Source organism: Chryseobacterium luquanense (genome assembly GCF_026460945.1).
GTDB lineage: Bacteria > Bacteroidota > Bacteroidia > Flavobacteriales > Weeksellaceae > Chryseobacterium > Chryseobacterium luquanense.
The window spans coordinates 57672-115342 of record NZ_JAOVZV010000020.1 but is presented as its reverse complement, the minus strand read 5'-3'; the positions used below and the strand labels follow the sequence as shown (position 1 = coordinate 115342).

At 35.6% G+C, this 57671-nt stretch carries 39 protein-coding genes (2 of these 39 cut by a window edge); 10 read left to right on the top strand and 29 right to left on the bottom strand.

Annotation, left to right across the window (positions count from 1 at the left end):
• From OEA66_RS17145 to ccoG, 7 genes are all read right to left on the bottom strand, one after another.
• Positions 1 to 374 carry the 5' portion of a response regulator transcription factor gene (locus tag OEA66_RS17145; protein ID WP_267282533.1) on the bottom strand. It extends 301 nt beyond the left edge of the window, so 374 of the gene's 675 nt are visible here — the first part of the coding sequence; it begins with the start codon at positions 372 to 374; its stop codon lies off the left edge, out of view.
• A 68-nt stretch (positions 375 to 442) separates the two neighbouring features.
• Positions 443 to 2431 carry a heavy metal translocating P-type ATPase gene (locus OEA66_RS17140; RefSeq protein ID WP_267282532.1) on the bottom strand — a complete coding sequence of 663 codons (1989 nt, stop codon included), beginning with the start codon at positions 2429 to 2431 and terminating at the stop codon, positions 443 to 445.
• A 44-nt stretch (positions 2432 to 2475) separates the two neighbouring features.
• Complete coding sequence (locus OEA66_RS17135) at positions 2476 to 2901, bottom strand: Fur family transcriptional regulator (protein ID WP_267282531.1); 426 nt, start codon at positions 2899 to 2901, stop codon at positions 2476 to 2478.
• A gap of 12 nt (positions 2902 to 2913) precedes the next feature.
• Entirely contained in the window at positions 2914 to 4155 is a 1242-nt protein-coding gene (locus OEA66_RS17130; protein ID WP_267282530.1) for an efflux RND transporter periplasmic adaptor subunit, read from the bottom strand.
• A gap of 2 nt (positions 4156 to 4157) precedes the next feature.
• Complete coding sequence (locus OEA66_RS17125; RefSeq protein WP_267282529.1) at positions 4158 to 8519, bottom strand: CusA/CzcA family heavy metal efflux RND transporter; 4362 nt, start codon at positions 8517 to 8519, stop codon at positions 4158 to 4160.
• 146 nt (positions 8520 to 8665) lie between these two features.
• Positions 8666 to 8998, bottom strand: coding sequence for a DUF6660 family protein (locus OEA66_RS17120; protein WP_267282528.1), 333 nt, complete (start codon positions 8996 to 8998; stop codon positions 8666 to 8668).
• 128 nt (positions 8999 to 9126) lie between these two features.
• On the bottom strand, positions 9127 to 10584 hold the full coding sequence (gene ccoG, locus OEA66_RS17115) for a cytochrome c oxidase accessory protein CcoG (protein ID WP_267282527.1): 1458 nt from the start codon (positions 10582 to 10584) through the stop codon (positions 9127 to 9129).
• Between the two features lie 412 nt (positions 10585 to 10996).
• Between ccoG and OEA66_RS17110 the strand changes: the two genes are divergently transcribed.
• The gene (locus tag OEA66_RS17110) at positions 10997 to 11881 is read left to right on the top strand and encodes an AraC family transcriptional regulator (protein WP_267282526.1); all 885 of its coding nucleotides are present in this window, start codon (positions 10997 to 10999) and stop codon (positions 11879 to 11881) included.
• A gap of 24 nt (positions 11882 to 11905) precedes the next feature.
• Here OEA66_RS17110 and OEA66_RS17105 read toward each other — a convergent pair whose 3' ends face one another.
• Positions 11906 to 13027, bottom strand: a complete 1122-nt coding sequence (locus OEA66_RS17105) for a 1-acyl-sn-glycerol-3-phosphate acyltransferase (protein WP_267282525.1) — start codon at positions 13025 to 13027, stop codon at positions 11906 to 11908.
• A gap of 236 nt (positions 13028 to 13263) precedes the next feature.
• On the opposite strand from OEA66_RS17105, the gene OEA66_RS17100 reads away from it, so the two are divergent.
• Together OEA66_RS17100 and OEA66_RS17095 are read left to right on the top strand one after the other, a co-directional pair.
• Positions 13264 to 13860: a Crp/Fnr family transcriptional regulator gene (locus tag OEA66_RS17100; RefSeq protein WP_267282524.1), complete on the top strand. Its 597-nt coding sequence runs from the start codon at positions 13264 to 13266 to the stop codon at positions 13858 to 13860.
• A 140-nt stretch (positions 13861 to 14000) separates the two neighbouring features.
• Positions 14001 to 15065 (top strand): 3-oxoacyl-ACP synthase III family protein, encoded by a 1065-nt coding sequence (locus OEA66_RS17095; RefSeq protein WP_267282523.1) that lies wholly within the window; start codon positions 14001 to 14003, stop codon positions 15063 to 15065.
• A gap of 1069 nt (positions 15066 to 16134) precedes the next feature.
• Here the strand turns inward: OEA66_RS17095 and OEA66_RS17090 are convergent.
• From OEA66_RS17090 to OEA66_RS17080, 3 genes are all read right to left on the bottom strand, one after another.
• Positions 16135 to 16401, bottom strand: coding sequence for a hypothetical protein (locus tag OEA66_RS17090; protein WP_267282522.1), 267 nt, complete (start codon positions 16399 to 16401; stop codon positions 16135 to 16137).
• A gap of 198 nt (positions 16402 to 16599) precedes the next feature.
• Positions 16600 to 16986 (bottom strand): hypothetical protein, encoded by a 387-nt coding sequence (locus OEA66_RS17085; RefSeq protein WP_267282521.1) that lies wholly within the window; start codon positions 16984 to 16986, stop codon positions 16600 to 16602.
• A gap of 85 nt (positions 16987 to 17071) precedes the next feature.
• Positions 17072 to 17668 carry a Crp/Fnr family transcriptional regulator gene (locus tag OEA66_RS17080; protein ID WP_267282520.1) on the bottom strand — a complete coding sequence of 199 codons (597 nt, stop codon included), beginning with the start codon at positions 17666 to 17668 and terminating at the stop codon, positions 17072 to 17074.
• Positions 17669 to 17922: 254 nt separating this feature from the next.
• Here OEA66_RS17080 and OEA66_RS17075 point away from each other — a divergent pair, with 254 nt between their 5' ends.
• On the top strand, positions 17923 to 18093 hold the full coding sequence (locus OEA66_RS17075) for a lmo0937 family membrane protein (RefSeq protein WP_267264576.1): 171 nt from the start codon (positions 17923 to 17925) through the stop codon (positions 18091 to 18093).
• 129 nt (positions 18094 to 18222) lie between these two features.
• Here the strand turns inward: OEA66_RS17075 and OEA66_RS17070 are convergent, their stop codons facing one another.
• Positions 18223 to 18441, bottom strand: a complete 219-nt coding sequence (locus tag OEA66_RS17070; protein ID WP_267264575.1) for a hypothetical protein — start codon at positions 18439 to 18441, stop codon at positions 18223 to 18225.
• A gap of 333 nt (positions 18442 to 18774) precedes the next feature.
• Here OEA66_RS17070 and OEA66_RS17065 point away from each other — a divergent pair, with 333 nt between their 5' ends.
• The 6 genes from OEA66_RS17065 to OEA66_RS17040 all read left to right on the top strand — a co-directional run bounded on the left by OEA66_RS17065 (position 18775) and on the right by OEA66_RS17040 (position 28872).
• Positions 18775 to 20175, top strand: a complete 1401-nt coding sequence (locus OEA66_RS17065; protein ID WP_267282519.1) for a glycoside hydrolase family 28 protein — start codon at positions 18775 to 18777, stop codon at positions 20173 to 20175.
• A gap of 1 nt (position 20176) precedes the next feature.
• Positions 20177 to 23785, top strand: a complete 3609-nt coding sequence (locus OEA66_RS17060) for a DUF4450 domain-containing protein (RefSeq protein WP_267282518.1) — start codon at positions 20177 to 20179, stop codon at positions 23783 to 23785.
• A 130-nt stretch (positions 23786 to 23915) separates the two neighbouring features.
• A complete protein-coding gene (locus OEA66_RS17055) occupies positions 23916 to 26051 on the top strand; it encodes a hypothetical protein (protein WP_267282517.1) in 2136 nt (711 codons plus the stop codon).
• Between the two features lie 352 nt (positions 26052 to 26403).
• On the top strand, positions 26404 to 27450 hold the full coding sequence (locus OEA66_RS17050; protein WP_056076505.1) for a GntR family transcriptional regulator: 1047 nt from the start codon (positions 26404 to 26406) through the stop codon (positions 27448 to 27450).
• Between the two features lie 257 nt (positions 27451 to 27707).
• Positions 27708 to 28151, top strand: a complete 444-nt coding sequence (locus OEA66_RS17045; RefSeq protein ID WP_267282516.1) for a nuclear transport factor 2 family protein — start codon at positions 27708 to 27710, stop codon at positions 28149 to 28151.
• Between the two features lie 109 nt (positions 28152 to 28260).
• Positions 28261 to 28872 (top strand): DUF1877 family protein, encoded by a 612-nt coding sequence (locus tag OEA66_RS17040; protein WP_267282515.1) that lies wholly within the window; start codon positions 28261 to 28263, stop codon positions 28870 to 28872.
• A 193-nt stretch (positions 28873 to 29065) separates the two neighbouring features.
• Here OEA66_RS17040 and OEA66_RS17035 read toward each other — a convergent pair whose 3' ends face one another.
• The 17 genes from OEA66_RS17035 to OEA66_RS16955 all read right to left on the bottom strand — a co-directional run.
• Positions 29066 to 29212, bottom strand: coding sequence for an alpha-hydroxy-acid oxidizing protein (locus OEA66_RS17035; protein WP_267282514.1), 147 nt, complete (start codon positions 29210 to 29212; stop codon positions 29066 to 29068).
• 41 nt (positions 29213 to 29253) lie between these two features.
• Positions 29254 to 30657 carry a glycoside hydrolase family 140 protein gene (locus tag OEA66_RS17030; protein WP_267282513.1) on the bottom strand — a complete coding sequence of 468 codons (1404 nt, stop codon included), beginning with the start codon at positions 30655 to 30657 and terminating at the stop codon, positions 29254 to 29256.
• Positions 30658 to 31226: 569 nt separating this feature from the next.
• Positions 31227 to 32378 carry an alpha-hydroxy acid oxidase gene (locus OEA66_RS17025; RefSeq protein WP_267282512.1) on the bottom strand — a complete coding sequence of 384 codons (1152 nt, stop codon included), beginning with the start codon at positions 32376 to 32378 and terminating at the stop codon, positions 31227 to 31229.
• Positions 32379 to 32381: 3 nt separating this feature from the next.
• Positions 32382 to 33767, bottom strand: coding sequence for an FGGY-family carbohydrate kinase (locus OEA66_RS17020; RefSeq protein ID WP_267282511.1), 1386 nt, complete (start codon positions 33765 to 33767; stop codon positions 32382 to 32384).
• A gap of 430 nt (positions 33768 to 34197) precedes the next feature.
• On the bottom strand, positions 34198 to 35475 hold the full coding sequence (locus OEA66_RS17015; protein WP_267282510.1) for a sugar isomerase: 1278 nt from the start codon (positions 35473 to 35475) through the stop codon (positions 34198 to 34200).
• Positions 35476 to 35677: 202 nt separating this feature from the next.
• Positions 35678 to 37780 (bottom strand): bifunctional aldolase/short-chain dehydrogenase, encoded by a 2103-nt coding sequence (locus OEA66_RS17010; protein WP_267282509.1) that lies wholly within the window; start codon positions 37778 to 37780, stop codon positions 35678 to 35680.
• A gap of 287 nt (positions 37781 to 38067) precedes the next feature.
• Positions 38068 to 40152 carry a RagB/SusD family nutrient uptake outer membrane protein gene (locus tag OEA66_RS17005; protein WP_267282508.1) on the bottom strand — a complete coding sequence of 695 codons (2085 nt, stop codon included), beginning with the start codon at positions 40150 to 40152 and terminating at the stop codon, positions 38068 to 38070.
• A gap of 20 nt (positions 40153 to 40172) precedes the next feature.
• Positions 40173 to 43211, bottom strand: coding sequence for a SusC/RagA family TonB-linked outer membrane protein (locus OEA66_RS17000; protein ID WP_267282507.1), 3039 nt, complete (start codon positions 43209 to 43211; stop codon positions 40173 to 40175).
• Between the two features lie 345 nt (positions 43212 to 43556).
• The gene (gene rhaM, locus OEA66_RS16995; RefSeq protein WP_311136923.1) at positions 43557 to 43874 is read right to left on the bottom strand and encodes an L-rhamnose mutarotase; all 318 of its coding nucleotides are present in this window, start codon (positions 43872 to 43874) and stop codon (positions 43557 to 43559) included.
• A gap of 3 nt (positions 43875 to 43877) precedes the next feature.
• The gene (rhaT, locus tag OEA66_RS16990) at positions 43878 to 44966 is read right to left on the bottom strand and encodes an L-rhamnose/proton symporter RhaT (RefSeq protein WP_267282506.1); all 1089 of its coding nucleotides are present in this window, start codon (positions 44964 to 44966) and stop codon (positions 43878 to 43880) included.
• Positions 44967 to 45281: 315 nt separating this feature from the next.
• Positions 45282 to 46442: a glycoside hydrolase family 88/105 protein gene (locus OEA66_RS16985; protein WP_267282505.1), complete on the bottom strand. Its 1161-nt coding sequence runs from the start codon at positions 46440 to 46442 to the stop codon at positions 45282 to 45284.
• Between the two features lie 16 nt (positions 46443 to 46458).
• Positions 46459 to 47241 (bottom strand): rhamnogalacturonan acetylesterase, encoded by a 783-nt coding sequence (locus OEA66_RS16980; protein ID WP_267282504.1) that lies wholly within the window; start codon positions 47239 to 47241, stop codon positions 46459 to 46461.
• A gap of 266 nt (positions 47242 to 47507) precedes the next feature.
• The gene (locus OEA66_RS16975; RefSeq protein WP_267282503.1) at positions 47508 to 49382 is read right to left on the bottom strand and encodes a rhamnogalacturonan lyase; all 1875 of its coding nucleotides are present in this window, start codon (positions 49380 to 49382) and stop codon (positions 47508 to 47510) included.
• Between the two features lie 420 nt (positions 49383 to 49802).
• Positions 49803 to 50606, bottom strand: a complete 804-nt coding sequence (locus tag OEA66_RS16970) for a hypothetical protein (protein ID WP_267282502.1) — start codon at positions 50604 to 50606, stop codon at positions 49803 to 49805.
• Between the two features lie 9 nt (positions 50607 to 50615).
• Positions 50616 to 53393, bottom strand: coding sequence for a glycosyl hydrolase (locus OEA66_RS16965; protein WP_267282501.1), 2778 nt, complete (start codon positions 53391 to 53393; stop codon positions 50616 to 50618).
• A 344-nt stretch (positions 53394 to 53737) separates the two neighbouring features.
• A complete protein-coding gene (locus tag OEA66_RS16960; protein ID WP_267282500.1) occupies positions 53738 to 55060 on the bottom strand; it encodes a rhamnogalacturonan acetylesterase in 1323 nt (440 codons plus the stop codon).
• Position 55061: 1 nt separating this feature from the next.
• A protein-coding gene (locus tag OEA66_RS16955) for a glycoside hydrolase family 2 protein (RefSeq protein ID WP_267282499.1) crosses the window boundary here: on the bottom strand, positions 55062 to 57671 show its 3' portion. 246 nt of this gene lie beyond the right edge of the window; 2610 of the gene's 2856 nt are visible here — the last part of the coding sequence; the start codon falls outside the window, past its right edge; its stop codon occupies positions 55062 to 55064.

The window sequence follows — 57671 nt, the reverse complement described above, 5'->3', positions numbered from 1 at the left end:
TTTGAATTATCAAACTGCTTTCTACGAATAATCGAAAAAACCCTTGCCATCAATTCAGAAAGATGGAAAGGTTTTGTAAGATAATCATCTGCGCCCATCTGAAGACCTTTTACGCGGTCATCCAGACCATTTTTCGCAGAAACAATGATAACACCGTCTTGTTTATTTTGTTTTTTTAATTCTTCTAAAATATCTAATCCGTTTCCGTCGGGAAGCATGATGTCTAAAACAATACAGTCATATTCGTAGGTATTAATTTTATCCATCGCTTGACAGAATGTAGATGCAAATTCGCAGAGATAATTTTCTTCCGACAGATATTCAGAAATGCTTTTGGCTAAATCTCTTTCGTCTTCTATGATTAAAACTTTCATGCTGCGAATTTATATTTTGAATTTAGAATAAATTTAGAATTTTTATCTGAACCAAAAACATTTTCACCTTAAAACCTCATCTTCTGAATCCTCACTGCATTTAAAATCGCCAGTAAAGCTACACCCACATCTGCAAAAACCGCTTCCCACATTGTAGCCAAACCACGAGCTCCGAGAATCAAAACAATTCCTTTCACAACAAAAGCCAAGATAATATTTTGCCAGACAATTTGTTTCGTCTTTTTCCCAATATTGATTGCCATTGGAATTTTTGATGGTTTATCATCCTGAATCACCACATCTGCAGTTTCAATGGTTGCATCGCTTCCCAATCCGCCCATTGCAATTCCCACATCGCTTAAAGCAACTACAGGTGCATCATTCACACCATCGCCTACGAAAGCAACACTTTCATTTCGGGATTTTATTTCCTTCACTTTATTTACTTTATCTTCAGGAAGCAAATCGCCAAAAGCATTATCAATTCCCAATTGTTGAGCCACAAATTTTACAACCGTGCTTTTATCTCCACTTAACATTGTTGCTTTTACATTCATGCTGTGTAATTTATCTATGGCCGATTTTGAATCTTCTTTGATTTTGTCAGCAATCGTGACATATCCTGCAAATTTTCCATCATAAGAAATGGCAATTACAGTATAGACAATATCAGCCGGATTAATATTATATTGAATATTAAACTTATCCATCAATTTGAAATTTCCAACCAATAATTCTTTGTCATTAACAATGGCTTTCAAACCGTGACCTGCGATTTCTTCTATATTTTTAAGGTTTAGAGATGAGTCGATTTTGCCAACATATTCATTAATGGCTGTTGCAACGGGATGTGTACTGTTACTTTCCAAAGCATTGACCATTTGAAGCAATTCATTTTTATTAAAATCTGAATTAATATTTACTTCCTGAACCTCAAAAACTCCTTCTGTCATCGTTCCGGTTTTGTCCATTACAACGTTTTGAATTTCGGCTATTTTATCTAAAAAATTACTTCCTTTAAACAAGATTCCGTTTCGTGAAGCCGCTCCGATTCCGCCGAAATATCCCAAAGGAATTGAGATTACCAAAGCACACGGACAAGAAATGACCAAGAAAACCAAAGCTCTGTACAGCCAATCTCTGAATACATAATCACTGACGAAAAAGTAAGGTAAAAAACAAATCAAAATCGCTAAAACCACAACAATAGGAGTGTAAATTCTTGCAAATTTTCTGATAAAAAGTTCGGTCGGTGCTTTTTGTGAAGTCGCATTTTGAACCAATTCCAGAATTTTGCTGAGTTTACTGTCTTGGTACACTGTAGTTACTTTTACTTGTGCAACAGTTTGAAGGTTGATCATTCCGGCAAGAACTGTTTCTCCTTTATTTTTTGTATCGGGTTTACTTTCTCCAGTAAGAGCTGCGGTGTTAAAAGATGCAGATTCACTCAATAATTCGCCATCCAAAGCCAATTTTTCGCCTGATTTTAATTGAATGATGTCGCCAATTTTTGCCTGTTCAGCTTTAATAGTTTTCGTGGCATTATTTTCTACAATAGTCACTTCATCCGGTCTTTGATCAAGTAAAGCTTTAATATTGCTTTTTGCTCTTGTAACCGCCAAAGTCTGGAAAACTTCACCAACTGAATAAAACAGCATCACTGCAACACCTTCCGGATATTCTCCAATCGCAAATGCTCCAACAGTAGCAATTCCCATCAGAAAAAATTCTGAAAAGACATCGCCTTTTATAATGCTTTCAAATGCTTCTTTCAAAACCGGTAAGCCAACAGGAACATACGCAGCTGCAAACCAAACTATTCTTACCCAACCTATGAACCAATCCTGCGGGAAGAAATGATCCATTCCAATTCCAAAAAGTAATAACATTAATGAAATAATGGCTGGAAAAAACATCTGAAATGTGGTTTTATCCGAACTTCCGTGGTTGTGTTCGTCATCATCACCATGGTCGTGATTGTGACCGTCGTTAGCATGATGAATTGCTTGTTTTTTTATTTTTTCTCCGTCTTCAGTGGAGCAACATTCTTTTGACATTTTTTTAATTTTAATTCAAATTTACAGAACCGTTTGATGCAACACTATTGCAAACTTTCTTCTTTCAGGCAGTTTTCGCAGATTCCTTTTGCAAAAAACCGTATTTCATCTATTCTGAAACTCGTTTTCATATTTTCAGGAAACGAAATATCTTTTTTACAGGTGGTTTGTTTACAGATTTTGCAGTAAAAATGCAGATGCCAATCTCTGTGGGTGTTTTCATTACAACCGTCATCGCAAAGCTTATATTTCGTTGTATTATTTTCCTGAATGCTGTGTACAATTCCTTTTTCTTCAAAAGTTTTTAAAGTCCTATAAATGGTGATTCTGTCTGCATTTTCAAAATTATTTTCTACCTCAGAAAGCGATAGAGCACTTTTCTGATTGCTTAAAAAATCATATACCAAAATCCTCATACTGGTAGGTTTGGTATTTTTATCAATGAGCCTGTTTTCTATATTTTCTTTCATAACTTCGATGTATTAGTGACCATGGTCACCAGAATTAGACAACTTTGCATTCACAAAAAATGCACCTTTCACTACAATTTTTGCATCCGGAGCAATTGGCGCAACAGAGGTTATTGCTGTGTAACCCATATCAGAAGAACCTTTTACTATTTCAACTTTTTCAAAATTTATTGTTTTAGAATCATCCTTAGTTTCTTTACTGTGATTATTTGCTTCATGATGTTCCTCTGCTTTTTTATTTGTCTGAACAAACACATAGTATTTTCCGTCAGCTTCTACAATTGCTTCATCGGGAATTGCAGGAGTTGTACTTTTATCCAAACTCACGATTCCGGTGATGTTCATTCCGTCAATCAGACCGATTTTATTTCCAGTCACATTGGCATGAACGGAAATGGTTTTGCTTTCGTTTTCAAATGACGAACCGATGCTGTATACTTTTCCATCATATTCAGTTTCAGGATTATTGGTCAGTTTAAAATGAACGATTTGTCCGATTTTCATTTTTGGTAAATCTTTTTCAAAAACCTGTAAATCAAGATGAATCGAATTGTTATCAATAATATCCAAAACCGGCGACGAAACATCAACATAACTTCCAATTTGTGCATTAATATTGCTGATTGTACCGCTAATCGGCGAAGTTATCACTAAGCCTGAACGTAAATTTCCATTAGAAACTTTCCCCGGACTGATTCCCATCAATTGCAATTGTCTTTGCAAAGAAGCTCGTTGAGTTCTAAGACTTTTTAACTCTGAATCGGCACTTTGAAGATTCTTTTTCGCCCCTGCATCATTATCAAACAATTCTCTTTGTCTTCTAAATTCCTGTTCAGCAAAAGAAATTCTGCTGTTTACCGTAAGATATTGCTCCTGAACCTGAATATATTCGGGATTACTGATGGTTGCCAAAACCTGACCTTGTCTCACAAAATCTCCAATCTGAACTTTAATCGTTTGGATAACCCCGCCATACAAAGATGTGACGGTTGCTTTTTTGTTGTTGGGAACTCTTAATAAACCGTTGGCTTTGATGGTTGAAGTCAGTTCTTTCATCTCTACTGTTCCCAAAGTCACACCGACCGATTTCATTTGTTCTTCTGTCAATTCTGCGATAGTTTCAGGTGCTTCATTGTGATTTTCTTCAGTCTGTTCGATTTTAATTTCACCTTGAGGATTTTCTTTTTTTCCTCCACAACTTATCGCAAAAATTGAGATGAATATTAATGAAATGGCTTTATATTTAATTTGCATTTTTATTGATTTATAATTGAATTAATGATAATAACAGATTCATTAACCTGCTGAATAGATTCCAGATATTTTAACTGAATATTTGTAGCAGTTTGCAAAGCGAAAAGATATTCTACATAAGAAATCTCACCCGTTTTGTATCCCAATTGTCCGGCTTTTGTAATTTTCTCCGCATTTGGAATCGCCTGATTCACGTAATATTCATACTGTTTTACATTCTGCTGATATTGATTTAAAGCATTTTCCAACTGCATTTCCAATTGTTTTTGCTGGAATTTAGCATTCGCTTCTGCCATTTGTTTTTGATAATCAAAAGACTGCATTCTTGCTTTTGTCGCTCCAAAAGTCAAAGGAATTGAAACGCCGATTGTTGCCGAATGAAAACGGTTTCCGCCATTGAAATACTTCTCCATTCCGTTCACATTTTGAAAACCAATCAAAGACTGGTTTGTATAACCAATAGTAAACTCAGGAAGTCCTTGCGATTTTTCGACATTTTTATTCTTTTCGGCAATTTCCATTTCCTGATAAAATGCTTTCACCAAAGGATGTTTTGCAATAGCTGAACTATCCAAAACATAATTTGCTTTTAAAGGCTGATAATTTTGGTCAAATGGAACTGCAATATCTTCGGAAATATTTAAAACTGTTTTTAAATTTTTATAAGCATTCGTCAAATAAACTTCATTTTGTCTCAATAATAAATTGATTTCCCCTTTTTGAGTTTCCGCCGTATTAATTTCTATTTTCTTAATATCTCCAGCTTTAAACCTTACAGTAGCAATTCGAATAAAATCATTATACAAACTGTCAAGATTTTTAAGTTTTGATTGGTTGTTTTGCAGGTATTCAATCTGATAATAATATGTTCTGACTTGTTTCGCCAATTCGTTTACAGAAATCTCCTTATTAATTTGCTTTCCTTTGATTTGTTCATTAATCAAATCTTTTCTGGCTTTAAACAAAGTCGGAAACGGAATAGTTTGAGAAATAGCAAAAGACTGGTCAAATTTTCTGGAATTATATTGTCCTAATTGTGCATCAACATTCATTTTCGGAAGTTCTTTTGATGTTGGTTTCAAAGCTTCAGTTGATTTAATATCTAAATCTTTCGATTTCATCAAATCATTATTATTTAAAGCTAAATTGATAGCTTGTTCAACTGTCAAAGGATTTCCTTGTTGTGCTTTAAGTGTATTTCCCAATAAAAAAAACAAAACAACAACTGCCGTTACAGATTTAGATTTAAACTTTCTAAAATTAATTTTAGAATTAAAAATAATATATAACATCGGCAAAACGAACAAAGTGAGGAAAGTCGCCGTCACCAAACCTCCGATAACAACGGTTGCCAAAGGTTTTTGAACTTCCGCACCTGCTCCCGTGGAAATTGCCATCGGCAAAAATCCTAAAGAAGCGACTGTTGCGGTCATTAAAACAGGTCTTAATCGGATTTTTGTGCCTTCCATCACCCTTTTTATAATATTGGTTTCGCCCTCTTTTTCTAATTGATTGAAGGTTCCGATTAAAACAATTCCATTCAAAACTGCGACTCCAAACAAAGCGATAAATCCGATTCCTGCGCTTATACTAAAAGGCATATCTCTCAATAACAAAGCGAAAACACCTCCGATTGCACTCATAGGGATTGCAGTAAAAATCAACGCAGCTTGTTTAAACGAATGAAATGTAAAATACAATAACAGAAAAATCAATAATAACGAAACAGGAACAGCAATCATTAATCTTTCACTCGCCGCTTTTAAGTTCTCAAACTGGCCGCCATAAGTGAAATAATATCCGGAAGGCAACTTAATTTGTTTGTCTAATTTTTGCTGAATTTCCTTCACCACACTTTGTACATCTCGATCTTTTACATTAAAACCAATCACAATTCTTCTCTTTCCGGCTTCCCGACTTATTTGCGCAGGACCCAATTTATAATTGATATTTGCGACCTGAGAAAGTGGAACTTGCGCACCTGAATTCGTAGAAATCATTAAATTATTAACATCATTAATATTCGTTCGGTTTAAGCTGTCTAACCGAACGACCAGATCGAATCGTCTTTCATTTTCAAAAACCTGACCCGCAGATTTCCCTGCAAAAGCAGTACTTAAAGCATTATTCACGTCTTCGATATTCAAACCGTAATTTGCCATTCTCGTTCTGTCGTATTCCACATTAATTTGCGGAAGTCCACTTACTCGCTCGATTTGTGGAGAAGTTGCGCCTTTTACAGACTGAATTACTTTCGCCGTTTTATCGGCATAAATTGCCAAAGAATCTAAGTTTTCACCAAAAATTTTCACGGCAACATCTTGTCTGATTCCTGTCATCAATTCATTAAAACGCATTTGGATTGGTTGATTTTTTTCAAAGAAAACTCCGGGAATATTTTCTAATTTTTCAGAAATTTCATCAGCTAATTCTTCGTAGGATTTTTTGGTTTTCCATTCTTTTTGGGGTTTTAAAACAACGATTAAATCAGTAGCTTCCGGTGGCATCGGATCGGTCGGAACTTCTGCAGCTCCGGTTTTTCCTACAACCATTTTTACCTCATCAAATTGTTTGATAATTCTTGAAGCCTGCATCGAAGTTTCAATACTTTGACTTAATGAACTCCCCTGTGGAAGAATACAGTGAAAAGCGTAATCGCCTTCCTGTAATTGTGGAATAAATTCGCCTCCCATTCTTCCAAAAATCAATACCGAAAAAGCAAATAAAGCAACCGTTCCGCCAACTAACCAATATTTTATTTTTAAAGCTTTTCCTAATAATGGATGATAAATTTTCTGAAGTTTATTCATCATTTTATCTGAAAAAGTTTCTTTATTCATAGGTTTTTTAGATAAAAATAAAGCGCTGATCATCGGAATATAGGTCAATGATAAAATCAATGCTCCCAAAATCGCAAAACCGACTGTTTTGGCCATTGGTGTAAACATTTTTCCTTCAACGCCAACCAAAGTCAGAATAGGAATATAAACGATTAAGATAATAATTTCTCCGAAAGCTGCACTGCTTCTGATTTTCGATGCAGAAAGGAAAACTTCTTCATCCATTTCGGATTGCGTGAGGATTTTATTGGTTTTTCTTAAACCTAAATGATGCAAAGTTGCCTCAACAATAATTACAGCCCCATCTACAATTAAACCAAAATCGATGGCTCCTAAACTCATTAAATTGGCACTTACTCCAAAAACATTCATCATTCCTAAGGCAAATAATAATGAAAGTGGAATTGCCGAAGCGACAATCAAGCCTGCACGGAAATTTCCAAGGAAAATGACTAAAACGAAAATGACAATTAGAGCTCCTTCAATTAAGTTTTTTTCTACCGTGCCAATTGCTCTTCCCACCAAATCTGTTCGGTCTAAAAATGGTTCAATGATAACATCATTCGGAAGCGATTTCTGAATGGTAGGAATATTATCTTTAATTCTTTGAACGACTTCATTACTGTTTGCCCCTTTTAGCATCATTACAACACCTCCAACGGCATCAACTTCGCCGTTATACGTCAAAGCTCCGTAACGGACAGCATGACCAAAACCGACATTCGCTACATCTTTTATGAAAATGGGAACGCTACCTGTTTCATTTTTAACAGCAATATTTTTAATGTCTTCAATGGAAGTTACAATCCCGATTCCCCGGATGAAATAGGCGTTTGGTTTTTTGTCAATGTAAGCTCCACCTGTGTTTTGATTGTTCTTTTCTAAAGCCGTAAAAACGTCAGTAATACTTATTCCCATTGCTTTTAAGCGATTGGGATTGATCGCAACTTCGTATTGTTTTAATTCACCACCAAAACTGTTGATTTCGGCAACTCCGGGAGTTCCGTTGAGCTGTCTGCGGACAATCCAGTCCTGCATTGTTCTTAAATCTTTACTGCTGTATTTTTTTTCACTTCCTTTTTTAGGATGTAGAATATACTGATAAACTTCCCCCAAACCCGTACTCACAGGAGCCATTTCGGGAGTTCCGACTCCTTTGGGAATTTCTTCGGAAGCTTGTTTTAATTGTTCGTTGATTAATTGACGGGCAAAATAGATATCAACATTTTCTTTAAAAACAACCGTAATTACAGATAGTCCGAATCTTGAAATACTTCTAGTTTCCTCAATATCCGGAACGTTGGCAATGCTTTGTTCGATAGGAAATGTGACTAATTGTTCTACTTCCTGTCCCGCCAAAGTTGGACAGACCGTGATAATCTGAACTTGATTATTGGTGATGTCTGGGACGGCATCAATCGGTAATTTTGTGGCACTCCACGTGCCCCAAATGATAAGCATCAAGGTCATTATCCCAATGATAATTTTGTTCTTGATGCTAAATCTTATGATATTATCTAACATTGAATTTAATTTTATTGAACGTCGAACTCAATTCATAAAAAAGAATTAAGGGCGACAAAGATGAACAGGAATCCATTGCAATAGTATTGCAAAGTTTCCACGACAAATGGATGAAAGACATACGTCTTCCATTAAATCAATAAAATTTAAATTTTGGGAGGTTGCCAAATCTGGTCGTATACCAAATAAGCGAAATCATTTTTCTGAAAATGAATTTTCTTTGAGAAATATTCTGTTACCTTTTTAGGTAAAGGCATTAAAGGCTCGACTTTAAATGAAGTCACGGTCATTTGACAGCAATTGCAAGAGCATAAAGGTGAACAAATATCACCTTGGTCTTTAGAATGATTCTCTTCTGAATTGAGTAAAACACTGTAAGAGTTTTTAGAATTATTCGGAGACTGCGCATGAACATCATTGCACGGCACTACAGAAAGCACTATGAAATAGATTGTTAATAACAGTTTTAGAAAATTCATCAGACAAATGTATCAATTTTCCGTAAGAAATATTAACAATTAAACATTTATCACAAAACTTTAGGCAAAATTTTAATCTAATAATTCAGAAGATAATCGTTCACTTTATTTTATTTCGAGCTAAAATCTTAAGGAATCTGCAACTTAAACGGACCTTCAAAATACGTCTGATAAGAATCAATTAATTTTCCTTTCATGTCGTACACACCAATCGTGATATTTTGTTTAGACAAATTCATTTCGGATTCTGGAAAACTGATGTTGATGGTTCCTTTTGAAATTTTGTCACGCTCTACCGTAATTTTACTTGTTACACTGTAATTGATTTCCGCATGAGAAGGCTCTATTACTTTGATGGTAACTATTTTTTTTTCGTTGGTTTTGTTTAAAAAAGTGTAATTGTATGTGTTTGTAATTTTTCCGTCTCTTACGAAGAAAGTACTTCCTGCAGGTTTGATAAATTTTGCTTCCATTTCCCCACGATTGTAAAGCAAAAATCCTAAAAATCCTACCAATAAAACCAAAATTACAGCAAAACCTTTCATTCTGCCAGTAAATTTATAGGGAATTCCGGTTTCAATTTCTTTTTCTGAGGCATAACGAATCAGACCTTTCGGAAGTCCCACTTTTTCCATAACTTCATCACACGCATCAATACAAGCGGTGCAGTTTACACACTCCAATTGTTGTCCGTCTCTGATGTCAATCCCTGTTGGACAAACCACAACGCATTGATAACAATCAATGCAATCTCCTTTTCCAACGGCTTTTCTGTCCTCATTATTTCGCCATTTTGAACGGTTTTCGCCTCTTTTAAAATCATAAAAAACATTGATCGTTTCTTTATCAATTAAAACACCCTGCAATCTTCCATAAGGACAAACCAATGTACAAACCTGCTCTCTAAACCACCCAAATACAAAATAAAATGCAGCAGTAAAAAGAATCATTACAATAAAATTGGTAAGTTTAGCAAACGGACCTTCTGAAATTATATTGAGAACCTCTTCATATCCAACGACATACATGAACATAAAATGTGTAATAATCAAGGAAATTACTCCGTAAACAGACCATTTCAAACTTTTCTTCCAAATTTTTTCAGAATCCCATTCCTGTCGATCGAGTCTCATTTGTTTGTTTCGGTCTCCTTCAATCCAAAATTCAATTTTACGGAAAACAGATTCCATAAAAATGGTTTGAGGACAAATCCATCCACAAAAAATTCTGCCAAATGCAATCGTAAAAACAATAATGAAAATAAGAGATGCAATAGCCCCCAAAGTAAGAATAAAAAAATCCTGCGGATAAAAAGGCTGTCCCGCAATAAAATATTCGCCATCAATTACATTAAACCGAAAGAATGGATTTCCATTGATTTTGACAAAAGGTATCGTAAAATAAATGACAAGTAAAACATAACTTACCAACTCTCTTCTATTGGTGTATTTTCCTTTTGGTTTCCTAGGAAAAACCCATTTTCTTTTTCCGGATTGCTCCATTGTACCAATAGAATCTCTGTAAGTTTCAGGGTTTAAAACTTGTCCTTGTCCACCACGCGCAATTTCTTCGTCTACTTTTGACATTGATTTTTCAGTTTTCAAATTTTATGGATTAATATATTTTGAATCATACATTTAAAAATAATTTCATCGACAATTCGTCTTTCTAAATGAGAAAAGTTTAAGAATTGAGTTTAAAATCTTGATAAACGCGTAAGACTAAAAAGAAAATTCGCTGTTCATAGCCAATTTTTTGTACTTCCATATTTCATTTTTCTAAAAGAAATTCTCATATTTATACCTTTCTATTTTTCAGCTTAACAATTTTGAAAAAGATTTCAGGCAAAAGGTTTTTATTAATTTTAAAAGAATAAAAGTTATCCTGATAATGAGAATTTAACTTTTCAAATTTAAAACTGCCATCCTTAGTATTTATGGTATTTTTCATTGAATAAATAGTCATATTTACAACTGCGAATTATTATTGAATTTAATAATGAAAGATTTATATCCTACATTTGACATCAACACGTTGTCCACCTGCAATTCAATCAACGAAATTTTCAGTATTGACAGGTTCTCTGAATACCTTGAAGGCAACCCGAAAACGACAAAAGTTCACCGTCATGCATTCTATCATCTGACATTTTTTGTAAAAGGACTCGGAGAAAATATCATGGATTTTAAATCGTATGAAGTTGTTCCCGGAAGTATTTTTCTGATGCGTCCCGGACAGGTTCACAACTGGATTTTAGACGAAAGTGTCGAAGGATATGTGGTTAATTTTTCGTCAACTTTTTTTGACCAACTTCAAATTAATTCGTCTTTAATCGACCAATTTCCTTTTTTTAACTTATTTCCGAGTGACCAGATGATTATTTTATCTGAAAATAATACGGATAAAATGAAAAATTATTTTGAAGACATTATTTCTGAATCTTCAAATCCAAATGGGAGTTCACAAATTATGATTGCGGCAATTTTACTGCAGATTTTCGCACTTGCCGATAAAGAAATAGATTCTAAAGCTGCATTTAACAAAACAAATTACAATTCACTTATTTTCAAACAGTTTACAGAACTCATTGAAGCAAATTTTCAGGAAATTAAGTTACCGAAAGATTATGCATCTTTATTAAATATAACTCCGAATCATTTGAATTTCATCTGCAAACAGCAGATCAATTTATCGGCCGGAGAAATTATCAGAAATAGAATCATTCTTGAAGCAAAAAGACTTTTGGTTAATTTCGATTTATCAATTGCTGCTATTGCAGAAAAAATAAATTATTTCGATACTTCCAATTTCGTTAAATTCTTTAAAAAATATACAGGATTTACTCCTGAAGCGTTCAGAAAACAGTATTACAATAAATTTTAATTGATTGTTCTAAAATGATAAAACTTATTTGATTTTATTAAGCACAGGATTTGCATACATTGCTAAAAAACTCTGTTTCAGGACAGCATCCGAACTGTCAATCCGCATTTCTAATCGCCTCTGAAACAATTGCTTTTCTTCTTCTGTATAATGTTCAGAATATTGATTTGAATTATTTAATAAGTCAAAAGCGATATATTTGGTAGGCCAAAGTTTATAATTTTCAATAATAGAATCGTCAATAATTTTTGCAATCGCCTGAAGTTGTTTATTTTTATTTTCTGTGGTTGAAGCAATTTCATCAAACTCAGTTTCAAGAACTTCACCTGCGTGTAAATGGATTCGTTTTTTCTGTCCTAAAACTCCACTCAACATGGTTTTAAAATCTTCATTTTCATCTTTAATATAGACTTCATTTTTAGATTTCGCCATTACTTGTGGCATTTTCAAAGCATCTGTTGGGTCATATTCGTAAGAAATCGATAACGGAACAATTTTAAGCGATTTAAAAAAATCTGTCAGTAATTCTTTTTCTGATGCCATTGCCAACATTTTCAAAACACCTTGTTGAGTAGTGTCATTTCCGTCTTTCGTACGACCTTCACGTTGTGCAATCCAAACCGAGCGATTTTCTTTTTGCAATAAATTATGGATGTACTCAGACATCACTTTTGAACTGTTCAGTTGTTCCCGAATTGGCAAACCTCGCTGAACTAAAAAATTACGGTTTAATTTCGCTAAAACATGCAGAAATGTTTTCTGAACAAGATTATCACCAATTGCAGAAGAAGTCATAATTAAACCTTTATCCAACAAAACCAAATTCAGCAAAGAAGTATCTAAAACAATATCTCGATGATTGGAAATGAATAAATAGGCCGTGTTTTTATCTAATTTTTCAAAACCGGATGTCGTTAAACCTTCAGAACTCTGCTTCAAAATCTGACGAATGGTCTGCGAGATAAACTGATGCTGAAAATCACTTGTTGTATGAACATTTTTAAACTGATTAAGCCAAAAACTTTCATCAGAATCAGGAAAAGTAAACTGCATTAAGGCTTTCATCATCGGATGCCTCGCTATACTTTGTAAAGCATCATTCACTTCATGATCATAAAAAGGTCTGATCTCATCAAACTTTGACATAGTCTTATTTAAAAAATTAACAATTTGCAAAAGAACAAAAAAATTATTGAGTAAAAGCGTTATTAAATGCCAATATCAAGTTTTAAAAGAAACTTAATATTCAAAAAATTATTTTTTTTAACCGCAATACTTAGACCAAATACTCATTAAAAATTATTTTACATCTGTGACATACCACAAGCCATTGATGAATCAGGTTAAATCTATAAATTTAGAAGACTAATAACTTAATGGCTATGCTCATTTCAAATCAAATACTTATCTCCTTTGGCGCAGAAGTGCAATCTTATCTCCCAAATCAATTTATCTTTAATGAAGGAAACACTGCAAAATATTATTATCAAATCAAAAACGGTACGGTAAAACTCAATAATTATTTTGAGAACGGAAAGGAATTTATCCACGGTTTTCCTTTTGATGGACATTGTATTGGCGAAAGTTATCTTTTTACCGAAAATCTGTATGCGATGAACGCTGTTGCAATTACAAAGTGTGAAATTATAAGACTTGAAAAGCATAAATTTCTAAGAATTCTATTGGAAGAACCTTTGTTATTTTTTAAATTAAATGAATATACAGCAGACCGACTTCATTTCAGATACATTGTTTCAACTTTTTTAGCAATTTCAGATCCGGATATTAGAATTAAAAAATTATTAGATCACATCAAAAATTATTTTAATCATCAGGAGAAGTATAGTTTTCTCGTTCCTTACACAAGACAACAGCTTGCAGCTTTGGTTGGTTTAAGAGTTGAAACAGTCATCAGAAGCATTAAGAAAATGCAGAAAATCAACCTTTTAAAGATTGACGGTAACAAAATTTATTATTGATAAAAAGCTACGAAAAATTAATTCAATGTAATAAATAGTTAAACTTAGCGTTTTTTTATTAAGAATAGATTACCTTTATATCTAAATTTGTAAAACAACCTTAATATTTCCAACAGATCTCATGAAATGAGATTTTTTATATGAAAAGCAAAATTACCGGTGTAGGAAACTACATACCCTCAGAAACCATTACTAATCTATTTTTTGATAAACATATTTTTCTTAATGAAAATGGCGAATATTTAAAGGAAGATAATTTTTCAATTACCAATAAACTTCAAAAAATTACTGGGATTGAAGAGCGAAGATATGCAAGCGAAGATCAGGTGACTTCTGATTTAGGCTTTATTGCAGCAAAAGCAGCGATTGAAAATTCAGGGATTGATCCTGAAACTTTAGATTACATCATTTTTGCACATAATTTTGGAGATGTTAAATTTGGAACGATACAGTCTGATGCAGTTCCAAGCCTTGCTTCTAGAGTTAAACATTTATTACAGATTGAAAATAATTTCTGTGTTGCCTACGATTTATTATTTGGTTGTCCGGGTTGGATTGAAGGGGTTATTCAGGCAAATGCTTTTATTAAATCTGGTATTGCAAAAAAATGTCTAGTAATCGGTTCTGAAACTCTTTCCCGTGTTGTAGATATTCACGACAGAGATAGTATGATTTATGCAGACGGAGCCGGAGCTGTTATTTTGGAAGCGAATTCTGATGACGACGATTCTGGTATAAAATCTCATATTTCTGCTTCATATACTTTAAATGAAAAGGATTTTTTAAACTTCGGAAAATCATATAATAATGAAAATGGTTCCGATACAAAATTCATTAAAATGAATGGTCGTAAAATCTACGAATTTGCACTAGTAAACGTTCCGGAAGCCATGAAAAAATGCCTTGACCAAAGTGGATATTCTATCGATCAATTAGATAAAATTATCATTCATCAGGCAAACGAAAAAATGGATGAAGCTATTGTTCAAAGATTTTATCAATTGTATGATACTCCTACACCTTCCGATATTATGCCAATGGTTATCAGCAAACTTGGAAACAGCAGTGTTGCAACTATTCCATCATTATTATCAATGATTTTGAATAATGAATTACCATCTCACACTATAAAAAAAGGTGACATTCTTTTATTTGCATCTGTAGGCGCAGGTATGAATATCAATGCTTTTGTTTATAAGTTTTAAACTTAATTTTATATAAATTATGAAAGAGAAATATTAGATTATTTCTCTTTTTTGTTTTTTTAAAAGCTCTTATTTCTTCAAAAAATTAATCTTCTTGATTCTAAATGTGGTTCTAATTTTATAGTAATTATTCAAAAATATTTATAAAATTCATACTTTTAAAGCATTCTGATAATTAAAAATGTTCGCCATAATAGAAATTTTAGCGATAAAATATTGTATTTTAATTTTAATAAGTAAAAATAAGCTTCAACAAAAACTTTTTCATTGATAAAATTCACATTGAACTTATAAATATGATAATATTTGTTAAATATTTCAAATTCATATATCAATGTATTTCAATATTTTATAAATCCAGTTTGTCAAAATTTACGAATTATTACATCATAATTTACACATCATAATAAATCAGCATTGTAATCACATAAAACATAAGTTAAATTTGCACCATAAAGATGACGAAATTTTGAATTTTATTATTATATTTATCATTATCAAATAATAATTTAAATCAAATATATCAGAATTTAGAAAAAGTTAAACAATACGAATCCCTACCAAATCAACCATTAAAACAATAACAATATGAAAATATCCAATTACAGGCTTACTCAGTGTATTGCTTACTTATTAACGGCTATAATAATATCTTCAATTTTTCTAATTATTTGGTTAGACTATTTAGTTTCAGATGTAATTTTAACTGTTACATGTGTAGTTCTTTTTTCATTACTGATGCGTCTTCAGTGTGTTATATATGAAAATTCGGGAAATTGTGTAACTTTTAGAAAGCATCACCCTTTTACATCTAAAAAATTTATTCCACCTTTTGTTGAGCTTCCACAGTCGAGCATTAAAGACTTTAATTTTAAAAACAACTTAGGGATTACCAAGTTGACATTGAGACTAAATTCAAAAAGAAAAAAGAATGCAGTTATCAAAATGCTACTTCTAGGGTTTACCAATTCTCAGAGCAAAAAAATAGTCTCATCATTACAAATGATAAGACTTAAAAATGATAACTCACCGTTTTCATAACAAAAAAAGCATTTAATTTTTAACTAAATCAATCCAGTTCTACATCTTTAAAAACACTGATTGTTCCATCAAAATGAGCAACAGAAATTTCCATGGCCTTTTCAAAATCGATGAAGTGTTCCATTTCGTCTTCATCTTGATTGTCTTTATCAAAAATCTTTACTTCAAAAGGAACTTCACTTACAAACGCCAGTTCGCCTTCATATTTTTTCTTCTTTTTGTAAAGCACAGTGACACTTTCAATTGTTTTAGGGTTTTGTAATAGTTCGTTTTTTAAATCGTTTGTAATTTTCATATTATTTTTTATTTGGTTTATAAAAAACAATCCTAAAAAATTTCTTTTCAGGATTGATAATTGTAACATCAATGATTTCACATCATTGTTTCAAGATAAAAAATTAATGTCTAATCTAAATAATCAAATTAATTTTTCATTTTGTTTGAGTTACTAAATTTATTGAAGGTTTATGATAGAATTTAGGCTAATTATGTTTTAATGAAAGTTGTAACAAAGCTGATAGACATCTCTGAAATAAAACTCTTCCGCTTCCACAGATTGTTTTGCAGCAGAAATAGTATTTGAATAAACTGAAAATTGATCAAATGGAGTTTTTGTAACCGTTTGAATTTTTTTCGCACAAAGACAATAATCTTGATCGTTTTCTCTGTGATCGTTTAGATTCATTCTTTTTACCTCTGTAGCGTTCATCAATGCTGCCGTTTCAAAAACAGATTGATTTAAAGTAAACCAGGGTTCACCATGATAAAAATAATGATCTATGATTTCAGGATGATTGATTTGCGATAAATTTTCAGGTGCTGAAGAATGATAACCACCACAATTCTTGCAGAAAGCTACTTTAATATAAATATTTTCCATACTATTAATTTTGGTTAACTTTCTTATTACAGAATTTGTGCCATCATTGATGGATTCTAAGAAATTGGTTAAAGTTTAATGAAATTTAAACATAAATCTTTCGATTGATAATTTTCACCACTCCTTCCCTTTCCAGCATTTTTACCGTTCTTACAACCGTTTCAACTCGCAGAGCAGTTAATGATGCAATTTGTTGTCTCGTTAAAGGAATTTGATAAGAAAATTTAGTTTGATCATCGGTAAAACTTTTGTAATAATCTAAAGCACCTTTTACACGAACAGCCGGTTTTAAAGAGGAATTGTTTTCCAGCATGATGTACTTATAATAAAGTCGCTCCGACAAAAATTTGTTAATATCTCTTGAAATCTGAGTATTTTCATCGAGCATTTTTTCAAAACTGATTTTAGAAAGTTTTAAAACGGTACATTTTTCAAAAGTTATTGCATTTACCGGATAATTTCTATCAATAAATAATAACAGTTCGCAAACACTCAAACCTCTTTCCAATATGGCAAAAATAAGTTCTTTCCCTTCCTCATTATATGTATTGAGTTTAATTCTTCCATCAACAACTTGATAATAATATTTAGGAATATCTCCTTCACTGAAAATAATTTCACCAGACTTAAAAATTTCAGTCTCTGCACCGTATGCAATTAAAACTTCTTCAGAAATCAACATAATTCGCACTTTTTTAATTAAACACTAAGCAAAAGTTTACAACAATTATTCCACTACGACTTGATTTTTTTTAAAAATTTAAAATTAATAGTAACTGTGAAATATAAATTTCAATAAAATAAAAGTACCACATTAATAGATTTAAACAATTGAAATTCAAGAATAAAATCAAATCTAAAGTTTATTAAATTCAAAATATTATCAAAAAAGGCACAAAAAATGTATAGTTAATGGTAACCAAAAAAATTATTATTATGAGAAGTATTTTGTGGCTGGTTGCAGTAATCTGCATTATAGCATGGGTATTAGGAATGTTAGGAGTAATTCCGGGAATGGATACTGGAAGTTTAATTCACGCCTTATTGGTGATTGCGATTGTAGTTGTAGTAATTAACTTACTCACTGGTCGAAAACCACTTAACTAACGATACAATTTTACAATGATAAAAGCTAAAAATTAATTTTTAGCTTTTTTTTATTTAAAAATCAAACTTATTTCACAAAAAAAGAGAACAAATTTTGCTCTCTTTGTATTTTTTTAACAGCCGAAATGTTTAATTTGAGTAGGCTCCTTTGTTTTGGAAAACGTTCATTCCTTCAATTTTTCCGTTTTCGATATTGTAAATGACTTCCACTGAAAAACATGAAATTTCATATAAAACATATTTTACAGTGTTCAGTACTCTTTCATTCATGATACGTCCTTGATTGATGACAAGTTCAGATTGAGTTTGGTTGGGCAAGTTTTTGAAATCGTAAAGTGAAATATTCATAGCTGTTAATTTTTGTTAATTAGTATACATTTCACTATACAATTTCTTTACCAAATTTGGATAATTTCTTTTTATACTTAAAATATTTATATTTAAATAATATATTTATTATCAATATGATTACAGTCATAACAATTATTAAACTGAACTTTCACTAGACTAAATCAAAAACTTATATTCATAATTAATATATGTTTGATAAAATGCGTAATCGATTACAAAAATTTAAATATCCCGACAGTGCAGGATAATTTTTATTTTCAATTAATTTAGATTGCGATTATAAAAGAAAGTGTTTTAAGATACTTAAAATTAAACTATATCCTTACACGTATGAAAAAACTGGCATTTATACTACTTGCATCAATGTCGATATCACTATCGGCTCAATATAAACCGTGGACTTCCGCAAAGCAACCTCTGAAAGAAATCAAAGCTTTAAAAAAGCAAATCAAAAAACCTGAATTCAGAAAAGCAGACTATCTGATAACGGATTTCGGAGCGGTGGGAGACGGAAAAACAAAAAATACAGAAGCTTTCAAAAAAGCAATTGAAAAGTGCAGTTCTGAAGGTGGTGGAAGAGTTGTGGTTCCAAACGGCGTTTTCTTAACGGGTGCGATTTATCTCGAATCAAATGTGAATCTGCATTTGACGGACGGTTCAACGATTCTGTTCAGTCAGGACAGCAATGATTACCCTATCGTTTTCACGCGTTGGGAAGGAATGGAATGTATGAATTATTCATCTTTGATTTATGCTTACGAAGAAGAAAACATTGCCGTGACCGGAAAAGGAACTTTGGATGGAAATTCAGATTTAGACAACTGGTGGTTCTGGTGTGGTGCAACAAAATACGGCTACAACACATCGCGTCCGGGAAGACAGAATCCTGCAAGAGCTAAACTTCACGAATATATGGCCAACAGAACGCCTGCCAGAGAAAGAATTTTTGGGGACGGATGGTATTTAAGACCGAATTTCGTTCAGCCTTACAAGTCTAAAAACTTTTATATGGCGGATGTTTTGGTGAAAAATTCTCCAATGTGGAATCTGAATCCTGTTTTGTGTGAAAATGTTTTGATTGAAAGAGTAAAAGTCATCAGTCACGGACCAAACAACGACGGTTTCGACCCTGAAGCGTGCAAAAATGTCTGGATTAAAGATTCATATTTTGACACAGGAGACGACTGTATAGCCATCAAATCAGGTAGAGACGAAGACGGAAGAGATATCGGAAGACCAGCAGAAAATCACATCATCGAAAACTGCGAAATGAAAGACGGTCACGGCGGTGTTGTGATTGGAAGTGAAATTGCAGGCGGCGCAAAAAATATTTACGCCATCGGAAACGTGATGGACAGCAAGAATCTTGACCGAGCGTTGAGAATTAAAACCAGCTCAAGCCGTGGCGGAACGATAGAAAATGTATTTTTCTACAACACAAAAGTGGGCGCTTACAAAGAAGCTGCCGTACGTTTCAATATGCATTATGAAAAACCTGGAAATCACATTCCGACCATCAGAAATATTTGGGTTGAAAATTTAACCGTTGACAAAGGCGGAAAATATGCCGTATTCTCTGACGCTTACGAATCTTCGCCAGTGACAGATTTCACAATGATTAATGCTAAAATGGTTGGCGTTCAGATTCCTTACAAAGTAGATTACCTGAAAAATGTGACTTTAAAAAATGTAACCGTTAACGGACAGCCATTAACCGAGTTAAAACCATAAAATGCGAAGAAAAACCATTTTCGCCGGACTTCTGATTTTATCGGCATTCTCACTCTCCTATTCCCAATCGAAACATTGGCAGAATAATGAGCGTGAACTGCATTACAAAGAAGACAAAGGCGATTTTTTACTGGTCAACGGAAAGTACAGATTCAACCGAGCTTTGTATGGTGACAACCGTGCTTCGCGAGTTGAAGCGGGAGATTTGCCGGAATTCGCACTGTATCTTCCGGTAATGGGCGGGAATCTTCAGTTCGTTATTCAGAAAGGAAATTCGATTAAGAAATTAATTCAGGCTGATAAAATTGAAACGCGTTACCGTCCAGGTTCAATGCTGTATGAAATCAAAGACCCGATTCTCGGAAACGGAACTTTAAAACTGACTGTTTTGGCACAGGCTAAGGAAGAAGGTTTGGTTTTAAAAATGGAAACTCTAAATATAGATTCTTCCACAAAAATCTATGCAGTTTACGGCGGTGCGAGCGGAACGACTTTCAGCAGAAACGGCGACATCGGCGCAGACCCGGAATCCGGATTTTACCTGTTGCCTGAATATTGTCTGAATAATCAGTTTCAATTAAACAAAAATCAGTTTCAACTCAATTATTTAAATAAGAAAAAAGAAACTCAAACCGTTAGTGGAAGTTTTTCAAATGTCAATTCATTACAGCAAACCGATGCTGAGACTTTGGAAAAATTGGGTGAGTTTACTCAAAATAAAACGGACAAATCACCTATTGTTTACGCTTCCTATTCTTCACAAAAAAATCCGGTTTATATTCAGGTTGCCAAAGGAAAATCAGATAAGAACTTTTCAGATGAAGAGTTAAAAAATATTTTCAATGAAGCGGAAAAATCCCGTTTGACATTAACGAACAGAATTCAGCTGAAAACTCCGGATTCAGATTTAAATAATTTCGGAGCTAATTTAGCCGTTGCAGCGGATGGAATTTGGGAAAGCCCGACCTTTCTTCACGGCGCAGTTGCCTGGAGAATGCGGTTGAATGCGTGGCGTGGTGCTTACACAGCCGATGCGTTGAACTGGCACGACAGAGCGAAAGAACATTTTGAAAGTTATGCCAATTCGCAGGTTCTGAAACCCGATTTTGCACCTGTAGAAATGGACACGATGCGTCATCTTGCCCGACACGAGGAGAAAATGGGAACTTCTGTTTTTTCAAGCGGATATATTTCCAGAAATCCGAATGACAATACAAAACCACACCATTACGATATGAATCTGGTGTTTTTTGACCAGATGTTTTCGCATTTCAATTACACCGGCGACAAAGAATTCCTGAAAAAAATGTGGCCGACAATGGTTCGCCATATGGACTGGGAAAAACGGAATTTCAAACGTGGTGATTTGTATGACGCGTATGCAGCGATTTGGGCAAGTGATGCGCTTCAATATTCCGGTGGAAAAGTGACGCACACTTCGGCCTATAATTACAGAGCCAACCGTGAAATGGCAAAACTGGCGAAAATCATTGGTGAAAATCCTCAGCCTTACGAACAGGAAGCAGATGCGATTTTAAAAGCAATGAAAAACCAGCTTTGGATAAAAGACAAAGGCTATTTCGCTGAATTTAAAGATGCTTTGGGTAATCAAATCGTTCACGACAAACCGGGAATATGGTCGATTTATCACGTTTCCGATGCGTTTATTCTGAATGAATTTGAAGATTACCAAAACTTACAGTATATCAATCATCATACGCCAAAAATTCCTATTACGGTAAAAGGTGCTGATAATAAAGACTATTTCACGTTAGCAACAACCAACTGGCAACCATACGATTGGTCGATTAACAATGTGGCTTTGGCGGAAAATTTACAGACCGCTTTGGCGTATTGGCAAGCCGGAAGAACAGAAGATGCATATCAACTTTGGAAGGGAAATCTGGTGGAGTCGATGTATTACGGCATCAGTCCGGGGAATTTCGAACAGCTTTCTCATTACGATGCGTTTCGTGGAGAATTGTACCGTGATTTTGCCGACCCGATTGGTGTGGCATCAAGAACTTTGACGGAGGGACTTTTCGGCGTTTATCCGAATTTACTGGAGAATAAAATCAGCATCAAACCTGGTTTTCCGAAAGACTGGAATTCTGCCGAGCTGAAACTTCCGGATTGGGATTATCAGTTTACCAGAACTTCGAAGAAAACCGAGTATTTATTCAAATCAAAATATCAGAATCCGGTGGCGCTGGAAATGAAGATTCCTGTGAATTATTCAAACATCAAATCGGTGAAAGTGAATGGTAAAAAAGTGGATTGGAAGATTAAACCCAATTCCATTCTGCAACCATTTGTTCAGTTTGAAACGCCAAAAGGAAAAGATTTTAAGATTGAAATCAACTATTCCGGAGAAGAACTGAAAAACGAGCAAACCGATTACATCAATTATATTTCCGAAAATCTTCAGTTGAATTTCGATTCAAAAAAGAAAATTAAAAATATCTTCGACCCACAAGGAATGATTAAAAATTCCCCTCCTCTGGAGGGGTGGATTCGACCAAAGGGAGAAGACGGGGTGGTTAACCAGGCAATCACACTAGATAATAAGGAACGAAAAGGAACTTTCTTCGTTCAGGTCGAGCAAAACAGAACAACCTGGTGGCAACCGGTGAATGTTGACATTCGTTTTCCTCTGGAGACAAAGTGGGTGAATAAACAACTTCAGATTCAATCCAACTCTTCCAATCCAATTAATGGAAAGCTATATATAAATGGTTTAAATAAAACTTTCTCGATTCAAAAAAATCAAAATACAATTATTGAAATTCCGACAAATATTTTGAGCAAAGGAACCAATTCAATCGTACTTGATTACAACGGAATTAAACAGAATATCGAAATCACAGATTGGGAAATTGAAAACAAAGGTCAATTCAATTCCATTTCTTTGGCTTCAAAATACAATGAAAAAGTAACCGAAATTTTCAATCAGAAATACCTTTCACCAAGATTGGAAGTTCCGACTTTACAGCTTCCGTGGCAGGGAATCGGAAACTGGTGTTACCCATTAATCACCGCTCAAATCGATGACAGCGGATTGATGAGCAAAAGAAAAAACGGCAAAGTTGAGTTTCTTGGAATTCCATTTTTAATTGATAAAACCGATAAAAATATCGCATTTGTAAGTCAGTGGGATAATTATTCAGATGCTCTTGAAATTCCAATTTCAGGAAAAGGAAAGAAAATTTATTTTCTGATGGCTGGAACTACGAATCCGATGCAGTCACAGATTGTGAATGGAAAAATTACAGTTCAGTATGCTGACGGTTCGACAACAGAATTAGAACTGAAAAATCCGACGAACTGGTGGCCGATTGAGCAGGATTTGTTTGATGATAATTTCGCGTTTGAAATTCCGGATGATAAAATTCCGTATCGCGTGAAACTGAAAACCGGAGAATTGTACAAAGGCGGAACTTTGAGCAAATATTCGAGTATCAAAGGATTTACCGACCGTCAGGTGGATGGTGGTTCTGCCACAATTCTGGATTTGCCGATTGATGCGAGTAAAGAATTAAAATCGATAAAATTAACGGCCGTGAGCAATGATGTGGTGATTGGAATGATGAGTGCGACGGTTTTAAAATAAATAAAAAAATATCAGCGCAAGACTTCGACAAGCTCAGTCTGACAGCACGGTAGAACATTTAGTATTAGGATTGTCAGGCTGAGCCTGTCGAAGCCTAAGTTGCAAGTTTTAAAATATTAATTGAGATAAAATGAAAAAAATTACAATATATCTTGGGATTTTCCTGATGGGATTTTCTTCAGTGAATGCCCAGAAAATCGACCGTAAAAAGGTCGTTCAGCGACATAATATTGTCAACACAAAAGCAGATACGCTTTCCACTTTTACAGTGGGAAACGGAAAATTTGCCTACACGGTTGACATTACCGGAATGCAGTCGTTTCCTGAATATTACAAAAACGGAGTTTCCCTCGGAACACAGTCTGAATGGGGCTGGAACAGCTTTCCGAATAAAGAGAATTATAAATTTGAGGAAACTTTAAAGCCTTACGATTTCAATAATGACGGGCGAAAAGCTTTGTACTCTGTTCAAATCAAAGAACCGGAAAGAAATAAAGGGGCTGTGGAATATTTCCGTGTGAACCAACACCGTTTGCAGTTGGGAAATATCGGGATTGAACTGACGAAAAAAGATGGTCAGAAAGCAAAAATTTCAGATTTAACCAACATTAATCAGAAAATTGATTTGTGGACGGGAATTATCACCAGCGAATTTTCTCTGGAAGGAACTCCGGTAAAAGTCTGGACGGCTTCTTTCCAAAATTCAGATAGAATCGGGGTGAAAATCGAATCTGATTTGGTAGCTAAAGGAAAGCTTAAGGTTTTTGCCAAATATCCGCATCCGTCGGGGCAGTTTTTGGATGACGCTGCCTTTTATGGAAATGAAAATGACCACACAACAAAAATCGTTTCGTCACAATCGACGCAAGGCTTAATTCAGCATAAATTGCAAAGCACGGATTATTATACTCAATTCAATTTTACGGAAGGAAAACTTCGTGAGGCCGGAAAGCATTACTTCGTTTACGAGCCTTCGTCGAAAAACAAAACCGTTGAGTTGAGTGTTGAGTTTTCAGCTAAAAATCCGAAATCGAACAGAACTTTATTCGCTGATGCTGAAAAAGAAAGTACTTCCGGTTGGAAAAACTTCTGGGAAAGCGGTGCTGCCGTTGATTTTGAAGGAAGTACAGACCCGAGAGCCAATGAGTTGGAAAGAAGAGTTGTCTTATCAGAATATTTAACGAAAGTGCAGTGTGGAGGAAGCAATCCGCCTCAGGAAACTGGCTTGACTTTCAACAGCTGGTATGGAAAACCACATACAGAAATGCATTGGTGGCACGGCGTTCACTTTGCTTTGTGGGGAAGACCGGAGATTTTGGAAAAGCAACTGGATTATTATTTCAGGTCATTTGATAAAGCTAAAAAATTAGCAGAAAGACAAGGTTACAAAGGCGTTCGCTGGATTAAAATGTCAGACAATGAAGGAAACGAAAGTCCGTCTTCTGTTGCTGCATTTTTGATTTGGGAGCAACCGCACATCATTTATATGACCGAACTTTTATACCGCAACAGCAAAGACAAAAAGGTTTTAGAAAAATATAAAGATTTGATTTTTGCGACGGCTGATTTTATGGCTGATTTTGCAACTTACGATAAAGAAAAAAATCGCTACAATTTGGGGAAAGGCGTGATTCCGGCTCAGGAAGTTTTCCCTGCGAAAGATACTTATAACCCAACTTACGAAGTGGCGTATTGGGATTGGTCGCTGAAAATCGCTCAAGAATGGAAAGAAAGATTGGGGCAACCGAGAGATAAAAAATGGGATGATGTGATTAATAAACTGGCTCCGCTTCCGGTACAGGACGGCGTTTATTTATCGACAGAATCTGCAAAAGACTCGTTCACATTTCCAAAATGGATGACCGACCACCCAGCAGTTTTAGGTGCCTTAGGAATGGTTCCTGAATCTCCGAAACTGGATAAGAAAATAATGAAAAACACACTGGATATCGTTTGGGAAAGATGGAACTGGGAACATACCTGGGGTTGGGATTTCCCAATGACGGCGATGAATGCAGCAAGACTGGGACTTCCAAATAAAGCTTTGGACGCTTTGTTTATGAACATTCAAACAAATACTTATCTGAAAAACGGACATAATTTCCAGGACAAGCGTCTTAGAATTTATCTTCCAGGTAACGGCGGTGTTTTGACAACCGTTGCGATGATGCTCGAAGGTTGGGACAGCTCGACCGGACAATTTCCTGGTTTCCCGAAAGACGGAAGCTGGAAAATAAAAGCAGAAGGTTTTAAAAAGATGCCTTAAAAATTTCACATTCATATAGTTTCTAAAGTCTGTTCCGAAAGGGGCAGGCTTTTTTTGTTGGAGAGTTTTGGGGTTGGAGGGTTGGAGTGTTTGAGGGTGGTAGCGTTGAAAATATCCGAAACTTTCAGGGTTTTGAAAATCTTGAAGGTGGAAATGGGAATTTTACATAATTTTAATCAGATGACTCTGAATTTTATAATCTACTGATAACCAACAGTTTTAAACTATCAGCATTATAAAAAACATTCATGAATCTGTTACTTCAAATTTTTGTATCTTGTTTTCAGCTATTAATCGCTTTTGATTAAGGCAAATTTTTTAACTGAATTGCATTTCCTATCTGTAAAAAATCATGGCCGAAACATTAGAAATCAACATCAATGAAAACTCCAGAGTTCCGAAATACAAACAGATTGTAGATTCTATTCTGAACGGAATTGATGGAGGGCAAATAAAAATCGGAGAAAAAATTCCGTCAATCAATGAACTCAGCGAATCCTGCTTTCTTTCCCGAGACACTGTGGAAAAGGCTTACAAAGAGCTTCGCAAAAGGCAAATTATTGAATCTGTAAAAGGTAAAGGTTATTATATTTCCCGCATCAATAAGAACGACATTATCAATATTTTCTTTCTGATCAACAAGCCGAGTACGTATAAAATGATGATTTACAATTATTTCGTCAATGCAATCGGTACCAAAGGCAATGTGGAGATGTACATCTATCACTGCGACGAAACGCTTTTCATCAATGCGCTGAAAAAAAATCTTGGGGGATTTGATTATTATGTTGTGATGCCTCACTTCCGTGATGAGCAATCGAAACATACGAGTTCAACACAGGAAGTTTTAGATATTATCGAACAGATCCCGAAGAACAAACTTTTACTTTTAGACAATACAAAACCTAATATTTCAGGAGATTACGGATCAATTTTCCAGGATTTCGAGCATGATATTTATGATGCGCTGAAGGAAGGTTTAGATAAAATCAAAAAGTACGAGAAGATTATTTTGGTCTATCCTGACAAATCCATTCATCCCTACCCTTTCCGTATTGTTCGCGGTTTCGAGCAGTTTTGCAGAGATTTTAAACTCGATTATGAAATTTTGGATGAGATTTATCCCGACATGGAATTGCAGGACAAAGATATTTTCATTACCATCCGTGAACGTGATTTGGTCAATTTAGTAAAACAAATCCGTCAGAAAAATTTAAAACTGGGTGAAGACATCGGAATTATTTCCTACAACGAAACCCCTTTAAAAGAATTGCTGGGAATTACCGTGATTACGACTGATTTTAAGGCAATGGGTGAATCTGCTGCGTATATGATTTTGAAGAACAAGAAGGAGCAGGTGAATAATGTTTTTAAATTTATTCAGAGAGAATCTCTATAGATAATTGATAATTGATATAAATTATAAATGAATGTCGATTGTTAATCATAACGCTAAGATCAGCAGTCATTTTGTCATTCCGTAGGAATCTCAACACACCAAAATAAAGCAGTTCAGATTCCTACGGAATGACAGACAAACCGTTAAAAAACTAAGTTATTACTACTAAAGGACATTCATTATATTATACTTTAAAAGAATAAGATTCTAATAATTATCGGAATAAATTTAAATCCTTCAAAAAATATTTAATTAAAATGATTAAAAAAATAATTTCCGCCATGACTTTTTTAGTGGCGATCACTGTTTTCGGACAGAAAAAAAACGATATCCAATCTGTAACAGATATAGCAGAAAAACTGAGATCAGCAATGATCAGCGGTGAAAAATCAGCATTGCAATCTTTAATTGTACCGGAACTGACTTACGGACATTCGGGAGGTCATATTGATGATGCCAAAGAATTTGTTGAAAAACTGGTCAGCAAAAAATCAGATTTTCTAACGATTGATATTACGAACCAAAACATACAGATCGTCGGAAATACAGCGATTGTCCGTCACCATTTTTATGCAACGACTGCTGATTTTGGAAAGGAGCCTGGTGATGTGACTTTGGATATTTTATTGGTCTGGACAAAGGTGAAAAACGACTGGAAATTGCTGGCGAGACAGGCAGTGAAGTCGGAGAAGAAAAAGTAATCATCACGTTTGTAATTAATATAATTCAAAAAAATCAATCAGCTAATTTAACCGAAAATAGGAAAATTGATAGTTTGAATGTTACAACAAATTAAAAACTATTATTAAAATGGGTCTTGACTTAGCACTTTTTTCAATCTCAAACAAAGCAAAATTCGTACTTGAAAAGGCTAAAGTAAACGAAGATTATGCAAATGATTTTGATAAAATTCAAGATACAAATAAACTGAGATTACATCTTAGAATGATTCAGTCAAATCCTGACGGAACGCCAGAAAAAGTTTTAAAAGAATTGATTGAAGACTCAAAGGTCGTTTTATCACATTATCCAGACAACAAGATTGATAAGTTTCAGTTTTTTAGCCAGACTCGTGGATACGAAACCTTAAACTATCTTTTAATTAAATTTTTTGTATCGAAAAATATTGATTTTGATAATACTAAATTATTTTTTGGTGGAATAGATATTATAAACAATTCTCAGTATCTACGTTTCCAATATTTTGATAATTTGAAAACCTTAGAAATTTCTAATTTATTACAAGCTATAGACTTTTCAGACATCGTCAAATTTTACGACTATGATGAAATGGAAAATACCGTTTATAAATTATTAAAACCTGAAAACCTTACCGATTTAAAAGGCGAATTTGAAGAATTAAAAGCATTTTTCAACGAAGCAAAACTATTGAATGCATTTGTTGTGATTAAAATAAGCTAAAATTATATTTCTATGTCATTCGCTTGATTTGAATTTTTTCTAAATATTGATTTTGGGTAAAGCCCATCTGAATTGATTATAAAAAAACGGGCTAAAGCCCGTTCCTATTGATATTATTTCGTAATTATTTTACTCTAAACTTCTGCAACTCCTCCGGCGTATCACAGCAAACCTGCTCCATCACCTGTCTGAACTACATTTTCAACATTTCAATAATGTGATCACCACCTTTATCTCCTAAAGCTCCGACGGCATACATACACGTTCTACCCATAAAGGTAAATTCTGCGCCGCAACTCAAAGCACATGCAACATCTGCTCTTATGCACCTGTTTATCATTATGCTAACAGTTCAATCATCCTCAAAAAAATTACTGAAGTTCACAGATAATTCTTGCTCGCATCCACCGCCACAAAAACGAAATCCTTAGCATCTCCATTCTCTTTATCAGGCGTAAACTGTACAATTTTATTTCCGTCCACTTCCCCAATATACTTGTACCCGCCGGTTCTTGGATTGTACCACCAACATTTTTTCTTCTTACCACTGATCTTCGACAAATCGATCTGCATACTTCTTCCGGCGTAATTGTAGACGAGCAGGTAATCTGCTCCGCGGGTAGCAATAAGTCTTTCGTAACGCTCGCCCACTTCCCCTTTAATAATACTTTGATCTGGAATTCTTTCAAGATATGGAAATTGCAACATTAGATTTTTTAAATACTGCATCTGTACAAAACCTGCGTCATTGAGACATTCGTACCACGCACGCTGAGCTCCGTATGCAGGCGACAAACCTGGTCTGTAAAACTGCATAATAGAATTGTGTCCGTAAGTGTGCCCAAAAGAACCTGCAAACACCGACCAATACGCATATCGTCTCACGTCATGATCTTTCCATCGTGGTTCGCTGGCATCATGAAGTCCCTGTGGAATGTCTTCGTACGAAGGTTCGCCATCGATGATGGGTTTTAAAGGTTTTATCGAAAGTGCTTTTTCGGCATATCTCCAGTTGTCTTCTTCGGTATCGGCGATTTTTTTAGCTTCACCGTCGCCTTTCCGCTGTCCGTATCTTCTGTGACCGCTCTGGAACATATTGAAATCTAACCAAACGGAACTGTTAAACCAATCTGCTGAACTCGTAGTACCGAAAGGATGATAGGTCATCAAATGGTTTTTGTCAACGGACTTTATGCTATTGGCCAAAGCTTCCCAGACTTCTGTTTTGATATCGCCTTTCATATCGCCTCCAATAAACCAAATGATATTGGGCGAATCTTTATACCGTTCTGCTAAAAACTGCCCGTACTTTTTTGCCTGATCTACATCCATTTTTCCTGCTTTGACCAGTCCGCCCCAGATGCAGACCATCCCGATGTAAATTCCATTTTTCTCGGCTGTTTTTACAATATAATCCATGTGATGCCAATATCCATACACTCCTTTTTGGTTGATGTTGCTAAAATCAAAACCGTCAGTCATTGAAGGCTGTCCGTATTTATTGAAAGCAGGAACAGCATTGATGGTCTGTACCTGAACGACATTAAATCCGTTTTTTGCACATTGACTCAGATAAAAATCTACTTCATCACGATCGGTACGTTCCGGCAGAAGCCATCCGGTTTCTCCTAACCAGAAAAATGGTTTTCCGTTTTTATGCTGTAAATATCTACTGTTTGCACTGACCTGCAGCGCTCCGTTTGACCATGGTAATTCCTGCTTTTTGTTTTGAGAAAAGGTAATAACTGAAAAAATAATGAGGAGAAATATTAGGAATTTTTTCATGAGAGGAGTTTGGTTTTTAAATGATTTCGTTTTTGATAATTTTTTGTTTTCATGATGTGATTTTACCACTAAGAACACTAAGCATTTCACTTCGAACACAAGGCTTGTGAACCTTGTGAAAATCTTTGTGTTCCTTGTGGTAAAAAATACATATGCAATAATTTTTCAAACATTACACAAATTGTTTTAACGCAAAGATTATTTTAATGTTGCATATTTTTTAAGAAAGCTAAGGCAAATAAATTTGCTTCGCAAAACTTGAAAACATTCTTTGAATGTTGATTAAAAATAGTATTATAAAACAAAAAATACAATTCATCGAACTGTATTTTTTTTTGCTATAATTATTCAAAAATATTTTTATTTTAACGCAAAGTGCACAAAGAATTTTTAAATACTATCTGCTTTTAAGTTACGTAAAGCCGTTTCACTTATACAAGCTCACTAAGCTTTTCATTCATTACAAAATAAGGACATCTTTTGATATGAAAATTGATGGTTCGCATTCTGTAAAGTTGTACTTAGATAAAATATCTTTAAATGAAAACGTAAAAACTTCCAGCTTAAACCTACTTCACCCTAAACTTCTGCAACTCTTCCGGCGTGTCACAGCAAACCTGCTCCATCACCTGTCTGAACTGCATTTTCAGCATTTCAATAATATGATCACCACCTTTTTCACCTAAAGCTCCAACGGCATACATAAACGTTCTTCCCATAAAGGTAAATTCTGCACCACAACTCAAAGCTCGCGCAACATCCGGACCGGTTCTTACGCCACTGTCCATCATAATTTTAATCTGACCTTTGTATTTTTCACTGATTTCTTTTACTACCGCAATGGTTGATTCTCCCGCATCCAACTGTCTTCCACCATGATTGGAAATAATCATTCCATCGAAACCTAGACGTACTGCTTCGGCTGCATCTTCATCGGAAGCAACACCTTTGATGACCAATTTTCCTTTCCATTTATCACGGATGGCTTTGATTCTGTCTGAATTTAATCTGCCGGAAAAAGTAGAGTTCATGAACTGTCCCAATTGTTTCACATTCATGTTTTTATCCATGTATTTTTCCATTGTTTTAAAACTTGGAACGCCATGTTTTAAAATTTCAAGACACCATTCCGGTCTCGCCAAAGCTTGGGAAACATTTCTGAAATTCAGCTGCGGAGGCATTGCCAAACCGTTTCTGATTTCTTTGGCTCTGTAACCGAAAGTCGGAACATCTGACAAAACACATAAAACGTCATAGCCAGAAGCTTCACAACGGTCAAGAATATCGTCACGCAACCATTCTTCTCTTGGATGGTAGAGTTGATACCATGCTTTTCCTTCCGTCAATTCAGCAATTCTTTCGATACTGCTTGTCGTTACGGTACTTAATATAAAAGGAATATTATGTTTAAAAGCTGCTTTCGCTAAAATTTCTGGTGCGTTTGGCCACATCAAACCTTGCAATCCAACAGGAGAAATTCCAAAGGGTGCTGAATATTTTACACCGAATAATTCCGTTTCCATATTGGCCTCAGAATAATTATTATTCAGGTAACGTGGGCGAAGCAAAACATCTCTCAATTCACTTGTATTTCTGTCACGGTTAATATTTTCATTACAGCCGCCATCCAGATATTCGAAAGCGAAACGTGGCATTTTCTTTTTTGCTTTTTCGATCAGCAATTCGAGGGAAGCATAGTTGGTATCAAATGGAAATGCCATGTTTTATAAATTAAGGATTAAAGGCTGAAGCACTTTCATCTGATAATGCTGTTGTAAAAATGTTTCGTCTATTTTTTTGTTAGAAATCACCATCGATGCTCCCAAAGCCGATCCCAACGGAGAGTGTGTTGACATCACATTGTAATGTTGGAAATGGTGCGACATCAGTTTCATAAAGACATCATTGTCTGTGAAACCGCCGTCTATGTAAATATTTTTTATTTCCGAATTTCCAATGGCGTTGGTAATCGTGTGAATCTGCAAATCCATTAACTCAATCATTAATTGATGATACGCCTCTTCAAAGGTTGCGAATGAATTTAAATCTGTTGCGGTAATCATTTTTCGTTTTAAAATAATCCCTTCAAAACGGAAATAGATATTTTTATTTTTCATCAGACGCAGGTACAGATCCTGATCAAACTGCACATCTCTATGGAAACCGTATTCTTTTCCGTAGTAAGCACACAATTTTTCAACCTGAATTTTGTATTCATTTCCCATGAAAAAACGGGATGCTTTCACACGTTTACCGTCGATTCTCATGTAATTCAGACAGTTATTTTCGATATCTCCATCCGTTAAACTTTCATCATTGAATGGATTTAAAGAAATACTCCATGTTCCTGTTGAAAGCAGTAGAAACGGCTCTTTTTTACTTAAAATATAAGGCAACAGCGCAGAAGAACTGTCATGAATTCCAACACCGATTTTAATTTTTTTATTTCTGTAAGACGTGTTAATGCTTGCGGAAGTCGGAACGATGGGACCTAACAAGGCATCGATTCCTTCTTCATACACCCAATCGTGATAATCTGCTTTGTCGTAATCCCAAAGGTTGGTATGACAGCCGATTGAGGTAAATTCCGAAACGCAAATTCCGGTAAATAAATACGATAAATACTGAGGTAAATGAAGACTGTAACGGATTTTTTTGAAAACTTCCGGATGCTTGTATTTTAACCAGAATAACTGCAGTCCGGAGTTTAGCATTCCGGTTTGTGGAGATGCGGTTTCGCGGGCAATTTTCAGTTTGCTGCCATGTTTTTCGTAAAAGAGATCAAGAATTTCCTGATCCATCGGTTTGGTGTAGTTGTACAGAGGCGTCAGAACATTTCCTTTCTGATCAAGGTGCACAAAACTTGCTCCGTACGTGGAAAAATTGATGGCTTTTACTTCAAAATTTTCATCATCGAGAATGGCATTGAAGTTATCTTTGATCCAGTTTTGGAGTGCCGCAAGATCTTCTGTGGGATAACCATCTTCATCGGTGGTAAGGGGAAGTTCGGTATATTCACGCACAACTTCTTTGTAATTTTTATCAAATAAAAAAAACTTTTTGTTGGTTTTTCCAATATCAAATACGATGGTTACCTTTTTTTTGGACATTCCTGAGATGAATTTAATGATTTATTATAAAATGATTATTAGTTTTTTTTCAAAATGTGAATTAGAATTGTTCTAATATTTTTAACGCAAAGTGCGCAAAGTTTTTTTTTGACAAGCTGACTATTTTTAAGTTCGCAAAGGAGTTCCACTCAGCAAAGTCACAAAAGATTTTTTATTAACAAAATATTTTTAGAAAAGTACCTTTACATAATTCTTCTAAAATAGTTTAAAATCATTTTAAATTTAATAATTTTAAAAAACCATCAAGGAGTGTTTAGTGATTAAAAATAATTAAGAAAAAAATCCACTGATTTCTTAAATAAAGAATCTATTATTAATTTTCTAAACACTCGGGTCTCAACGGTAAATAAGGATACATATAATTAAACTTTCGATTGCACCTGAAAGTAATTATCAAATAAAACGGATTTTATAATCCGGTTGCTTTTGCCCAGCCTCTTTCAGAAATCAAGGTTTCTCTCACCTTTAAACTTCTGTAAGCAGCTATCGGATCTAAAGCCGCACCGGTCTGCAGTCTTGCCGCTTTTAACAACGGACGAACGTCTGTTCTGTAAGCGTTCTGCAAAATATCCTGAGCTGCAACAACGTCATTGTTAAGCTGTGCTTCTTTTAAAGCCTTCTGATCAACCAAAAGTGCCTGAGCATAAGCGATTAAGATTGCTTCCAGAGACTGTAATAAATCTTCCAAAGGATCTTTAATGTTATGACTTGCATCGATCATCCAGGCCGGATAAGGATTGTTGGCATTATTTTCCATTCCGTACACCAATTCATTGAAAATCAGGAATAAAGCATAAGGTTTAATAGAACCAACCGTCAAATCATCATCGCCATATTTACTATCGTTGAAGTGGAAACCACCCAATTTACCTTTGTACATCAAGGTTGCAACGATTTGCTCTATATTGGTGTTTGGTAAATGGTGACCCAAATCAACTAAGGTGAAAGCTCTTTCTCCGCAAGCGTTTGCCAGCATGAAAGAAGTTCCCCAATCCTGGATAGTTGTTGAATAGAAATTCGGTTCATAAGGTTTGTATTCTATGAATAATTTCCAGTCTTCCGGCATTCCTGCGTAGATTTCTTTTAAGCTTTTTTCAGTGTTTGATAAAGCCGTCTGGAAATTTAACTGTCCAGGAAAACTTGCTCCATCCGCCAACCAAACGGTTAGGCTTTTTGAACCTAATTCTTTTCCAATTCTGATTACTTCTTTGTTGTGTTCAACAGCGTAAACTCTTGAATCTTCGTTTACAGAATTTAAAGAACCGAATTTGTACGAATGTTTTGCATCCGGCTGATCCTGAAATGTGTTTGAGTTCATCGCATCAAAGATCAATCCGTGAGACGCTGCACTTTCTTTCAAAGCACTTACATCACTTGGAATATCCCATGGAATGTGTAGTGAAACTGCTCCAGCAGAATGAGTAAGTACGTGAAGCAATCCAACATCATCTAATTTCTGTTCTAAAACTGCAGGTTCGCCACCGTAAGAAAATCTTCCGAAACGGGTTCCGCCGGCACCTAAAGCCCAGCTCGGAATTGCCACCTGGAAATCAGCGATCTTGTCAACAATTTCAGAAACGTTCGAACCTGATTTTGTTAATTTATCTGATAAATAAGCGAAGTCTGAATTGAAATTTTCAACTTCGTTTTTGTTGTGTTGTTCAATGATATCTTTTCCTATAATCATGATTTATTTTTAAATTTATTTTTACCACAAAAGTCACAAAAGCTTTCCTGAAAATTTCTAGCTTTAATGTTTTGCGCATTAATGTTCAAATAAGCCTTGTCTTTTCAATTCAACAAATTTCGGTAATCCTTATTTGATCTTTTCAGAATCCGAATAATAACTTTAATAAACTTTTGTGCCTTTTGTGGTTAAATTTTTAATATTATCTTGGGAAAGCATTCGCCATTCCGCCATCTACATTGATGATATTTCCTGTTGTTTTATCTAAAATAGCAACACAAGCGAAAACTCCGTTTGCGATATCTTCAGGAAGGATAATTTCGTTTAGCAAATTTCTTTTTGCATAAAATGCCGGTAATTCTTCTACAGAAATTCCGTTTGCTTTTGCACGACCTTCTGCCCAAGAACCTTCCCAGATTTTGCTTCCAACGATAACACCATCCGGGTTCACCACATTCACACGGATTTTATCAGGTGCCAATTCTGCTGCCAATAATCTTGTCATGTGCTGCTGAGCTGCTTTTGCAGTTCCGTAAGCTACGTTGTTTGGTCCTGCAACCAATCCGTTTTTACTTGCAATATTAACGATGTCACCACCTAAATTTTGCTTTTTCATGATTTCAGTACCGCTTTTAGCCATCAAAAACTGACCTTTTACCAATACATTTTCAAGTAATTCCCAGTCTTTAGTTGTTGTATCTTCTAAAGATTTAGAAATAGCCAAACCTGCAGAATGAACGATGATATCTACTCCACCGAAAGCTAAAACAGCTTCTTTAAAGGCATTGGCAATAGATTCTTCATTCGTCACATCACACGGAACAGATACTGCCTGATCTTTGTTATACTTTGCAGTAACAGCTTCCACAGCTTCCTGATTAAGATCTGTATAAACTACAACAGCACCTTCCTGAAGCATTTTGTCAGCGATAGCCTGTCCGATTCCACCTCCTGCTCCGGTTACGATCGCAACTTTTCTTGACAATGGTTTTTCTTTTGGCATTCTCTGCAATTTCGCTTCTTCCAATAACCAGTATTCGATGTCGAATGCTTCCTGTCTTGGCAGAGAGGTATATTCAGAAATTGCTTCTGCGCCACGCATTACGTTGATTGCATTTACGTAAAATTCATTCGCAACACGCGTTGTCTGCTTATCTTTTGAGAAACTGAACATTCCCACTCCCGGGTAGATGATGATCACCGGATTCGGGTCACGCATTGCAGGGCTGTTTGGATGTTTACAGGTTTCATAATAGTCTTTGTATTCCTGTCTGTACTGTTCGAAAAGTGGATTTAGTTTTTCTAAAATAGCTTTAGAATCGCTTAAATCTTCATTTTTATCTAAAGTCAACACTAACGGTTGAATCTTTGTTCTTAAGAAGTGATCTGGGCAAGACGTTCCCATTGGAGCGAGTCTTTCCAAATCATTGCTGTTGATGTATTCCAAAACAACATCGCTGTCTGTGAAATGACCGACCATTCTGTTTTCGGAAGAAGCTAAACCTCTCAACAAAGGCATAATCTGAGCAGCTTTGTTTTTACGTTCGTCAGCAGGAAGAGATTCTACTTTCTGTCCGCCAAAAACCTGTCCGTTTTCTTCAATTTTTTTAGCGATATATTCAGAAGCCATTTCGATTACCTCCAGACTGTTCATGTAAGATTCGTAAGAAGTTTCTCCCCAAGTGAATAAACCGTGGCTTCCTAAAACGATTCCTCTGATTCCCGGATTATCGGCTAAACATTTTTCCAGCTGTAAACCTAAGTCAAAACCGGGACGCTGCCATGGAACCCAGCCCATTGTATCTCCCCAGATTTCTTTGGTAATTGCTTCGCTGTTTTTAGCGGCAGCTACAGCAATTAATGCATCCGGGTGAAGGTGATCAATATGTTTAAATGGAAGCAAGCCATGCAAAGGCGTATCAATAGAAGGTGCTTTGCTTTCAAGATCGAAAATACAGTGGTCAAATAAACCTACCATTCTGTCTTCGTCTGCAAGACCTCCGTAAACATTTTTAAGATTTCTTAATCTTTCCGTATATAATCCGGCGATTCCTTTTCTTGTAAGTGTTCCGATGTCTCCACCTGAACCTTTTACCCACATTACTTCAACTTCCTCATTAGTCAAAGGATCTTTTTCGATGGTTTTGCAACTTGTGTTACCACCACCATAATTGGTAATTCTAAGGTCTGCTCCTAATATGTTTGAACGGTATAAAAATAAAGCCACCTGGTCGTCGCCAAATGATGCTGCTTTTTCTTCATCCCATAAATAATCTACATATTTAAATGTTTTTACGTTTTCCATTTGTTTTCTTTTGTTTTTCTGAATTTTACTCAAATTTAAATTCTTATCCTTTTTTCAGCATCCCGTACTATACTGCTAAATGCTTTATTTAAAGATAATTTAACGTTTTATTTTTATCGAAATAAAATTGTCATTTAGTGAATTTATTGAGTTTTATGATTAATAATTTGTGATTAAGTGTCGTTTAAAAAATTTAAACATTAAGAAAATCTAAAAAACTGATGATTGAAAACCACAATTCTTTAAAAATTCTTAATGTTTAATATGAATGTTAAAATTATAAATAATTAGTAACCAGGAAGCTGAGTAAGATTCGGGTTATCAATCATTGGGTGACCTGCAGATTGTGCTGCGAAAGGTAGTAGTTCTGTTTTATTTGGTACAAATCCATAGAAAAGACCGTCTCCACCACCTTGAATCCAATTTGGATAAGTTCCACCGTTTTCTGCTGAACCTGTTGGTTTTGTATAAATAATATTTCCGATTTGTAATGTATTAACTGCCCCAGTACTAAATCCTACAGTTCTTCTTGCATTTGCATTAAAAGTACTTGTATATGCCTGGAACATATTAACTGGATACCATAAATCAGTTGCTACTGTAGTTTGCCCATTTGCTGTTGCTACACCTCTCAAAGCTGTTTGATATGTAGCTATAGCAGCAGCAGTTCCATTTACAGGAATATTAGAAACTGTGGCAATTTGTGCAGGGTTAGTAATATCAATATAAGTTACTGCAAGGAATGGATCACCATAAACCTGTGCATTTTTATGGAATTTATACAAACGAATTGCAGGAGTATTTGCATAAGCACCTGTTTTGTCTGATAAGTTTTTCATTGCCTGTCTTGTAGAGTTGATTTCGCTTTCTAGCTTATTCATTCTGATTAAATCTGTACGAAGCATAAATTCTCCTCCGAATTCCCATTTACGTTCCTGAACTAAAGCCTGTTCGAAAGCAGCTTGACCGCTTGGAATCGCCATTGAACCAATTCCTGCACGAGTTCTCACTTGCGTTAATGCAGATATAGCTTGAGCTGTAGGTCCTCCGTTTAAGTAATTTTGAGTTTCAGCATACATCAACAATACATCTGCATATCTGATCAACGGAACATTTAGGTTTCTTGCATCTGCTGCCTGTGGTTCTACACACCATCCAATTCTGAACTTCCCTTGCATAATACATGAAAATGTAGTTCCTACATCAACATAAGTATCTGTTGCTGCACCTGCATTTAAGAAATAAATACTGTAAGATGTACAAGTAACATCTCTTCTTGTATCTCCTGGTGCGAAAGATAAATAGTAAGTAGGTAGCATAAATTGCAATGCTTTACGAGAGCCATAAGTTCCACCCCGAGTACCAGGATGCGCATATACTCCGAATGCTCCATTGGTATTGGCACCATACTGAGCAATTTGCCACATGATTTCGTTATTAACAGATGACAAATTTCTACGACAGAAATTAAACCAAAGACTTTCAAAACCACTTTTTCCTCCCGAAGCCTGCATTAATGAGTGCCCTCCACCATTAATGACAGCAGCAGCAGCAGCATCTGCGATTTGATAAAGTTGCTGAACTCTTGCATTATCTGGACGGCGAGACATTGTTCCAGGCGTTGAAGTATTCAGCGGCCAGCGAAGAGAATATCCGGCTGCATATAAAGCAATTCTTGCTAATAAAGCGTTTGCTGCAGGTTTTGTTAATCTTTCTGTAGTAGGAAAGCCAGGTTGCCCTAGAGTTGGCATTGCGCTAATTGATTCCTGAAGATCTGCAATAATACGATCGTAAATCTCATCTCTTGAAGCACGTTTTGGATATAAAGTGCTTGGATCATTCGGATCAAGTTCTACAAGTGGTGACCAAACAGCTGGAACATCACCATAAACTCTGATTAAATTATAATAACAAAATGCACGAATCGCTTTAACTTCGCCCAATAAGGCATCACGTTTTGCACTTGCAGGCATTTGTCCCAACCTACTTATTGCAATATTCGTTCTTTCAATAGAAGCATACATTGCTGCATAGATTCCGGTAAGTGTATTTGGTGTATAAGCATCATACTGATAATTACAAATATTATATTTTGAATTATTGGTAGAACCATCTTCACTTGAATGAGTTACGGTATCACCTGCTCCCAACTGATAATACATTTCTGTAGGAACTAAGCTTCTGTAACATCCCTGAACAAACATATCTGCAGTGACAAGATCTGAAAATACAGATTCTGTATCAGCAACATTATATCCAGGCTGATCTAAAAAATCATCATTACATGAGTTGATAGCCTGAGTTGCAATAATTAAAGACGGTATAATTATTAATCTTCTTAGAAGTCTTAATTTATTATTAGATTTTTTCATGATTCAAAAAATTTAATTAATTAGAAAGTTAAATTAATTCCAAGAACATAACTTCTTGAACGTGGATAAGTTGAGCTGTCAAATCCTGGTGTAACAGCAACACCACTAGCCGCAGAAACTTCAGGATCATAACCAGAATACCCTGTAATTGTAGCCAAATTATTTACTGTGAAATAAATACGAGCATTGGTTAATTTCACATGCTGAAGAAATTCTTTTGCGAAGCTATAACCTAATGTTACCTGAGCAATTCTCAGATAAGAACCATCTTCCACATAATAAGATGAAGGATACGTAATATTTTGAGAATTAGTAGTTCCTAAGCTCCAAAGACGAGAATTTTCATCTGGATTCAATTCTTTTAATCGTGCAAGGTTGTTTGTGATTAATCCTGTATTAGGATCAATTAAGCGGTAATAATTACCAAATTCTTCAGGAACGTTTTGATTAAATGCATACGGACTCAAACTGTGCTTTGTAGCATTATAAATATCATTTCCTACACTGAATTTCATAAATACAGCCATGTCGAAACCTTTGTAAGAGAAATTATTACTGATACCTCCAATAAAATCTGGAGTACCATTTCCTATTTTCTGCATTTTTCTTGTGAACTGATCTCCCGCTTCATTATCTGCGGCAAATTTCATATCTCCAGGTCTGGCTGTTCCTGTCGCTGGTTTTACAACTCCAGGTTTTAAACTAAATGTTCCATTTGAATTTTGAATGAAATCTTCAGTTGTATAAACTCCTTGATAAACATATCCATACATATCTCCCAATTGCTCACCAACAGTAGCATAATAAGTCACAGAACCGGTTCTGTTTCCACCTACACTGAATGTTCTGTTGGTTTGTCCGTCTTCAAGAGACATTACTTTAGATTTATTGAATGAAATATTAAAATCTGTTGACCATCTGAATTTTTCTGATTTGAAGTTAACAGTATTCAAAGTAAATTCTAATCCTTGATTTCTTAAAGAACCAATATTTTGATATTGTCTTGAATATCCTGTTGAAACCGGAAGAACACTTTGCAACAACATTCCGCTTACGTTATTGTTATACCATTCAGAAGTTAATTTCACTCTGTTGTTAAATAAAGCAAGATCCATTCCTACGTTGGTCGCTTTTAGTTCTTCCCATCGAAGTGCTGGATTTCCTAAATTCGAGCTTGGTACATAAGCCGGATTTCCCGGAGTGTTGTTTATAGGATAATCTGTCAGAGATAAATTTGTGACGAATAAATTATTTCCTATATCGTTATTTCCAGTAATACCGTATTCAAATCTTAATTTTAAATCATTAATGAAGTCAACAATTTTTGAATTTTGCCAGAAACCTTCCTGAGAAACTCTCCAAGCTGCAGCTACAGAAGGAAATACCCCCCATTTATTGCTAGGTCCAAATTTCGAAGAACCATCTCTACGAATTGTTCCTGTTAACAGGTAACGGTCATCATAAGTATAATTTACACGTCCGAAATACGACAATAAACTGTTGCTTGAACGCCCTGTAGATTTTTCTTGTACAAAAGCATTACCAATATCATCTAATCCGAAATTCGGGAAAGGAAATTTGGTCAATCTCATACTGTTGCTCTCAGACTCTGAGTACACAATTTCGTAACCTGCCAAAACATTAACTTTATGTTTTTCAGCGAAAGTTTTGTTGTACGTTAAAGTATTTGTGATTTGATATCTATAAGATTCACTGTTTCCAATACTACCATTGATCCCTGTATTAACAGGATCTGTAAGGAATGCTCTTGAATTTTCATCTGAAAATGAAGTAGACTTACTGTTGTTCCAGTTGTACTGACCAGCAACTCTGAAAGTAAAATTTTTCAAGAAATCAAACTCAATTCCTGCATTGGCAAGAAACGTTCTTGAGCGGTTATTCGAAGTCGATGCATTTGTCTCTACAAATGGGTTTTCAGTATCAAAACCAGAATCTAAACTTGAATAATCAGGGAAAGTTTGTGTGTTAAATAATTGGTCCTGTGTAAAAAGTGTTCCTCCTGTGATTGGCTGAAGAAGGATTTTCTTCATTCCACCATAAGCTCCACCTCCATTTGTAGAATTTGAATTAAACATCGAATTAAAATCGACTCTTACTCCTTTGTATAATTCTGAATTGATATTGGCACGCAATGAGTTTCTTGTTTCGCTAAAATTATTTAATAAACCATCTTGTTTATTATAATTATAACTTATAAATGCCTGCGTTTTTTCGTTACCTGTGGAAATATTAAAGTTTTGATTCTGAGTCAAACCAGTTCCACCCAACATTCTGTCCTGCCAATCTAAAGCAGGAGCAGAAGCGTATTGATTCGTAATTCTGTTAAATGCTCCTGGATAATATCCCGGTGTATCTAAACCTAAACCATTATCATAAACACTGCTAAAAGCCGTCATTTTATTTTGAAGCTGCGCAAACTCATATTGATATTTTACAAACTGCTCTGTATTTGAAATCATGTCTACTTTTTTAGACAGCATATCAAACATCATAAAAGAGTTGTAATTAATCGTTGTTCTACCCTTTTTACCGCTTTTAGTTTTGATTACAATAATACCGTTAGAACCACGTGCTCCGTAGATTGCGATAGCAGAAGCTCCCTTCAGAACGTCGATACTTTCGATATCATTTGGATTAATAATATTCAATGCATTATCCAACTGGAAACCATCTACAATATATAATGGAGAAGTTCCCTGTGTGATTGATGCACCACCACGAATGGTAACGTTTGCACCTGCACCTGGAGCTCCACCCGCAGTTATAATATTCAAACCTGAAGCTCTTCCCTGCAAAGCCTGTAAAGCATTCATCGCCGGTGTTGCTGCCAAATCTTTTGCAGAAACAGAAGCTACAGAACCTGTTAAATCAGATTTTTTTACTTTACCGTAACCAATGACAACTACTTCCTCGATATCTTTTGTATCTACTTTAGCAGTATCACTTGGTGCTTTTTGCCCGAACATAAAGCCCGACGCAAGCAAAAATAGCGGTGCGATGAGTGGCTTAAAATTCTTTTGTTTAATTATCAAAGACATATATTAATTTTTATGTAACCAAAGTACACCGTTACAAAACTTCTGGCATCCTGCCATATCCTGCATCATAAAATTCATAATTTATGATAAATAATTATATAAAAACATCTTATTAAATGTAAAAATTATCAATTCAATTATAAATACGTTATTATAATGGTTTGTTTAAAATTTAAAAGGAAAAAATATTTTAATTATTTTAACCAAAAACGATTACCAGTGTTCATTTTTAGTTAACAAAAAAAGCACTGAAATTCTCAGTGCTTTTGAGCTTTTAACTCGTAACTATATGATAAAAAAGATAAAATTTCATATTGTAGAAGAATTCTTTAGCCTAAATTCTCTTTATTTTAAATAAAAAACTTCTTCCAGACTAATGCTTTTCGGAGAATTGTCTTCATTGGTTTGCATGATGTCTTTGTTGTATTCCCACCATTTCTGCATAATTGGTTGCAATGGTAGGTTTTGATATTTTATTTCATTACTACATTTTAAAACTCCAAATAAAATATGAGTTTCTTCGTCTAAAAAGATTGAGTAATCTTCCACTCCCGATTCTTTAAGCAAATCTTCGAGTTCAGGCCAGATTTCAGCGTGACGCTTTTTATATTCTTCCTCAAATCCTTTAAGAAGAAACATTTTAAATGCAATTCTTTTCATCATTAATTATCTTAATGAATTTCCGTATCCTACAATTAAAATTGATATAAACATCACCAACATTCCTAGAGAAATTGTAGTAATCGTTTTTTTGGAAACACCTTTCCATTCTTTAATAATTACCCCCCAAAGATTGGCAATCAAAATAATAAATGCCATGTGAAGAATCCACGAGCTCGGACCATTCCCCATTTTACTTTCCCCCATTCCGTAGAAGAAAAATTGTAAAAACCACATTGTTCCAGCTAAAGCACAGAAAATGATATTTTTTACAACTGGTACATTTTTTTTAGTGTAATCTGTGTACGATTTATTTTTAAATGAAAGATAAAGACAACCGATAAGATTGGAAGCCATCCCACCCCAAAGTACAACGATATACGTTACATTATTTTGAAAAAGAAATTCTCCCTGATTAGGATTTGCCAGTTTCCAAGCTTCGTTGGCTACGGATGCCATTGGTTTTCCAGCCTCAAGACCGAAATTAAAACAAGCACTTAAAACTCCTGAAATAATCGCAACCGTTAAACCTAAACCAAATTTGTATTCTGTTTTTACTTCCATTCCGTGCGGATCAACAGAATCGGTTTGAAGTTCTCGGTCTTTCATTACACCCGCTTTTCCGCTGATGATGATTCCAACAACGCAGACAAGAAGTCCTAATAGAACAAACTGTCCCCAACTGCTAGAAAACATTAAACCAATATTGTCTTTTCCATCTTGTGGAGAAAATTCATAATAAATTGAAGGAACTAGTGAACCGATAACCATCGTTAAACCCAACATAATACTGCTTCCTAATGCTACGCCTAAGTATCGAACTCCCAAACCGTACATAAAACCGCCGATTCCCCAAAGTGCACCAAATAAAAATGTTAATCCTAAGATGGATGAAGATTCATTCTGAATGATTGACCAAAAATCAGGAATAGTAAGAAACGCTGCCAATGGCGGAACGATAATCCAAGAAAAGGTTCCCCCGATTAACCAAAAAGTTTCCCATTCCCAACCTTTAACTTTTTTATACGGTAAATAAAAACTTCCCGAAGAAAATCCTCCCAGGAAATGAAATAGTACTCCTAATAGTGCGTTCATAATTTTTCTGATTGATTGAATTTGAAAATTAACAAGATGTAATCGGTTGCGCATCTTGTAGTGTCATGCCTAAACATTATGGAAAAATAAGATTTTTTCTAATATTTAGAACAGAAGTGACAACTAATTAATATATTGAAGGTTACGTTCTATTTAGATAATTTTTTGCTATTCATTATTTTACTGAAATAGGCCGTTAATCTTCATTATTTTGTATTTTTTAGAATTGAAATATTCGAAATTCTTTTTCATGTTTAACAAAAAAGACTTAACAATTTTCATTATTAAGTCTTTTAATTATTTCAAAAACACAATTTACTTCAATTTATAAACTTCACTTCCCGCAAGTAAGAAGCATCCCAATCCGTAATCTTCAAAATCAGGAACTTTATCAACCGCTAGAGGTTGACCATCTTTCGGCTCTTTTCCGGTTCCCTGAACCCAGCCTAAAAATCCGTTAGGCTGAACAGAATCTTTGACCATCGCATTCCACGCTTTAACCAAAACGGGTAGATAAGTATCTCTGTCGATCAATCCGTTGTTCACTCCATACGCCATTCCGTATACAAAAAGTGCAGTTCCTGTCGTTTCTTTTCCTCCGAAATTGTTTGGATCATGTAAACTCACATTCCAGAAACCATCTTCCCTCTGGATCGGAAGTAAGGCTGCCAACATATCTTTATAATCCTGCAGATATTCTTTATAATGAGGATCAGATTTAGGCGTGTCTTGCAGCGTTTTTGCTAAAGCGGCCACTACCCAACCGTTTCCACGGCTCCAGTAACAGTCTTCACCATTTGGCTCTTTGTAAGGCGGCACGAAATCTTTGTCTCTCCACCAGATTTTGTCTGCCTGATTGTACAAACCATTTCCGCCATGCTTGTATTTTGTGTAGGCATACATTTCGTAGTTTCTGTCGAAATATTTTTGCTCGCCTGTGATTCTACCTAATTTAGTAAAAATCGGCATCGACATTTGAAGTGCATCAATCCACCACCAGTCATCTACTTTTTTAGTGGCAATCATGCTGTCCATCGCCGCTTTCACGTTTTTGATTCTTTCAGGATGTTTTCTTCCGTCGATTTCATAAAGGTCAAGATAGGTCTGTCCGCAAGCCTGATGGTCAGCATTTCTGGTGTAGGTTCCACGCTGTAAATTCCAGTTGTGATTGTTTGCCCAGGACATGGCGTAATCGTAATATTCCTTTTTTGGGTCTACAGAATACAACGCCATCAAACCTTCGTAGTACACCGCTCTCGTCCAGAGATTACTTGGCCAGACTTTCTTGCCGACGATGTCTTTTTTGGTATCCGGCCACTTGTCCATAAAGTATTGATTCGCTCTTCTTGAAACTTCCAAAACTTCTTTTTTGTTGGGAATTTCCACTTTGCTTGCCGAAGCATTCTTCTGTACCGAACAGGAAGTCAAACCTCCGATGATCAGTGCAAAAAAACCTGTTGTTAACAGTTTTTTCATAAGTATATATTTATTTTTATTTTCTTTTTAAATAATTCCTGAGTTCACGTTTCTCTAAATTCTTGATGCCTTTTGCCACTAGTTCTGCGTTGAAAATTGCACCTGCTTCATTGGTATGCGTATGGTCTTTCGGGAAAAACGCTTTTACTTTTTCAACTCCCATTTTTTCATATTTCTCTATGACCATTTTATTTAAATCTAAAAAACAAGCGCCGGTTTGTTGGGCAACTTCTTGTGACCAGATTGCGTATTGGTCTCTTTCGATTTTACCTTTCTCATTAAATTTATTTCTCGGAATTGGCGAAACAATAATGGGAATTGCACCTTTTGATTTCGCCTCATTCGCATATTTTCGCATGTAATGACCATAGGTATAAACCGTTTCATCCACTTTACGGATGGGGTTGTAGATATCCTTAGACTCTTCTCCAATTCCTTTTATCGTTCCTCTTGCCCGTAAAGTATCGGCCAGTTCACCGCCATCATTGTGACCAAACTGCATCAATACATAATCGCCTTTTTTAATGGTTTTCATAATGGAATCCCACCGGCCTTCTGTGATAAAAGTTCTGCTGCTTCTGCCACCTTTTGCGTGATTTTGAATCTCAAGTTTAGTCGTATCTAAAAATAAATTCATAAAACTTCCCCAACCCCAAAGTGAGTCTGCACCTTTACCAGAACCATTTTGCACGGTCGAATCTCCGATGATGTAAAGCACCGGTTTATCCTGAAGTTTTTGAAAAGATGCTCCGATAATTAGAATCAAAGCTAAAATTGGAAGTATGAACTTTATTTTCATAATACTTTTAATTTTTTTGAACACGAAGCTCACAGCGTTTTTATTTAAATATTCTTTTTTTGTTTCACAAAACGAAGTTTAGCCGATTCCTTAAATTAATTTATTATTTGAGGCAAAGCCGCTTCGCTTATGTAAGACCCAAATGAAAATCTTTGATTTTCGAAACTTATGTGCACTTTTTAAAAGTCGAATCAAAAACTTCAAATTACTAATGTGTTTAAAATCTTTTGTGCCTTTTGTGGTTAAAAAAAACTTCCCTGTCAAGTCTATTTTTTTACAGTAACAACATTCGGTTTTGGCATTTCCTTAATCGATTCATCCAGATAATAATCGGTATGCGGAGGCTGATTATAGCCTACATTTTGCCATACGATACTCAAACGGTACTGCGGATTATGCATCAAAGTGTACAGTCTGTGTTTCGTTGGAATGGTCGTAGAAAAAATTCTCAGTTCCTGATTATCGGCCGTTCTGTACATCACTTCTTCACGCCAGTCTCCGAATAAATCAGCCACCAATGCCGGATTTTTCTTCGTCCCGTTATTGGATTCACACTGGAAACTTTTAGCATCAAAAATCAGATTGGATTTTTCTTTTTTCCAGTCCCATTTTGATACGTTTGTTCCATCCAAAATTTCGCTTAAAAAATCACCATCCCAATAAATTCCCATATTCGCTGGCGGATTTTTGTTGCTGATTTTTTTTCCTTTCGTGTTATAAACTCCTTTTAATCCAGCTCCGGCGGCCCACGATTCTGAACCTTCGTAACGAGGGTCGATATTTAAAGACAAACCCCGTCCCGGACCTTGGAATTTGCCTTGTTTGCTATAAACAGTTGATGGCAATTTCCATAAAACTTTTCCGGTTTTGCCGTCCCTGAAATGCGCTCCTGCATCATCAAACCTCTCCTGAATATCAAAAATTTCCAATCCAGGATTCGATGGGTCTAAATCTCCAACGTGCAAAGCATCGCCGTGACCGTAACCTGTGCTATTCAACACTTTTCCGTCATCATCAACGGTCATCGCTCCGAAAACAATTTCGTCTTTTCCGTCGTTATCAACATCCGCAATGCTCAAATTATGATTTCCCTGTCCGCGGTATTTTTTATTTTCTTCCGAACTTTCGGTATCAAAAAGCCAGCGCAGGCTGAGTTTTTTATCTCTATAATCCCAGGCTGCAATTGCCGTTCTGGTGTAATATCCTCTCGACATAATCACACTCGGCGTTTTGCCATCCAAATACGCAACGGCTCCCAAAAATCTGTCGAGTCTATTCCCTTTCGCATCGCCCCAGGTTTCGGTCATTTCTTCGTCGGTTGGATTTAAACTGCCGGCAAATCTGGGAACTTCATAATTCACGGTGTGAATTTCTGCGCCTGTTTCTCCGTCAAAAACAGTCATAAATTCGGGTCCGGATAGAATCATTCCGTTTTCGTTGACATAATTTTTAGTCGGGTCGCCAATGAATTTTCCTTTGCCGTCTCTGCTACCGTCAGCGGTTTTCATTACGATTTCCGCTTTGCCATCCTGGTCTAAATCGTAGACCAAAAACTGCGTGTAATGCGCTCCTTCTCTGATGTTTTTACCTAAATTGATTTCCCACAAAAGCTTTCCATCCATTTTATAAGCCTGAATAATTGGTGGGTCGGTCTCTCCTTTCTGGCTGTTATCTTTTGACCTTCCGATTTGATGAAGGATGATTTCATATTCGCCGTCGCCATCCAAATCTGCTACTGAAGCATCGTTTGGAGTATAACCTGCTGGCGTTTTTAGAGGAATTGAAAAATAAGGTTTTTGGTTGGATACATAGTTTGCAGAATCAATATCAACTGATTTATCCTGCGTATTTGATTTGACGAAATAAGTGTAGTTTTTTGTTTTGTCTGCGGTTTTATCTAAAAAATTAGTTTCGTTTGAAAGTGGTTTTTCGTTCAGCTTTTTGGTTGAATTATTTTCAGTTCGGTACAAATCAAAATGCGTATTTTGAGCTTCTGTGCCGAGCAAACGCCAACTCACAAAAACACCTGAATCTGCAGGTATGGCAACGATTCCCCGTTTCAGATATTCCATTTGTCGTTGTGCAGACAGGAGTTCTGAAAAAAGAATGGCGCCTAAAATAAATTTGAATTTTGCATTCATAATTCCAATTTTATAAGTTTTGGCTAAAACAAATAATTATTTTCTGATAGTTTTTCTATCCTTCTAAATATTGATTCCGCCCTTTCAGGGCTGTGTGAAATCTTCCTTTAATCTATCATTGGGCTTCACCCAATGCTTTTGATATTGCCCTTTCAGGGCTGATTCACATCTGTCGTTCTTATCATTGGGCTACATACAATACTGTTGATTATGCCCTTTCAAGGGTTTTTCAAAATTTAAAAGCAATTTTGAACGTTAAATCTCTCGCAGCCCGACTTGAGCGGAAATCCTTTTTTGCTTAGACTGCAAGTTCTATTTAAACTGAAAATCGTCTTGCAAAAAGATTGGGAGTGGAAGGCGGATTAAGCTGCCCAAATAAATCTTCTCAAACAATTTTCAACCGATTGCACTTTAAAAAAATTATTTCATAGAAGCCTGTTTCAACAGCCACTTTACCCACTCTTCAGTTCCCTGATAATTGGTAAAATCTGCGGGTAACTTTTTGCCGTCGATGTACTCGTTGTAACACCAAGGATCGCCCAATGCGAAAACCGTCCCTTTGCCGAATTTTGCAATGGCTCCGATGTTTTTCCCTTCTGCCGTCAAGATGCCTTTGGCAGGGGATTTCACAGAAATCGTCGCCACTTCTTTCATATATAATTTTTGTTCGGAGAAAATTTCATTACCTGCTGGAACCATTACTTTTCCCTGCTCAAATTCTCGTTTCTGAACTCGGTTGTAGCTGTCATCGTTGAAATGAATTCCAAATTCTCCAGCCAGTTTGTTGAAATGTTCGAATTCCGAATTGCCGTTATCATTGCTCATCAATACTAAAACGCCTCCTTTTTTCACCCAATCAGTGAGGTTTTTGATGCTGGTCGGGTCAATCAGATTCGCCTTTCCGCCGTATGCTTCTTTATCAATATCGGCATCGACGATGATGTAAATATTGGCGTTTTTTAAATCTTTTTTGGACGGAGCGGTCTTCAAAGTACTGATTTCTGCACCCCGTTTTGTGAAGATTTCGCCCAGTAAAGAAAACCCACCGTTGCTGGTGTCATTCCACGTGTAATGCCAAGATTCGAGAACTTTGGTTTCTTTATTTTCCTTTTTTTCGTTGTTGAAAAAGTTGTCTAAAACGACTTTCGGTTTCTGCTGAGCATTGGAAAAACTGAAGGTCAGCAAAGTTCCTAATGCGAATGTTTTTATGATATTTTTAGTCATAATTAATTTTTATTTTGAATAATGAATTGGAATTAATTGAATTTCTCCATCTAGACCAGAAGGCTGAACTTTCCAGTTGGATGCGTCAAACGGCTTGTAGTTAATATTCACAAAATTGATTTCGTGGTAATTTCGCCACTGGATTTTCTTCTGGTCCATATCCCGGATTCTGTTGGCCATCAGGTTGCAGACTTCGATTTGAATAGTATTTTTTCCTTTTTTCAGATATTTTCCGATGTTGATTTCAAAAGGCAGACTCCAGACTATTCCGGCATCCTGACCGTTGACAATCACCTTTGCACTTTCGTAGAGTTTATCGAATTTCAGAAGATAATCGTCGGCGTTTTTCTTTTTTAATTTTAAAGTCGTCGTGTACACTCCTGTTCCGGAAAAACTTTGGGTTGAAGCATCTTCTGTGAAGTTGGTCCAAGGTTGAAGTTTGTCTAAAGTTTTAGTCTTCGGAAGTTCGGGACCACCTTCTTTGAAAGTGAGTTGCCAAGGTTGATTTAAAAGAATCGGCGCATCGGTTTTTTCGGTATAATTCCATTTTGTAATTGAATTATCCAAAATTTCAGAAGTTTTGATAATTAATGATTCTCCCGATTTCAACTGAACTTTCACTGAATTATTCTGAGTCTCTGCAAGTCCATAATTTCCATTTTCAGGATTCATCAAAGTCACTTGTTTTCCAATATAATTTAACGGAATATTTTGATTGATTTCCTTTGAAGTATGGTTGACGATGTAATAATATTTTCCGCCGTCGAACTGTCTTCTCACGAATTTCAATCCAGTATCAGTCAGTTTTTCTCTTTCAATTTTTAAATATTCCAAAGCTTTTGCAACATCAGAAGTTAATACAATTTTACCTTTTCCAACGTTAGCAAATTTCAAATTACCTTCTTGGTTTTGAAAAGGAATCTGATTCCATAAAGATTTTAACTGCGTTCTTCTTTTTTCGACTTCAAAGTTTCCGGGAATATCTTTGGGTTCGTTTTGAAAGATAATTGATGCGCCGTTTTGAGCTAAATCCACTATGTTTTTTAAAGTAGATTCCGGCAAATACGTCAGTTCAGGAATAATTAAAACCTGATAAGCCGAGCCTTCCTTCGAAACCTGAATTTTCTGATTTTCCGACTTTGATTCACCAATCATTTTGTCCGAAATCATATCGAGAGAATACCCCATTTTACTGAGCTTGTTCATATTTTCATACATCTGGGTCGGCACCAACCATTTTTCCACGTTATGAACTTTGAACGTCACATCCTTCCCTTTCGGACTCGCCCATTGGTCGTAAACCGGCCAATACATCAGTAATTCATTATCCGATTTTCCGCTTTGCAAAACAGATTGCGTGCGTTCGATGTAAGAATTTAATCCTTTCAGATGTGGCCACAAACTGTTTTCAGGAACGAAATTCACCGACGCATAAAACAACCATCCCGGAAACTGAACATCAGCCGGAGTGTACGTCGTACCGTGATAAAAAACGTGGTTGATTCCTGATAAAAACACCTGCTCAACTTCCGGTTTTGCCTGTGACCACGAGGTTTTGAAATGTTCGGTTAACCAGGTAAACGTTTCGTTTGAAGTTAATTTTTTGCCTGTCACATTTGCTGCGGAAGAGGCAAATTTCAACATATTAAAATCCGGCATATCTGATTTCTGAATGTCCGCAGTATCTCTTTTCAACCCCGGAATTTCAAAAATAGAACTTCCGAAAGTTTCAGATTCCGGAATGTCAACTGCTGCGTACAAATCGAGTAAATTTCCCGGCGAACCGTGTGCCTGATTGGTATTTTTTGAGTCTTTGGAATGCGCCCAGTTGGTGAAATCTTTGGTGAAATTGTTTAAAATCAATTCATTCAGAGTTTCTCTGTAATCCGATTTTACTCTTCCTGCAGTTTCATTTTCCTCGTTGCTCACGAGATATTTTATGAACGGACTTAAGTCATATCCTCTTCTTTTTTTGAATTCATTTAAAAAATCCGGCGTCCAGTCGGCATTGTAAACCTCATAACTGTCATTGAAAAAAGACCTGATTCCGTAGTTGGAATTTCCAAACGCCTTGTCAAAAGTTTTCAGATAATCCTTCGTCGCGTCCGGCGAAAAGTGGTCTAAAGTGTAACCTTCACCACCTGGCGCCGCACGTTTTACTTTTTGTAAAGTTTTGCCCACAAAAACCGCGTAAACCGTCCATTTTCCTAAACTAGGTTTCCAGTTCAAAGTTCTGTCAGCATTGATTTTATTCGTTAATACTACAGCTTCATTTTTTTCATTGTAAGCCGTGACAATATCGAGTTTTACTGTTTTTAAATTCTTCTGTTTCTCGTCTTTCAGAATGATTTTATCTGAAAATTTTTCACCCGATGCAATCGTATAGGTCTGAACAATCATTTTTGTCGCCGCATCCTGTTCATCAACCTGCGGTCCGCCAATCGGCCAACCAGTTCCGACTGACATATCAACGCCCATATTCAGACTTTTTGCTTTGTTGGTCGTGAACTGAAGCATTTTCATCCACTCCGGAGAAAGGTATGTGAGGTATTGTTTTTCAAAACCTTTTGCGCCATAAATCGGCACGATTTCCACACCTCCGAAACCTGCTTTATTTAAAGTAGTGAGTTGTTTATTCAATCCTTTTTCATCAACAGCATTTCCCATCCACCACCAGCGGGTCCACGGTTTTGCGGTCTCGTTGGTTTTGGGCCACGGGCTTTGTGCGGAGAGACTTCCGAAGGCAAAACAAAGGAAACTGAGACTGACTATATTTTTAATTTTCATTTTTGACTGTTTAATTTAACCACAAAAGTCACAAAAGATTTTTGGACACATTAGTTATTTATAAGTGAATGATTCGACTGCTAAAAAGACCACATTAGTTTTAAAAATCAAAGATTTTTTAAATACGTTTCTGATTTCGCCCTTTCAGGGCTTGTTTGCTATTTCTTTCACTTTATCATTGGGCTTCACCCAATGCTTTTGATAGCGTCCTTTCAGGACTACTAATTTCATCAAAATTATTTCCCCAACCCTAAAGGATGTAATTTTGATGAAATCTTCACAAAAATTTTGCTCCCTTTAGGGTTGGGGCCAACAAAATTTCGGTTCGAATCATTCTATTATTTTCAATTTCCATCAGGCTTCAAAGATTCCATAAAAACAGATTCCGGCCAATGGAAGTCTTCAACTTTATCAGGTTTATTGGGGTTAAAATTTTTATAATTTTTTGAAATATATTTCTTTAAAGGTAAATTTTGGTCTACAATAGATTTCACGACACATTTCGCCAATTCATAAGCGCCATAGGTGTTGAAGTGCGTATCATCCGCCAAAACGGTCGGTTGGTTGGGATAAGAATTTGCGGGATAATGTACGAATGCTTTTTTTGCTTCTTCCGGTCCCATCGCTTCGAATAAGGTTTTGCTTAAGGCATTCAAATCAATTAAATAGACTTTTTCTTCCTTCGCAATTTCACGCATCGCATCAGGAAAATCATCTAAAGTATTGACGATGTTATTGTTCTCGTCAAAAACTCTGCGGTTCATTGAAGTAACCAAAACAGGAACTGCACCCAATTCTTTGGCTTTCGAAATCCATTCTTTCAATCGTTTTCTGTAGCCGGATTTTGTACTGTTGCCCGCTTTCTGGTCGTTGTGCCCGAACTGAATGAAAAGATAATCGCCTTTCTTGATTTTGTTCCAAATTTTATCGATTCTATGCCGGTCTTCAAAAGCTTTTAAAGTTTCTCCACTTTCAGCATAATTGGCAATCACAACTTCATTCGGAACGAAAAAATACGGCAACATCTGTCCCCACGACGCCCAAGGTTCGTACTGCGCATCCACAACCGTAGAATCGCCTGTAAGATAAATAGTTTTCACCATTTTATTGGGCTGAATAATGACCGAACAAACTTTTGGTGCTTTGTCATTGAATTCAATCGTCAGCAAATTGTCCCAATGTAAATATTTTCGTTCTCTTGGTTTCAGTTTTACAATTCCGATTTGAGTTCCGTCCTGATTTCGGATGATGCTGTCTTTGACGTGAACTGTGATTTGTTTTTCGACAATTTCACCTTTTTTTGTTTTAATACCATTCAGCATCAGACGGCGGTTTTCTACCCTTACGGTTGTTTCAGATGTTCCTTTAGTATCGCCAAGATTTAATGTAATATTATAATTTCCTTCAGGAATTGCGACTGAAAAATAGAATGGTTTGTCGCTGGTAATATAATCTCCCGTCAAAGCATTTCCGTCGTTATCAACAGATTTCAAACCGGAAATATCCATAAATCCGTAACCGATTTTCTTATCAAATTTTGAGGTTGACGTGATGGGAATAAATCCGTTTTCGGTTCTGTCTGTGCCAAAATCAAACTTAAAAGTCGTCTGTTGTGCGAACAAAAACGAACCAAAAAACAGCGTCAAAAATTTCATCCAATTCTTCATCTTAATCTGTTAAAATATTTTCTTTCGGCATTGTAAACTGTTTATTTTCATCGCCCAAATCCGGCAGGCCAAAATAGAAATACAAAGTTCTTTTAAAAGTTCCATTCAAATGGTTCGGTTCACTTTCAGGGCCTAAAGTCGAAGTGTCATTATTGATATTAAACGCCAAAGCGGTTCCTAAGGGAGGAATTGAATCGAGGAAGGAAATATTTCCGGTCGGCAGTTTCGGATACCCTTCAGCTCCGTAAATTCCGTAAAAATCAAAGAGTCTGACGAACATTTTTTCTTCTTTCGTTCCAACCGTGATTTTTCCTTCTGCAGTATTCAACTGCAACCAAGAAATATCGTCGAAATAGCCTTTAAATTCAGGATAAATCCAAGGTGAAAAACCTGTTCTGGTTGAGTTTTTCAGGTTTTGCCAAACATTGTAAGTCTGTCCCTGAGTTCTGTTTTTCCAAACGTGATACGGACCTTTGCCTAGCCATTTTGCGCTGATGACATAATTTTCGGGATAGTCAAAACTCACACCCGCAAACTGATAATCTCCGGCAAGCGAATATTCATAATTTAATTCTAAAATTCCATTCGGATTCAGTTTCCAAACGGCTTTTTTCCCGTCTTTGTAGGAAATCTGAATGACTTGATTTTGTCCTTCTGCAAAAGATTTTATGGAAGACAATTCCGTTTTTCCATTCACGAAAACAGGTCCGTTCCGGAAGGTCATTTTTTTGCCTTTTTTATCTAAAATAACAGACTTTAATAATCCATCTTTCTTTCCAAATGAAACTTCTTTTTCGTCTGATTTTAAAACAAATAAGGAATCATTTTCGATAAATGAAACTGGAAATTCTTTGATTAAAGATTTCGAAAACTGTTTTGAAATTTCATCGTTCGATATAATTTTCCAAGTCCAGATATAAATTTCTTTTCCAAAAGAATCTGTTGCAGTCAGACTTAAAGCTTCATTTTCTTTCCAATTCGCAGGAAGATTTAAATTAATACTTCCTTTTTCAGTCGGTTTAATATTCGGAGATTCTGCATTTCCATATTGAACAACATTAAATCCAGATTCAGAAGAAAAAGGCGTTTTGAATTTGGCCAGTTTCCATTCAAACTGACATTCATTTAAATTCGTAAAATGATACCGGTTTTCAACAGGAATTGTTCCATTAAAATCCTCCGGCAACATTTTCAAATCAATTTTTAACGGACTGTAAATTTCCCGAATCGCGTAAAAACTTCCTTCTTTTTCACGATGCGGACCCACCACTCCATCCGGAGCGTTGATTGCGTTCACATCGAGTTGATTATTAAAATCGGTTCGTACCAAACCTTCGTCCGCAAACGCCCAGAGAAAACCGCCCGCACCTTTTTTGGAATTCCAGTGAAGTTCCCAGTAATCGGCCAGAGAAGTTCCGCCACCGCCGTCATCCTGTGCGTGCAGAAACTCGGTCGGCATATAAATATTTTCTCCTTCGAGAATTTTTTTGGTGCAGTAATAATCTTCGTAATGGTTGCAGTCGATTCCGTTGAAAGCGTTTCCAGGCTTGTGATGCGCGTGAATAACGGGACGGTTGGACAGGTCATATTTTGCATATTCTGCATCCAAATCAAAATTATGTCCACCCTCGTTTCCGTTGCTCCAAAAAATAATGGAAGGATGACTAGAATCTCTCGTAACCATTTCTCTCACGAGCTTTTTGCCAACTTCTGTGCTGTATTTTTTTTGCCAGCCAGCCAATTCATCCAAAACATACAAACCCAAAGAATCACAAATTTGAAGAAAGGATTTATTCGGCGGATAATGAGCACAGCGGACGGCATTCATATTCATTTCCTTGATGAGCTGAACGTCCATCAAATCGATGTTTTTGTTGACCGCTCTTCCGCTTTCAGGCCACCAAACGTGACGGTTGATGCCTTTCATTTTGATTTTGGTTCCGTTAACGTAAATGCCGTCACCATTGCGGATTTCAATCGTTCGGAAACCAAATTTTTCTTCAGTTTGGAAGATATTTTTTCTGTTTTTATTTAAACTGAATTTTGCCTTGTATAAATTGGGCGTTTCGGCCGTCCAGAGTTTTGGATTTTTAACGGAGAATTGAATCTGTTTTAAACTATCGCCTTTTTGAACGGCCACCTGAGATTCACCAACTAAATTATTTTTAGCATCAAAAATTTCAACCTTTACATTGTTGACAAAATTGATTCCTTTTAAATGTATATTCGAACGGAAAGTTCCGTCTGCTTTGGCATCGATTGACGTTGATGAAATATATTCTCTAGGATTGGCTTCTAAATAAACCGGACGGAAAATTCCGCCTAAAACCCAATAATCCGCCAACCGTTCTGCATTATTCACTGACTTATCAGCAGACATTTTGGAAACTTTGACTTCCAGAATGTTTTCTTTTCCAAAAATTAACTTATCAGAAATATCATATTTAAATTCGTAAAAAGCGCCTTGGTGAATTTCTCCAGCCAGTTTTCCGTTGATTTTCACCTCGGTGTCGGTCATCGAACCTTCGAAAACGATGTTCACTGATTTTCCTTTCCAGGAATTGGGAACTTGAAATTTGTGTTTGTACAGACCTACTTCATCATTGAATTT

Coding starts and splice junctions, on each gene's coding strand:
- OEA66_RS17015 (WP_267282510.1), bottom strand. CDS start 35,475: ATGATTATAGGAAAAGATATCATTGAACAACACAACAAAAACGAAGTT.
- OEA66_RS17095 (WP_267282523.1), top strand. CDS start 14,001: ATGAAAAGCAAAATTACCGGTGTAGGAAACTACATACCCTCAGAAACC.
- OEA66_RS17075 (WP_267264576.1), top strand. CDS start 17,923: ATGAGAAGTATTTTGTGGCTGGTTGCAGTAATCTGCATTATAGCATGG.
- OEA66_RS17070 (WP_267264575.1), bottom strand. CDS start 18,441: ATGAATATTTCACTTTACGATTTCAAAAACTTGCCCAACCAAACTCAA.
- OEA66_RS17110 (WP_267282526.1), top strand. CDS start 10,997: ATGAAAGATTTATATCCTACATTTGACATCAACACGTTGTCCACCTGC.
- OEA66_RS17005 (WP_267282508.1), bottom strand. CDS start 40,152: ATGAAAAAATCTAATAATAAATTAAGACTTCTAAGAAGATTAATAATT.
- OEA66_RS17065 (WP_267282519.1), top strand. CDS start 18,775: ATGAAAAAACTGGCATTTATACTACTTGCATCAATGTCGATATCACTA.
- OEA66_RS17040 (WP_267282515.1), top strand. CDS start 28,261: ATGGGTCTTGACTTAGCACTTTTTTCAATCTCAAACAAAGCAAAATTC.
- OEA66_RS17050 (WP_056076505.1), top strand. CDS start 26,404: ATGGCCGAAACATTAGAAATCAACATCAATGAAAACTCCAGAGTTCCG.
- OEA66_RS17135 (WP_267282531.1), bottom strand. CDS start 2,901: ATGAAAGAAAATATAGAAAACAGGCTCATTGATAAAAATACCAAACCT.
- OEA66_RS17010 (WP_267282509.1), bottom strand. CDS start 37,780: ATGGAAAACGTAAAAACATTTAAATATGTAGATTATTTATGGGATGAA.
- OEA66_RS17055 (WP_267282517.1), top strand. CDS start 23,916: ATGAAAAAAATTACAATATATCTTGGGATTTTCCTGATGGGATTTTCT.
- OEA66_RS17100 (WP_267282524.1), top strand. CDS start 13,264: ATGCTCATTTCAAATCAAATACTTATCTCCTTTGGCGCAGAAGTGCAA.
- OEA66_RS17045 (WP_267282516.1), top strand. CDS start 27,708: ATGATTAAAAAAATAATTTCCGCCATGACTTTTTTAGTGGCGATCACT.
- OEA66_RS17090 (WP_267282522.1), bottom strand. CDS start 16,401: ATGAAAATTACAAACGATTTAAAAAACGAACTATTACAAAACCCTAAA.
- OEA66_RS17140 (WP_267282532.1), bottom strand. CDS start 2,431: ATGTCAAAAGAATGTTGCTCCACTGAAGACGGAGAAAAAATAAAAAAA.
- OEA66_RS17105 (WP_267282525.1), bottom strand. CDS start 13,027: ATGTCAAAGTTTGATGAGATCAGACCTTTTTATGATCATGAAGTGAAT.
- OEA66_RS17080 (WP_267282520.1), bottom strand. CDS start 17,668: ATGTTGATTTCTGAAGAAGTTTTAATTGCATACGGTGCAGAGACTGAA.
- rhaM (WP_311136923.1), bottom strand. CDS start 43,874: ATGATGAAAAGAATTGCATTTAAAATGTTTCTTCTTAAAGGATTTGAG.
- OEA66_RS17030 (WP_267282513.1), bottom strand. CDS start 30,657: ATGAAAAAATTCCTAATATTTCTCCTCATTATTTTTTCAGTTATTACC.
- OEA66_RS17025 (WP_267282512.1), bottom strand. CDS start 32,378: ATGGCATTTCCATTTGATACCAACTATGCTTCCCTCGAATTGCTGATC.
- OEA66_RS16975 (WP_267282503.1), bottom strand. CDS start 49,382: ATGAATGCAAAATTCAAATTTATTTTAGGCGCCATTCTTTTTTCAGAA.
- OEA66_RS16985 (WP_267282505.1), bottom strand. CDS start 46,442: ATGAAAAAACTGTTAACAACAGGTTTTTTTGCACTGATCATCGGAGGT.
- OEA66_RS16970 (WP_267282502.1), bottom strand. CDS start 50,606: ATGACTAAAAATATCATAAAAACATTCGCATTAGGAACTTTGCTGACC.
- OEA66_RS17120 (WP_267282528.1), bottom strand. CDS start 8,998: ATGAATTTTCTAAAACTGTTATTAACAATCTATTTCATAGTGCTTTCT.
- OEA66_RS16960 (WP_267282500.1), bottom strand. CDS start 55,060: ATGAAGAATTGGATGAAATTTTTGACGCTGTTTTTTGGTTCGTTTTTG.
- OEA66_RS16965 (WP_267282501.1), bottom strand. CDS start 53,393: ATGAAAATTAAAAATATAGTCAGTCTCAGTTTCCTTTGTTTTGCCTTC.
- OEA66_RS16980 (WP_267282504.1), bottom strand. CDS start 47,241: ATGAAAATAAAGTTCATACTTCCAATTTTAGCTTTGATTCTAATTATC.
- OEA66_RS17125 (WP_267282529.1), bottom strand. CDS start 8,519: ATGTTAGATAATATCATAAGATTTAGCATCAAGAACAAAATTATCATT.
- OEA66_RS17130 (WP_267282530.1), bottom strand. CDS start 4,155: ATGCAAATTAAATATAAAGCCATTTCATTAATATTCATCTCAATTTTT.
- OEA66_RS17020 (WP_267282511.1), bottom strand. CDS start 33,767: ATGTCCAAAAAAAAGGTAACCATCGTATTTGATATTGGAAAAACCAAC.
- rhaT (WP_267282506.1), bottom strand. CDS start 44,966: ATGAACGCACTATTAGGAGTACTATTTCATTTCCTGGGAGGATTTTCT.
- OEA66_RS17000 (WP_267282507.1), bottom strand. CDS start 43,211: ATGTCTTTGATAATTAAACAAAAGAATTTTAAGCCACTCATCGCACCG.
- OEA66_RS17035 (WP_267282514.1), bottom strand. CDS start 29,212: ATGATAAACAGGTGCATAAGAGCAGATGTTGCATGTGCTTTGAGTTGC.
- ccoG (WP_267282527.1), bottom strand. CDS start 10,584: ATGTCAAAAGTAGACGAAGAAATTGCGCGTGGTGGACAAGGACAAGTT.
- OEA66_RS17085 (WP_267282521.1), bottom strand. CDS start 16,986: ATGGAAAATATTTATATTAAAGTAGCTTTCTGCAAGAATTGTGGTGGT.
- OEA66_RS17060 (WP_267282518.1), top strand. CDS start 20,177: ATGCGAAGAAAAACCATTTTCGCCGGACTTCTGATTTTATCGGCATTC.